This is a genomic window from Acinetobacter sp. Z1 (assembly GCF_024296945.1).
GTDB lineage: Bacteria > Pseudomonadota > Gammaproteobacteria > Pseudomonadales > Moraxellaceae > Acinetobacter > Acinetobacter beijerinckii.
This window is the reverse complement of the sequence record NZ_CP101115.1, coordinates 1,845,481-1,903,151: the sequence shown is the minus strand read 5'-3', so window position 1 is coordinate 1,903,151 and position 57,671 is coordinate 1,845,481. Positions and strand designations below refer to the sequence as shown.

At 37.5% G+C, this 57,671-nt stretch carries 54 protein-coding genes (2 of these 54 only partly in view); 43 read left to right on the top strand and 11 right to left on the bottom strand.

Annotated elements, in window-relative coordinates; genetic code table 11:
• The 11 genes from gspJ to NGC85_RS08825 form a co-directional block, all read left to right on the top strand.
• Positions 1 to 108, top strand: the final stretch of a protein-coding gene (gene gspJ, locus NGC85_RS08875; RefSeq protein WP_254730350.1) for a type II secretion system minor pseudopilin GspJ. It extends 522 nt beyond the left edge of the window; the window shows 108 of its 630 coding nt (coding positions 523-630); its start codon lies beyond the left edge, outside the window; its stop codon occupies positions 106 to 108.
• Positions 105 to 1,067, top strand: a complete 963-nt coding sequence (gene gspK / locus NGC85_RS08870) for a type II secretion system minor pseudopilin GspK (protein WP_254730348.1) — start codon at positions 105 to 107, stop codon at positions 1,065 to 1,067. The genes gspJ and gspK overlap by 4 nt, the downstream gene beginning before the upstream one ends.
• 104 nt (positions 1,068 to 1,171) lie before the next feature.
• Positions 1,172 to 1,768, top strand: coding sequence for a 6-carboxytetrahydropterin synthase (locus NGC85_RS08865; RefSeq protein WP_005053818.1), 597 nt, complete (start codon positions 1,172 to 1,174; stop codon positions 1,766 to 1,768).
• A gap of 42 nt (positions 1,769 to 1,810) precedes the next feature.
• Positions 1,811 to 2,524 (top strand): uracil-DNA glycosylase, encoded by a 714-nt coding sequence (ung, locus tag NGC85_RS08860; protein ID WP_254730346.1) that lies wholly within the window; start codon positions 1,811 to 1,813, stop codon positions 2,522 to 2,524.
• Complete coding sequence (locus NGC85_RS08855; protein WP_254805573.1) at positions 2,521 to 3,645, top strand: enoyl-CoA hydratase/isomerase family protein; 1,125 nt, start codon at positions 2,521 to 2,523, stop codon at positions 3,643 to 3,645. The genes ung and NGC85_RS08855 overlap by 4 nt, the downstream gene beginning before the upstream one ends.
• Positions 3,646 to 3,651: 6 nt before the next feature.
• A complete protein-coding gene (gene tadA, locus NGC85_RS08850) occupies positions 3,652 to 4,161 on the top strand; it encodes a tRNA adenosine(34) deaminase TadA (protein ID WP_254730344.1) in 510 nt (169 codons plus the stop codon).
• A gap of 66 nt (positions 4,162 to 4,227) precedes the next feature.
• Complete coding sequence (locus tag NGC85_RS08845; protein WP_254730342.1) at positions 4,228 to 4,668, top strand: SRPBCC family protein; 441 nt, start codon at positions 4,228 to 4,230, stop codon at positions 4,666 to 4,668.
• A gap of 9 nt (positions 4,669 to 4,677) precedes the next feature.
• A complete protein-coding gene (cmk, locus tag NGC85_RS08840) occupies positions 4,678 to 5,358 on the top strand; it encodes a (d)CMP kinase (RefSeq protein WP_254730339.1) in 681 nt (226 codons plus the stop codon).
• Positions 5,359 to 5,472: 114 nt separating this feature from the next.
• Positions 5,473 to 7,155, top strand: a complete 1,683-nt coding sequence (rpsA, locus tag NGC85_RS08835) for a 30S ribosomal protein S1 (protein WP_005053831.1) — start codon at positions 5,473 to 5,475, stop codon at positions 7,153 to 7,155.
• A 158-nt stretch (positions 7,156 to 7,313) separates the two neighbouring features.
• Complete coding sequence (locus tag NGC85_RS08830; protein ID WP_005058834.1) at positions 7,314 to 7,616, top strand: integration host factor subunit beta; 303 nt, start codon at positions 7,314 to 7,316, stop codon at positions 7,614 to 7,616.
• Positions 7,617 to 7,637: 21 nt separating this feature from the next.
• Positions 7,638 to 8,003 carry a lipopolysaccharide assembly protein LapA domain-containing protein gene (locus tag NGC85_RS08825; RefSeq protein WP_005053836.1) on the top strand — a complete coding sequence of 122 codons (366 nt, stop codon included), beginning with the start codon at positions 7,638 to 7,640 and terminating at the stop codon, positions 8,001 to 8,003.
• An 86-nt stretch (positions 8,004 to 8,089) separates the two neighbouring features.
• Here the strand turns inward: NGC85_RS08825 and NGC85_RS08820 are convergent, their stop codons facing one another.
• The gene (locus NGC85_RS08820; RefSeq protein ID WP_254730337.1) at positions 8,090 to 8,416 is read right to left on the bottom strand and encodes an AzlD domain-containing protein; all 327 of its coding nucleotides are present in this window, start codon (positions 8,414 to 8,416) and stop codon (positions 8,090 to 8,092) included.
• On the bottom strand, positions 8,413 to 9,069 hold the full coding sequence (locus NGC85_RS08815; protein ID WP_254730335.1) for an AzlC family ABC transporter permease: 657 nt from the start codon (positions 9,067 to 9,069) through the stop codon (positions 8,413 to 8,415). The genes NGC85_RS08820 and NGC85_RS08815 overlap by 4 nt, the downstream gene beginning before the upstream one ends.
• 89 nt (positions 9,070 to 9,158) lie before the next feature.
• On the opposite strand from NGC85_RS08815, the gene NGC85_RS08810 reads away from it, so the two are divergent.
• Both NGC85_RS08810 and pyrF read left to right on the top strand, forming a co-directional pair.
• A complete protein-coding gene (locus NGC85_RS08810) occupies positions 9,159 to 9,707 on the top strand; it encodes a helix-turn-helix domain-containing protein (RefSeq protein ID WP_254730333.1) in 549 nt (182 codons plus the stop codon).
• A gap of 110 nt (positions 9,708 to 9,817) precedes the next feature.
• Positions 9,818 to 10,498: an orotidine-5'-phosphate decarboxylase gene (gene pyrF / locus NGC85_RS08805; protein WP_254730330.1), complete on the top strand. Its 681-nt coding sequence runs from the start codon at positions 9,818 to 9,820 to the stop codon at positions 10,496 to 10,498.
• 16 nt (positions 10,499 to 10,514) lie between these two features.
• On the opposite strand, the gene NGC85_RS08800 is transcribed toward pyrF, so the two are convergent.
• Entirely contained in the window at positions 10,515 to 11,432 is a 918-nt protein-coding gene (locus tag NGC85_RS08800; RefSeq protein WP_254730327.1) for a lysine exporter LysO family protein, read from the bottom strand.
• A 47-nt stretch (positions 11,433 to 11,479) separates the two neighbouring features.
• Positions 11,480 to 12,994: an NAD(P)/FAD-dependent oxidoreductase gene (locus NGC85_RS08795; protein ID WP_254730324.1), complete on the bottom strand. Its 1,515-nt coding sequence runs from the start codon at positions 12,992 to 12,994 to the stop codon at positions 11,480 to 11,482.
• Positions 12,995 to 13,149: 155 nt separating this feature from the next.
• On the opposite strand from NGC85_RS08795, the gene NGC85_RS08790 reads away from it, so the two are divergent.
• The 4 genes from NGC85_RS08790 (at position 13,150) to NGC85_RS08775 (ending at position 18,671) form a co-directional block, all read left to right on the top strand.
• Entirely contained in the window at positions 13,150 to 14,169 is a 1,020-nt protein-coding gene (locus NGC85_RS08790) for an AraC family transcriptional regulator (protein ID WP_254730321.1), read from the top strand.
• Positions 14,170 to 14,287: 118 nt separating this feature from the next.
• A complete protein-coding gene (zapE, locus tag NGC85_RS08785; protein ID WP_005053854.1) occupies positions 14,288 to 15,433 on the top strand; it encodes a cell division protein ZapE in 1,146 nt (381 codons plus the stop codon).
• A gap of 283 nt (positions 15,434 to 15,716) precedes the next feature.
• Positions 15,717 to 17,879 carry a malate synthase G gene (locus tag NGC85_RS08780; RefSeq protein ID WP_254730318.1) on the top strand — a complete coding sequence of 721 codons (2,163 nt, stop codon included), beginning with the start codon at positions 15,717 to 15,719 and terminating at the stop codon, positions 17,877 to 17,879.
• 171 nt (positions 17,880 to 18,050) lie between these two features.
• Positions 18,051 to 18,671, top strand: coding sequence for a 2OG-Fe(II) oxygenase (locus tag NGC85_RS08775; protein ID WP_254730316.1), 621 nt, complete (start codon positions 18,051 to 18,053; stop codon positions 18,669 to 18,671).
• 92 nt (positions 18,672 to 18,763) lie between these two features.
• Here NGC85_RS08775 and glnG read toward each other — a convergent pair whose 3' ends face one another.
• Entirely contained in the window at positions 18,764 to 20,263 is a 1,500-nt protein-coding gene (gene glnG, locus NGC85_RS08770) for a nitrogen regulation protein NR(I) (RefSeq protein WP_254730313.1), read from the bottom strand.
• Positions 20,250 to 21,359, bottom strand: a complete 1,110-nt coding sequence (gene glnL, locus NGC85_RS08765; RefSeq protein WP_005058859.1) for a nitrogen regulation protein NR(II) — start codon at positions 21,357 to 21,359, stop codon at positions 20,250 to 20,252. Before glnL ends, glnG begins: the two co-directional genes overlap by 14 nt.
• 329 nt (positions 21,360 to 21,688) lie before the next feature.
• Between glnL and rimO the strand changes: the two genes are divergently transcribed.
• From rimO to lpxA, 12 genes are all read left to right on the top strand, one after another.
• Positions 21,689 to 23,032 carry a 30S ribosomal protein S12 methylthiotransferase RimO gene (rimO, locus tag NGC85_RS08760; protein ID WP_254730310.1) on the top strand — a complete coding sequence of 448 codons (1,344 nt, stop codon included), beginning with the start codon at positions 21,689 to 21,691 and terminating at the stop codon, positions 23,030 to 23,032.
• A gap of 51 nt (positions 23,033 to 23,083) precedes the next feature.
• The gene (gene pyrH / locus NGC85_RS08755) at positions 23,084 to 23,812 is read left to right on the top strand and encodes a UMP kinase (protein WP_005053870.1); all 729 of its coding nucleotides are present in this window, start codon (positions 23,084 to 23,086) and stop codon (positions 23,810 to 23,812) included.
• 76 nt (positions 23,813 to 23,888) lie between these two features.
• Positions 23,889 to 24,443, top strand: coding sequence for a ribosome recycling factor (gene frr / locus NGC85_RS08750; RefSeq protein ID WP_005053871.1), 555 nt, complete (start codon positions 23,889 to 23,891; stop codon positions 24,441 to 24,443).
• 7 nt (positions 24,444 to 24,450) lie between these two features.
• Positions 24,451 to 25,200 carry a polyprenyl diphosphate synthase gene (gene uppS, locus NGC85_RS08745; RefSeq protein ID WP_254730307.1) on the top strand — a complete coding sequence of 250 codons (750 nt, stop codon included), beginning with the start codon at positions 24,451 to 24,453 and terminating at the stop codon, positions 25,198 to 25,200.
• Positions 25,201 to 25,202: 2 nt separating this feature from the next.
• Positions 25,203 to 26,027: a phosphatidate cytidylyltransferase gene (locus NGC85_RS08740; protein WP_254730303.1), complete on the top strand. Its 825-nt coding sequence runs from the start codon at positions 25,203 to 25,205 to the stop codon at positions 26,025 to 26,027.
• Entirely contained in the window at positions 26,028 to 27,224 is a 1,197-nt protein-coding gene (gene ispC / locus NGC85_RS08735) for a 1-deoxy-D-xylulose-5-phosphate reductoisomerase (protein WP_254730300.1), read from the top strand.
• Positions 27,225 to 27,228: 4 nt separating this feature from the next.
• Entirely contained in the window at positions 27,229 to 28,584 is a 1,356-nt protein-coding gene (rseP, locus tag NGC85_RS08730) for an RIP metalloprotease RseP (RefSeq protein WP_254730297.1), read from the top strand.
• Positions 28,585 to 28,617: 33 nt separating this feature from the next.
• The gene (gene bamA, locus NGC85_RS08725) at positions 28,618 to 31,131 is read left to right on the top strand and encodes an outer membrane protein assembly factor BamA (RefSeq protein WP_254730294.1); all 2,514 of its coding nucleotides are present in this window, start codon (positions 28,618 to 28,620) and stop codon (positions 31,129 to 31,131) included.
• Between the two features lie 41 nt (positions 31,132 to 31,172).
• Positions 31,173 to 31,673, top strand: a complete 501-nt coding sequence (locus NGC85_RS08720; protein ID WP_005053887.1) for an OmpH family outer membrane protein — start codon at positions 31,173 to 31,175, stop codon at positions 31,671 to 31,673.
• A gap of 3 nt (positions 31,674 to 31,676) precedes the next feature.
• Entirely contained in the window at positions 31,677 to 32,747 is a 1,071-nt protein-coding gene (lpxD, locus tag NGC85_RS08715) for a UDP-3-O-(3-hydroxymyristoyl)glucosamine N-acyltransferase (protein ID WP_254730291.1), read from the top strand.
• A gap of 6 nt (positions 32,748 to 32,753) precedes the next feature.
• Entirely contained in the window at positions 32,754 to 33,239 is a 486-nt protein-coding gene (gene fabZ / locus NGC85_RS08710) for a 3-hydroxyacyl-ACP dehydratase FabZ (protein WP_005053892.1), read from the top strand.
• Complete coding sequence (gene lpxA, locus NGC85_RS08705; protein WP_005058879.1) at positions 33,236 to 34,024, top strand: acyl-ACP--UDP-N-acetylglucosamine O-acyltransferase; 789 nt, start codon at positions 33,236 to 33,238, stop codon at positions 34,022 to 34,024. Before fabZ ends, lpxA begins: the two co-directional genes overlap by 4 nt.
• A 44-nt stretch (positions 34,025 to 34,068) precedes the next feature.
• On the opposite strand, the gene NGC85_RS08700 is transcribed toward lpxA, so the two are convergent.
• Positions 34,069 to 35,001 (bottom strand): AraC family transcriptional regulator, encoded by a 933-nt coding sequence (locus NGC85_RS08700; RefSeq protein WP_254730288.1) that lies wholly within the window; start codon positions 34,999 to 35,001, stop codon positions 34,069 to 34,071.
• A 190-nt stretch (positions 35,002 to 35,191) separates the two neighbouring features.
• Between NGC85_RS08700 and NGC85_RS08695 the strand changes: the two genes are divergently transcribed.
• Both NGC85_RS08695 and gorA read left to right on the top strand, forming a co-directional pair.
• On the top strand, positions 35,192 to 36,424 hold the full coding sequence (locus NGC85_RS08695) for an alkane 1-monooxygenase (RefSeq protein ID WP_254730285.1): 1,233 nt from the start codon (positions 35,192 to 35,194) through the stop codon (positions 36,422 to 36,424).
• A gap of 177 nt (positions 36,425 to 36,601) precedes the next feature.
• Entirely contained in the window at positions 36,602 to 37,954 is a 1,353-nt protein-coding gene (gene gorA, locus NGC85_RS08690) for a glutathione-disulfide reductase (protein WP_254730283.1), read from the top strand.
• A gap of 86 nt (positions 37,955 to 38,040) precedes the next feature.
• Here the strand turns inward: gorA and NGC85_RS08685 are convergent, their stop codons facing one another.
• The 4 genes from NGC85_RS08685 to NGC85_RS08670 form a co-directional block, all read right to left on the bottom strand.
• A complete protein-coding gene (locus NGC85_RS08685) occupies positions 38,041 to 39,240 on the bottom strand; it encodes an acyl-CoA dehydrogenase family protein (RefSeq protein ID WP_254730280.1) in 1,200 nt (399 codons plus the stop codon).
• Positions 39,241 to 39,255: 15 nt separating this feature from the next.
• Complete coding sequence (locus NGC85_RS08680) at positions 39,256 to 40,542, bottom strand: acyl-CoA dehydrogenase family protein (RefSeq protein WP_254805572.1); 1,287 nt, start codon at positions 40,540 to 40,542, stop codon at positions 39,256 to 39,258.
• Between the two features lie 236 nt (positions 40,543 to 40,778).
• On the bottom strand, positions 40,779 to 42,152 hold the full coding sequence (locus tag NGC85_RS08675; RefSeq protein ID WP_254730277.1) for an AarF/ABC1/UbiB kinase family protein: 1,374 nt from the start codon (positions 42,150 to 42,152) through the stop codon (positions 40,779 to 40,781).
• Between the two features lie 194 nt (positions 42,153 to 42,346).
• Positions 42,347 to 42,652, bottom strand: a complete 306-nt coding sequence (locus NGC85_RS08670; RefSeq protein ID WP_005053907.1) for a hypothetical protein — start codon at positions 42,650 to 42,652, stop codon at positions 42,347 to 42,349.
• Positions 42,653 to 42,812: 160 nt separating this feature from the next.
• On the opposite strand from NGC85_RS08670, the gene ybaK reads away from it, so the two are divergent.
• The 12 genes from ybaK to cobU all read left to right on the top strand — a co-directional run.
• Positions 42,813 to 43,280 carry a Cys-tRNA(Pro) deacylase gene (gene ybaK, locus NGC85_RS08665; RefSeq protein WP_254730273.1) on the top strand — a complete coding sequence of 156 codons (468 nt, stop codon included), beginning with the start codon at positions 42,813 to 42,815 and terminating at the stop codon, positions 43,278 to 43,280.
• Between the two features lie 315 nt (positions 43,281 to 43,595).
• On the top strand, positions 43,596 to 45,380 hold the full coding sequence (locus NGC85_RS08660; protein ID WP_254730270.1) for an IucA/IucC family siderophore biosynthesis protein: 1,785 nt from the start codon (positions 43,596 to 43,598) through the stop codon (positions 45,378 to 45,380).
• Positions 45,373 to 46,854, top strand: a complete 1,482-nt coding sequence (gene acbB, locus NGC85_RS08655; protein ID WP_254730267.1) for an acinetoferrin biosynthesis monooxygenase AcbB — start codon at positions 45,373 to 45,375, stop codon at positions 46,852 to 46,854. Before NGC85_RS08660 ends, acbB begins: the two co-directional genes overlap by 8 nt.
• Positions 46,851 to 48,668, top strand: coding sequence for an acinetoferrin biosynthesis protein AcbC (gene acbC / locus NGC85_RS08650; RefSeq protein ID WP_254730264.1), 1,818 nt, complete (start codon positions 46,851 to 46,853; stop codon positions 48,666 to 48,668). Before acbB ends, acbC begins: the two co-directional genes overlap by 4 nt.
• 27 nt (positions 48,669 to 48,695) lie before the next feature.
• Positions 48,696 to 49,334, top strand: coding sequence for an acinetoferrin biosynthesis acetyltransferase AcbD (gene acbD, locus NGC85_RS08645; protein ID WP_254730261.1), 639 nt, complete (start codon positions 48,696 to 48,698; stop codon positions 49,332 to 49,334).
• Positions 49,331 to 49,702: a protein ActB gene (gene actB, locus NGC85_RS08640; protein WP_254730258.1), complete on the top strand. Its 372-nt coding sequence runs from the start codon at positions 49,331 to 49,333 to the stop codon at positions 49,700 to 49,702. The genes acbD and actB overlap by 4 nt, the downstream gene beginning before the upstream one ends.
• The gene (actC, locus tag NGC85_RS08635) at positions 49,699 to 50,934 is read left to right on the top strand and encodes a putative ferric acinetoferrin MFS transporter permease subunit ActC (RefSeq protein WP_254730255.1); all 1,236 of its coding nucleotides are present in this window, start codon (positions 49,699 to 49,701) and stop codon (positions 50,932 to 50,934) included. The genes actB and actC overlap by 4 nt, the downstream gene beginning before the upstream one ends.
• Positions 50,935 to 50,943: 9 nt before the next feature.
• The gene (locus NGC85_RS08630; protein WP_254730252.1) at positions 50,944 to 53,205 is read left to right on the top strand and encodes a TonB-dependent receptor; all 2,262 of its coding nucleotides are present in this window, start codon (positions 50,944 to 50,946) and stop codon (positions 53,203 to 53,205) included.
• 25 nt (positions 53,206 to 53,230) lie between these two features.
• The gene (locus NGC85_RS08625) at positions 53,231 to 54,490 is read left to right on the top strand and encodes an MFS transporter (protein ID WP_302885504.1); all 1,260 of its coding nucleotides are present in this window, start codon (positions 53,231 to 53,233) and stop codon (positions 54,488 to 54,490) included.
• A gap of 197 nt (positions 54,491 to 54,687) precedes the next feature.
• Positions 54,688 to 56,817 (top strand): bifunctional mannitol-1-phosphate dehydrogenase/phosphatase, encoded by a 2,130-nt coding sequence (gene mtlD, locus NGC85_RS08620; RefSeq protein ID WP_254730249.1) that lies wholly within the window; start codon positions 54,688 to 54,690, stop codon positions 56,815 to 56,817.
• A 75-nt stretch (positions 56,818 to 56,892) separates the two neighbouring features.
• Positions 56,893 to 57,516, top strand: a complete 624-nt coding sequence (locus NGC85_RS08615; RefSeq protein ID WP_254730246.1) for a 2'-5' RNA ligase family protein — start codon at positions 56,893 to 56,895, stop codon at positions 57,514 to 57,516.
• Position 57,517: 1 nt separating this feature from the next.
• Positions 57,518 to 57,671, top strand: partial view of a bifunctional adenosylcobinamide kinase/adenosylcobinamide-phosphate guanylyltransferase gene (gene cobU / locus NGC85_RS08610; RefSeq protein WP_254730243.1) — the 5' end (the start) only. It continues 365 nt past the right edge of the window; only the first 154 of its 519 coding nucleotides appear in the window; the start codon lies at positions 57,518 to 57,520; the stop codon falls past the right edge of the window.

The window sequence follows — 57,671 nt, the reverse complement described above, 5'->3', positions numbered from 1 at the left end:
TTACCTTTAGGTGTTAAAATTCAACTTACTGTTGCTGGTACAGATTATGAATGGATTTATAGCTTACTGAATTCAAATCAATTGCTAGATGGACAGGGTCAGTCATGAAAATAAAATCATCACAGGCTGGTGTTGCATTATTAACGATCTTGGTTATGGTTGCTTTAGCGACGATCTTGGCAGCAACCATTGCAAAGCGACAAACCAATACAGCTGAAAATACTGGTTATTTAATGCGCCAAAATCAATCTTTGCTTTATGCGAAAAGCGCAGAAGCATTTTTTTCTGAATTACTTAATCAAGACAGTGATAATGGTAATAGCGTAGATCATTTACAAGAAAACTGGGCAAAACCTATGCCTCCTTTCCCTGTTGAAGATGGTTCAGTCTCAGGACGATTAATAGATGAAAGTGGAAAATTTAATTTAAATAATCTGGTTAAAGTTGATGGTAATCAGGTTGATGACTCAGCACGACGTTGGTTTGAAAAACTATTGCAACGTATCGGTTTGCCTGCTGAGTTAAGCCAAGCTGTGATTGATTGGCAAGATTCAAATGATGAAACAATGGGCGCAATGGGTGCTGAAAGTAATTATTATCAAGGCTTAGATCCTGCTTATTTAACACCAAATACAAAGTTTCATAGTGTTGAGGAGTTAAAGTTGGTAAGGGGTTTTGAGGGTAAAAACTTTGATCTGATCAGACCTTATGTCACAGCATTACCTGAACAAACTAAAGTAAATATGAATACTGCTCCAGCATTATTGTTGGCCAGTATAGATCTTAAAGTTGATGTTAAGGCTGTAGAACAAGAGCTTAAGACTAAGCAAACAAATTTAACTTATTTTAATAATATCGATGATTTATGGAAATTAAATGCTTTTTCTGGCATCGAAGAACAGAGTAAAAACGATGCAGCAATGTTTTTAGACAGTAAATCCAATTTTTTTGTTGCACAAATTGAGGTTGTTTTAAGCGATCGAAAACGTCAGTTTACTAGCTTAATGATGAGAAAAGATAAACAAGTTACTGTTTATTCGAGAAGTCTTGCACCATTTAAAGAGTAGAGCATATTGGATTATTGAATTGTGATAAGGTTTAAAATCAATCCCAATGCTCGTTTTTTTGCTTTATAATAAAATTTGTTTACAGATAAAGATTCGCTTGGTGCATGTTAATTCGTAAATTATTTAAGTTTGAAAACGCTCATATTGTACGTAATTGTACATCGGATCGTTGTAAGCGTTCGATTCATGGGCATAGCTATAAAGTTGAATTATTATTAAAAGCGTCAAAGTTAGATCATGGACAAATGGTCTATGATTTTGGTCTTTTAAAAGGTGTAATCAAGGAATTATTCGATAGCTTTGATCATGCGATTTGCTTTTGGCAAAAAGACGATGCAGCTTACATAGATGCCTGTAAAACTTTTAGCGCACGTTGGATTTCTCTCCCTGTATCTCCTTCGGCAGAACAATTTTCTCGTATTTTTTTCTATTTAGCTCAACAAGTACTGAATTCGACCACCACTCAGAATGGTGAGGGTGATGTTGAAGTGTATTCTGTAATTGTTCATGAAACTGACACTGGCTACGCTCAGAGTTTTCAAGAAGATATTGTGAATGAGCAAATGGGATTGTTGACTCTAGATCAAATTGAATTTTCAGAACAAGTGCAACTTGAATGGAGTGACTCAAAAATGTATGAAAATCTGAAAAATGGTATCAAATTTCAAAACCCGAATGTAGAGCTTCAGGTAGATATTTAAGTAAAACTTAATTAGATCTACACAATAATGCAAGGAATGTTAATGCAATTTACTGAACAGCAGCAGGAAAAATTAAACAAAGTTCAGCTAGATGAGTCTTGGAAAATTTCATTATCAGACTTTTTGCTTAGTTCGAAAATGGATAATTTGCGAGAATTTTTACAGCAGGAAATTCTGGCTCAAAAAATAGTATATCCGCCAAGTAAGCAAATTTTCAATGCTTTAAATACAACACCATTGCAAAACGTAAAAGTTGTGATTTTAGGGCAAGATCCATACCATGGTCCGAATCAAGCAAATGGGTTAAGTTTTTCAGTTCAAAGAGGGGTTGCATTACCACCATCTTTGCGTAATATTTTTCATGAGCTACACAACGATTTAGCTGTACCCATCTCTCGGCATGGTGATTTGAGTAAATGGGCTGGGCAAGGTGTATTATTACTAAATAGTGTGTTGACTGTGGAAGCGGGTCAGCCAACTTCTCATCAAAAACAGGGGTGGGAAGAATTCACTGATACGGTTATTGATGTACTGAATGATCAACGAGAGCACATCGTATTTATTTTATGGGGTGCTTATGCGCAACGTAAAGGACAAAGAATTGACCGAAATAAACATCTTGTTTTGACTGCTGCTCATCCATCACCTTTAGCGGCAAACCGAGGTGGTTTTTTTGGCTGTAAAGTATTTTCTAAAACTAATCATTATTTGAAACAACATGGCATTGAGCCTATAGACTGGCAATTGGACGCATAATGACTTCTCCTGACTTAAATAGCTATCATCCAGATTTGATTGTTGAGCATGCAAAAAATGGTTGGCGTATTGTTCGCTTAAATCGACCAAAATCACTGCATGCACTTGATGAATCAATCGTTAGTGCATTATTGAAAGTATTTGAACATTTTCATGAAGATGATGCTGTTAAAGCGATTTGGTTTGACTCAACAACACCGAAAGCTTTTTGTGCGGGTGGAGATGTTCGTAAACTTCGTCAATTGGTTATTAATAATGAAGTTGAAACTGCAAATAAATTTTTTGAGCAAGAATATGCTCTAGATTTGTTACTTCATAATTATGCTAAACCGATTGTGGTTTGGGGTGAAGGCTATGTTATGGGCGGCGGGCTTGGGCTATTTATGGCTGCACCATTCCGTTTAGTAACACCATATTCTCGCTTGGCGATGCCTGAAATTAATATTGGTCTGTATCCTGATGTTGGTGGAAGTCGCTTCCTTGCAGATCGCGGGCAGATTGGTTTATTTACAGGTTTAACGGGTTCAATCATGACTGCAGCTGGTGCATTTAGTATCGGCTGGGCAACGCATATTTGTGAAGCACAAAGAGATAATGTTTTGCAAAAAGTACTAAGTGTTGACTGGAATCATTACCCAGCAGGTGCTTTCCGCGCAATTGATGACACATTAAATAGTTTGCATCGTCCTGTTGCATCTGGTCCACTGCAAAACTCAATCGATGTCATCCATAGTGTTTGTCGTGGTCAGAACTTTGAATATGATTATCAAGCGATTATTGGTTTGAGCGAAGCGAGTAGTGATTGGTTGCGTCAAGCCAGTGAGAACTTACAAAAAGGTTCGCCAAGTACTGCTGCAATTACATGGTTGCTATGGCAATGGGGTAAGCAAGGGCATGCTTGGGATGAGGTTTTTGCTTTAGAATCACAAATTTCTGACTGGAAGATTCGTCACCCTGACTTTGTTGAAGGCGTGCGCGCACGTTTAGTTGATAAAGATTTATCTCCAGAATGGAAAGCCGCTGAAAAAATTACATTAAAAGATATTTTGTCAGACTGCGCTCCAGTGACGACGATTGATAGTTGGAATGCGTTATTAAGACAGTACGGTGTTATCGTCTAATTAGCTATGAGTTTAACAAGCATAAATGATGAGCATTGGATGCAGCTTGCTTACGAGCAGGCTGCTATAGCTGCTTCCAAAGGCGAGATTCCAGTAGGTGCTGTAATTGTCAGTAATGGTGAGGTGATTGGAGTAGGATATAATGCTCCAATACAACTTTCTGATCCAACTGCACACGCAGAAATTCAAGCGTTGCGATCTGCCTGCCAGTCGTTAAATAACTACCGCCTGCCTGATGATGCAGTGCTTTATGTAACTTTAGAACCTTGTACAATGTGTGTGGGGGCGTTAATTCATGCACGTATACAAAAAGTGGTTTTTGCGACAACCGAACCCAAGGCTGGTTCACTTGTGAGTGCGCGTCAATTGCTAGAAAATGGTTATTACAATCATAAATTTCATTTTGAACAAGGCTGTATGCAGGAACAATGTTCCGCGCAATTAAGTGATTTTTTCAAAAAAAGAAGAAATGAAAAGAAGCAAATCCGTTCGTCAAAAACGTCCTTAAATGACTAAAAAGCTCGAAATAATTATGGCAAACTTGGCCTCCAATGATTTTGTGTCAAATAAAAAGGCAAAGTTATGCGTAATGCAATCACCGTAAAAAAAGAATTCCGCGCACCAGTCGCTGAGGTTTTTGAGTTGTTATCAAAACATGCAACTTATAATCAGGCATTTGCTCCTTTGCAAGTTGTACGTGTAAAGGATTCTGCTGACCCGCAGCGTCCTGATGGAATTGGTTCTGTGCGTCGTATGGGTTTTGGTCCAATCAAACCACTTCAAGAAGAAATCACATTTTTGGACCAAAACAAGCGTATTGAATATAAGCTAATTAATAATCCTTTAGTTAAACATCATTTGGGTCAGATTGATTTTAAAGAAATCACGCCTTTTATTACTCTTGTGACTTATAAGATTGAATTTACAGCAAAGGCGCCCTTTGTGAGTAAATTAGTTCTTGCACAACTCAAAGCAGCGATTACACTAGGTTTCTCAAAATTAGCAAAATCAGTTTCTTCATAAGAGATGGGAATGACAGTTCATATTATTACGATAGATGGTCCGAGCGGCTCTGGAAAAGGAACCTTGGCTGCAAAAATTGCAGCACATTATCATTTTAATTTATTAGACTCTGGGGCGTTATATCGTTTACTTGGACTGTCATTATTTCAGCAGGGCTTACTTGATCAAATTGATGCAAATTTAGATCAGTGTGTAGATTACGCGACCCATTTAGATATTGAATTTAAGACTTCTGAAAGTGCGACATTGATATTTCTTGAAGATGTAGATGTCACCAATACCATTCGAACAGAACAAGTGGGTGAATATGCGTCTAAAGTTGCAACTGTCCCTGAATTAAGAAAAGCATTGTTTGAGCGTCAGCGCGCATTTATTCAACCACCTGGATTGGTTGCAGATGGTCGTGACATGGCGACATCAATTTTTCCGGAAGCCCAAGCCAAAATTTATCTTACTGCTTCTGCTGAGTCTCGTGCTGAGCGTCGTGTAAAACAGTTGCAGGGTATGGGTCTTGATGCTAAAATAAGCGACATTTTATCTAACATAGAAGCTAGAGATAAGAGAGATATGGAGCGTAAAGTTGCTCCACTCAAGCCTGCTGAAGATGCATATATCATTGATAGTTCTACAATAGGCATCAATGAAGTGTTTCAGTTAATGGTTGACTATATCAATAGCCGTATAAAATAGATACACAATTTTTTATCAGTTGAAGCATTGCTTGATCAGATTTTTTGGACAATGTAACAACTTAACTAAACCGGCCTTGTCTGATCCAAGACCGCGGACTTTATCAGGTATATCATGACCGAATCTTTTGCAGCCCTCTTTGAAGAAAGTGAATTAAACCTCAACGTTGAAAAGGGTGCAGTCATCCAAGGTACTGTTGTTAGTATCGATTCTGACTGGGTTACTGTTGACACTGGCCTTAAATCTGAAGGCGTAGTTGACCGTGCTGAATTTTTAAATGAACAACGTGAACTTGAAGTTCAAGTTGGCGATACTGTTGACGTAGTTGTTGAAGCGCTTGACAACGGTATGGGTCAAACAGTTTTATCACGTGAAAAAGCGAAGCGTGCTGAAACTTGGACTAAACTTGAGAAAATCTTTGAAGACGGCGAAATCGTTACTGGTGTTATCTCTGGTAAGGTTAAAGGCGGTTTCACTGTAGACATCGGTCCTGTACGTGCATTCTTACCAGGTTCTTTAGTTGACACTCGTCCTATCCGTGATACAACTCACCTTGAAGGTAAAGAGTTAGAGTTCAAAGTAATCAAACTTGATGCTAAACGTAACAACGTTGTTGTATCTCGTCGTGCAGTTATGGAAGCTGAATCTTCAGCTGACCGTGAAGCGTTACTTGCTCAACTTGAAGAAGGTCAAACAGTTACAGGTACTATCAAAAACCTTACTGATTACGGCGCGTTCGTTGATCTTGGCGGTATTGATGGTCTTCTACATATCACAGATATGGCTTGGAAGCGTATCAAGCATCCTTCAGAAGTTGTTGAAGTTGGTCAAGAAGTTACAGTTAAAGTACTTAAGTTTGACCGCGAGCGTAACCGCGTATCTTTAGGTCTTAAGCAATTAGGCGAAGATCCATGGTTAGCGATCATGAACCGTTACCCTAAAGGTTCAATCGTTAAAGCACGTGTAACTAACTTAACTGATTACGGTTGCTTTGCTGAAATCGCTGAAGGCGTTGAAGGCTTAGTACACGTTTCAGAAATGGACCACACGAACAAAAACATCCACCCATCTAAAGTTGTACAGATTGGTGATGAAGTTGATGTTATGGTTCTTGAAGTTGATGAAGAACGTCGTCGTATTTCATTGGGTATCAAACAAACTCGTGCTAACCCATGGGAAGAGTTTGCTAAAGCAAATGAAAAAGGCGAAAAAGTTTCTGGTACGATCAAATCAATCACTGATTTCGGTATCTTCATCGGTTTGTCTGGTGGAATCGATGGTCTAGTACACTTGTCTGATATTTCTTGGAACGAACAAGGCGAAGAAGCTATTCGTCGTTACAAGAAAGGCGATACAGTTGAAGCAGTTATCTTATCTGTAGATGCTGAAGGTAACCGTATCAGCCTTGGTATCAAGCAATTAAACAGCGATCCATTCAATGACTTCTTGGCTGCGAATGAGCGTGGTGCTTTAGTTAAAGGTACTGTAACTGCTGTTGATGCTAAAGGTGCTACAGTTAAATTAGCTGATGACATCGAAGCTACTCTTAAAGCTTCTGAAATCAACCGTGATCGCGTTGAAGATGCAACTAAGTTCTTAGAAGTTGGTCAAGAAGTTGAAGCGAAGATCATCAATGTTGATCGTAAATCTCGCTCTATCAACTTGTCTATCAAAGCGAAAGACGAAGCTGAAGAGAAAGAAGCTGTGAACACTGTTCGTCAAGCTGCTGCAACTCAACCAGCAGACAGCAATGGTCCTAAGACTATTGGTGACTTAATTAAAGCTCAAATGAAGTAATTTGTTAAAAGGTACGTTTCTTGTAACAGATACGTGCTTTTTTATACAAAAATACTGTAAACGGTAGCGTAGTATTGATGTACTACGCTACCGTTTTGTATTTAAACAGGTTATTATTAAAAACATTGAAAAGTAGCAATAATTAAATGAGGTCATCAATGACTACTGAAGCACTTAATAAATCTGATTTAATTGAACGGATTGCACTTAAAAACCCACACTTAGCTGAGCCTTTAGTTGAGGATGCAGTTAAGATTATGATTGATCAAATGATCGAAGCACTTTCAAGTGGTGATCGTATTGAAATTCGTGGTTTTGGCAGTTTCGCTTTGCATCACCGTGAACCTCGTTTAGGTCGTAACCCTAAAACAGGAAAATCTGTTGATGTCGCAGCGAAAGCGGTACCACATTTTAAACCTGGTAAAGCACTTCGTGATGCGGTAAACGAAACTGCTCAGTAAATTGAAATAGTCGAGGTATTCATGCGTTATATACTAATTGCATTGCTCGTTGCCATTTTTGGTTATTCACTTGCTTTGGTTCTTCAAAATCCAACAGAACTTCCAGTAGATTTATTATTTACTCAAGTTCCTGCTATGCGTTTAGGTCTGTTGCTTTTATTGACCTTGGTTCTTGGTATTTTGGTAGGTTTGTTGCTTGGCGTACAAGTTTTCCGTGTTTTCCAAAATAGTTGGGAAATTAAACGACTTCGTAAAGATATTGATCACCTTCGAAAAGAGCAAATTCAACTTGCACAACAAGCTGCCGCAGAAGCTGCTGCCAGTGTAAGACACGAAAAAACAGTGTTGGATATTCAACCTGAGAGTCATACACGGACTCCACTGTAATCTATAATATTTGGAGTGTTATTGAGTTCTTTAAGATCAATAGCACGATAGAATAGTCCTTTTATTTAAAGGGCTATTTTTTTGTCTTAAGGAATGCCTAGGTATCGCAAGCTAGCAGTAATGAGCATCGCTACAAGAATAACGACGATAAGTGAGTATTTTTTCCAAGCAAAAATAATAGCAACTGAAACGCCGATAATTTTACTTATACCACTAAAATGAGTTTCAGAAAAAAGTGTGTTGAACATGGCTAATGTGAACAAAAGGACACAAGCAGAATCAGCCAGTAGTTGTTTGCGATGCTCTTTGAATGTCATACGATTGGCTAAATAGAACCCTGAATAACGAATTAGATAAGTGCCAAAAGCAAGTAAGACAATTCCAACAAAGATGTAACTCTCACTATATTTCATTTTGATTTACCTTTAAATAAGAGACCAAACATTGAAATAAGAACGGGTAAGCCTGTTGGTAATAATGGAATAGATGCTATAGATAGTGTCGTGCCGATAAATACACGTTTCCGTGTGGTTTTATTTTTAAGCATAGGCAATATCAAAGCGAAAAGAATAGCTGGAAAGGCTGCATCAATACCAAAAAAATGAATGTCTGGAATGTTTTTACTTAAAATGTAACCAGCCAACACACCGATAGGCCATAGAATGCAAATACCAAGTCCGCACATCCAATAAACAGATTTCTTTGCTTGATCATTTTGTTGGCTTAAACCGAACATGACGCTTTCATCATTCATAATGTGGTATGCGATAAATCGATAAGCATTTTTTTCGATAAAGCTAGCGACTGATAAACCAAATGGAAGATGGCGTAAGTTGATCAATATGCCTGTTAATGCTGCAAAAATAGGATTAGCACCTGTTGCTATCATGCCAATAAACGTAAATTCAGCGGCTCCAGCCAATACAGATAAAGAAAGCAGGATTGGAATCCACAATGGCATATCAACGCTTGCTGCAACTGAGCCCAGTGAAATTCCTACAATTCCAGTTGCTAAAGAGATGAGTACAATGGCTTTAATGAGATGATATTGCTCTTTATCTTGCATCTTTATTTTATATATCAAACGAACGTACGATATAATAGATTAAATTTATACTGTTCGTCAAAGCGAACGTTCGTTCTTTATGGTGTGATATGGCGTTACCAATAGAAATTGTTGCTAAGAGCTTACAAAGAGAGAGACAGAAAGCAGGGTTATCCTTGGCTGAAGTTGCACGCAGAGCAGGTATTGCGAAATCCACACTTTCACAATTAGAAGCGGGGCAAGGTAATCCGAGTCTTGAAACTTTATGGGCCTTATGCGTGGCTTTAGATATTCCTTTTGCGAAATTGATGGAATCAAATATTACGCAAACTCAAGTGATTCGTTTTGGTGAAGGGCCTTCGGTATCATCCGAGATAGCACATTATCAAGCGATTCTATTAGCGAATTGTCCAACAGGCGCTAGACGTGATGTATATATCTTGGTGACTCAACCTGGTGAGCCTCGTAATAGTCAACCGCATCCAATCGGCAGCCTTGAACATATTATTATTATGAAAGGCAAGGCAAAGGTAGGTTTGATTTTGGAACCAATTTTAATGAATGAGGGTGATTATATTTGTTATCCCGCCGATCAAGCACATATCTTTGAAGCTTTGGAATCAGATACGCGAGCGATTTTAATCTCAGAGCAAAGATAGGAGTGTTTTTCGACTGGAAAAGCTTTTTTTCAATATGATGTCTTTCTTACTTTGTTCATCTACTGAATCACTTTATAATTACTCGATTTTTATGTGATGGAACTAGATTCGTGAGTATTATTGTTGCCTTAGATGCAAAAAGCCAATATGACGCCCTAACAATTGTTGATCAACTAGATCCGTCACTTTGCCGTGTCAAGGTGGGTAAAGAGCTTTTTACTCATGAAGGTCCATCTATTGTTAAGAATTTACAAGATAAGGGTTTTGAAGTTTTCCTAGATTTAAAATTTCATGATATTCCCAATACGACTGCTCAAGCAGTGTGTGCAGCAGCGGATCTTGGTGTTTGGATGGTCAACGTTCATGCGTCAGGTGGTCGTAAAATGATGGAAACTTGTGTAGAGCGTCTTAAAGCTGGAAATTATCAAACTCAGTTGATTGCAGTAACCGTGCTGACTTCAATGGGGCGTGAAGACTTACGTGATCTTGGTTTAGATATTGAACCTGTTGAGCATGTAAAGCGTTTGGCAAAACTCACTCAAGAAAGTGGTTTGGATGGTGTGGTGTGTTCTGCACAAGAAGCGAAAATCTTACGTGATTTGTTAGGAAAAGATTTTGGATTGATCACCCCAGGTATTCGTCCAGAAGGTTCTAATGCGGATGACCAAAAACGTATTGTGACACCAAAACAAGCAATGCTTGATGGTTCTACTCATTTAGTGATTGGTCGTCCAATTACTAAGGCTGCAAATCCAACAGAAATGTTGAAATCGATTTTAGCTTCCATCTAATAAATTTTATATCAGTCTAAAATTTCATATTCAAAAACAAACTGATGAGTAATGGTGCAAGTAAAGACAATATTAATCCGCTCATCATGGCATGTGGCACATAATGTGTGCCACATGACTGTTTTACCATCGCCAGTGTAACATCCATTGAAGTTGCGCCCGCACTGGAAATAGCAGAACGCGGAAAGCGCCAACCAAGGCAATACATTAATAAAATTGCAAAAATTTCTCTAAATAAATCTGTTAGCAGTGCTATACCGCCAAGTTGAGCTGAATGTAATTCAGTGAATAAAATCCCTGACATTGAATACCATCCATATCCCTGAGCCAGTGCAAAAATTTCATTTAAATTATACTGATTCGACAAGATCAAATAGTTCAGGATTGATGCTAAACAAGACCCAACAAATGCAGCTACTGGCACCATCAAAACTTTCCAGCTTAACCAGCTACGATCAAATTGGGTAAAAGCCAATTCAACTCCAATTAAAAAGATAAAAAACAGTAACAAGTACCAGCTATTAAAGGTCATTTGAAGTTCTGAGGTATTAACAAGGATACCTAAAAAAATTCCGACCGCTAAAGCTAAAAATGCTTTGCCAATATTTTTTAACGCATTTAAAAAGAGATGCAAGGAAATTTTGCCCTGTACACTTTGACGATCAATCAGTTTATATGTAATTAAGCAGATAAAAAAAGAACCAATAGAGGTAGTAAAAGCAATTAATAATGCAGGGGGTAAAATTGCGATTGGATTTTTTATATGATTTAGAGCTTGAGTCAGTTCAAATGCCACACTCACTAATAAAATATATGAAAAAAAAGGTAAAATTTTAAATATAAATTGTTTGATGCCTTTTGATAGGTGTGGAGCTAAGAAGTAACCTAAACTAATAGCGATGAAAATTTGAAAAATAAGAATAAATGATTGCATAAAAAAAGCAGGTTACGAATAACCTGCTTATTATGAAGAATTATTGATTACGCTGCATTGTTTTTTGTATTTACTGTGGAACTCATAAAATTATAATCAGCAACATTTACTTTGCGTGTTTCTAACCAATATTTCCAAGTATAGGTAGGCCACAAAGAGAAGTTTTTACCATCGGCTGCTTGATACCAACTACTGCAACCACCGGCCTGCCACACTGTGCCTTTAAGTTTTTCCTGAACACGCTCATTGAACTGATCTTGAACCTCATGCTTGATTTCAACAGCTTGAGTACCAGTTTTATCCACGGTTTGAATCAATTGCAAAATATAATTCACTTGAGATTCAATCATAAAGATCACTGAGTTGTGACCTAAAATTGTATTTGGACCTAACAATTGGAATAAGTTAGGGAAATTTTTAGTGCTTACACCATAATAGCTTTCTGCACCATCTTTCCAAGCTTGTTTCAATTCAATCCCATTACGACCAACGCAATTGAAGTGTTTTAAATAGATGCGTGGATCAGTAATGAAGCCTGTACCGTAAATTAAACAGTCAATTTGACGTTCTTTACCATCTTTAGTAATGATGCCATTTTCTGTGATTTCTTGAACGCCATTGGTAATAAGTTCAACATTTTTACGATTGAAAGTTGGGAAGTACTTATTCGAAATCAAAATACGCTTACAGCCCATCACAAAATCAGGTGTAAGTTTTTTTGCAATTTCTTTATCTTTTACTTGGAAACGAATAAATGCTTCAGCAAGTTTTTGTCCATATTTCATAATCTGTGGTTGTACAATCGGTACAACGCGTGATTCATTCGTCCAGTACAAACGGGTACGATGAATTTGACGATAAATATTTGAAGACTTAAACAAAGACTTACTTAATTGAGAGTATTTGCGTTCGTCGCGTGGAATAACCCAAGCTGCTGTACGTTGGAATACATAGAGTTGTTTAACTTCAGGGGCAATTTCTGGAATATATTGAATTGCACTTCCGCCGGTACCGATAGAAGCAACTGATTTTCCATCTAAGCTGTAATTATGATCCCATTGCGAAGAATGGAAAACTTTACCTTTGAACTTTTCAATTCCTTTTAAATGCGGAATTTGCGGAACGTGTAGAGGGCCTGAAGCAAAGATAACAAATTGAGCCTCAAGTGTGGATTGGTCTTTGAAATCTAAAGTCCAAACATTACGATTTTCATCAAATTGAGCGTTTGTTACTTCGTGATTGAATTTACAATAATCTTTTAATTTATATTGTTCAGTAATATCTTGAATATAATCAAAGATTTCATCTGCTTCTGCATAACGCTTCGACCAATCTGTCTTAGGAGCGAATGACAATGAATACATATGTGATTGAACGTCGCAAGCAGCACCAGGATATTGGTTTTCACGCCAAGTTCCACCAACATCGTTGGTTTTTTCTAAAATTACAAAATCATTAATTTGACTTTGTAATAGGCGAATAGCCATTGCTAAACCACCAAAACCTGCACCAATAATTGCAACTTTTGTTGTTTGAATAGCATTTTTGCTTACTTCACGCATAGTCGACGTCCTACACATCTAAATTTTGTGCAAGTTTAACGGTTTTGTGAAGATTAAATATGATTGTATAGACGCAAAACTTGATCATTTCGGCAATTCAATTGCAGAGGCTTTTATAGTAAAACATTAAGGTTTTGAGAATTATAATTGGAATTATGAAGAGATCTATCCTCGGATTGATGTATTTGATTCAAGGCATGCGTCATGTCGGTATTGATGTGGACGAGCGTTTGATAAATATGGGAATTCATGCCGATGCTTTAGATCCAAGCTCAATCATTCCTGATCAAATAGAATGGGATATTCTTCAGCATATTAGTCAAGACATATCATCTGAACAAGGATTATTTATAGGACAACATTATGCTCTAGCAGGATATGGTCCTTTTTTAATGTTATTAGTTACCAGTAAAAATTTAAATACTGCTTTATTAAATGGAGTTCAATTTCAGAAGCTTACACATTTATTTGGATCATTAGAACTAAATGTTCAGCAAGATTTTATTCATTTATTATATCAACCAATTGATTTAGATACTCACGTAGGGCAGTTTCGAGCACAATGTGAAATATCGGGCACGTATAAATTTTTACAAGATATTTTTAAAATGATGGGTTTAGATATTCCCAGTATTCAAATTGAATTACCTTTTAAAAAACCCAAAGATTCAGAATTGCTTTTTGCCTACCAAGATTACTATGGGGTAGATGTAAAGTTTGGATGTCATCAAGCGGCATTTATTTTAGAAAACACTCAAATTCTTGATATGAAAATTCCATCCGCAGATGCATTGACCTATCGTATCTATGAAGAAAAATGCCTAGAGGATATCAAACGTTTTGAGAAGAGCGCTGATTTTAAATCTACCGTTGTTGAATATGTAGAAGATTATCTAGAAATGCAAAAAGGTGTCATTCCAACGATGTCTGAAACAGCATGTGCATTAAATATTCCTGAACGGACTTTAAGACATCAATTGCAGCAAATGCAGACCAGCTATAAAGAAATTCGTGAAAGATTGATCAAGCAAAAAGCAATAAAGTTTATTGAAAATAGTTCATATTCAATAGAGCAAGTTGCCGAAATGTTGGGCTATTCTGAACCTGCGGCATTTAATCATGCATTTAAACGGTGGTTTGGTCGTAGTCCAAGACAATATAATAGAAAAATGTAAATGCTTAAAAATGGTACATTATGATGTTTAAACTCTATGATAATTAAGCCTAAAATCTAATGTCTTTGAACTCAATGTTCGATATAATTTTCACCAATTAAAATTGTAATAACACCTTATGTCAAATACTAAGCCAGACTCTCATAGCACTTCGTATATTCCAACTTCACCTGCTGAGCGTTATGCACAAGCGATTGAGTCAGGACAATTCATGCCAGATGAGGCGCAAGCTCAGGCAGTGCAAGAGTTAGATCGAGTATGGAAAGAGTTACTTACTCGTTATAAAGCCTCTAAGAAAGCATTTAGACGTTTTCGTCGTCAAACCTATCCAAAAGGCGTATACATGTGGGGTGGTGTTGGGCGTGGTAAGACATGGCTCATGGATCAATTCTATGAATCAGTGCCATTTAGACGTAAAACTCGTATGCATTTTCATCATTTTATGCAACATGTGCATAAAGAATTAAATAAATTATCTGGGCAGCGTAATCCACTTGATTCTGTTGCAGATCAAATTTATAAAAATGCGGTAGTGATTTGCTTTGATGAATTTTTTGTATCGAATGTAACTGATGCAATGATTTTAAGTGATTTATTCCAAAAATTGTTTGAACGTGGTGTTACCTTGATTGCAACATCAAATATTGCGCCAGAAGGTTTATATAAGAATGGTATTCACCGTGATCGTTTTATGCCAACGATCCAACTCGTACAAAAAAATTGTACTGTTTTAAATGTGGATGCAGGTGTTGATTATCGTTTACGTGTATTGAAGCAAGCACAACTATTCAAGCATCCATTAACGAATGATGCGCAAGCATGGATGACTGAGCGCTTTCAAGCATTAACGCATACACAAGCTCTATCTAATACACCTATCATGATTAATAATCGTGTGGTTGAGACTTTAGGTCACACTGAGGATGTGTTGTGGTGTGAATTTTCAGAATTATGTTTTAAACCACGTAGCCCAGCCGATTTTATTGAGATTGCCAATATCTATAATACGGTTTTGGTAAGTAATGTTCCTCATTTAACAGACTTTTTATCTGAAGGAACTAGACGCTTTATTTATCTAGTCGATGAATTTTATGATCGTGGTGTAAAGTTGATTCTAACTTCTGAAGACTCAATTATTGATTTGTACAAAGGCGACAAACTGGCTTTTGAAATTGAACGAACACGTTCACGTTTGTTGGAAATGCAATCCGATGATTACTTGCATTCAGAGCATCGACAAATTCATGGTGCACAAACAACATAATTAAAAAAGGCATTCTTCGGAATGCCTTTTTTTATATTTTCGTATGAATAAGGCTTTATTCTTGATTGAATTTTGCTATAACTAAGTTGGTTTGAAAAAAGAAGTATATCGCATAACTAGAAAGTAAATGACTCATTGTTTGATTCTACAAATTAATGTGTTTGTCAATACGTCTTATTGGGAAAATGCTTACTATTTAGGAATGTGATATTACTATTCAGGCTAGTATAAATCAGTATACTAGGATTCTTGTTATAAAAAGTTAGCACCATCAGGAAAGACAATGACTGTACGTATTCAAAAAGGCAAGCTAGCGATTGCTAAAGAACTTTATGATTTCATCGAAAATGAAGCTTTACCAGGATCTGGTTTAGATAGTGAAACTTACTGGAAAAACTTCGAGCAAGTCGTTGTCGATCTAAGCCCAAAGAACAAAGCATTATTGGCTAAGCGTGATGATCTACAAGCAAAGATTGATGAATGGCATCGCAATAATAAGTTTGAATTAAATGCTTATAAAGCGTTCTTAACTGAAATTGGTTATTTAGTTCCAGAAGTTGCTGATTTCGACGTAACAACTGAAAACGTTGATGAAGAAATTGCTTTATTGGCAGGTCCACAATTGGTTGTACCTGTACGTAATGCGCGTTATTGCTTAAACGCTGCAAATGCGCGTTGGGGTTCATTATATGATGCACTCTATGGTACAGACGTAATCTCTGAAGAAAATGGTGCGGAAAAGGGTAAAGGTTATAACCCTGTTCGTGGCGATAAAGTGATTGCATTCGCTAAAGATTTCTTAAATCAAACTTTTCCATTAGCAAATGGTTCTCATGCTGATGCAACCAAATATGCTATTGTATCTAATGGATTGGTTGTAACGTTAAAAGATGGTTCTACAACATCTTTAGCGCATGAATCACAATTTGTTGGTTTCAATGGTGAGGCTGCAAATCCAACCGAAATCGTATTATTAAATAATGGCTTACACGTTATTATTGATATCGATGCCAATAGCCCAATCGGTAAGACTGATGCGGCTGGCGTTAAGGATTTAACACTTGAAGCTGCAATCACAACAATTCAGGATTTAGAAGATTCTGTAGCTGCTGTTGATGCAGAAGAAAAGGTTGAAGGATACCGTAACTGGTTAGGTTTAATGAAAGGTGACTTGCAAGAGTCTATCGAGAAGAATGGTAAAACCGTTACTCGTGCATTAAACAAAGACCGTACTGTTCAAAACTTGATTGGTGGCACTACAACTTTGCATGGCCGCTCACTTATGCTTCTTCGTAACGTAGGTCATTTGATGACAAATCCTGCGATCCTTGTTGAAGGTGAAGAAGTTTTTGAAGGTATTATGGATGCATTGGTAACTCCATTACTTTCTATTGCAGATATTCGTGGTGAAAATGAAAACCACAACTCTCGTAAAGGTTCAATGTATATCGTTAAACCGAAAATGCATGGCCCAGAAGAAGTTGCATTTGCTGTTGAGTTGTTTGAGCGTGCAGAACAAGCGATTGGCTTACCAGCTAAAACGCTTAAAATCGGTATTATGGATGAAGAGCGCCGTACTTCTGTGAATTTGAAGAACTGTATTGCTGCTGCAAAAGACCGTACTATCTTTATTAATACAGGCTTCATGGATCGTACTGGTGACGAGATCCATACCTCTATGGAAGCTGCGCCAGTTGTTCGTAAAGAAGCAGTTAAGACTCAGAAATGGATTGCTGCATACGAAAACCGTAACGTTGCAATTGGTTTGGCGTGTGGTTTACAAGGTAAAGCGCAAATTGGTAAGGGTATGTGGCCTAAGCCAGATAGCATGAAAGATATGTTGAGCACCAAAACAGCACATCCAAATGCGGGTGCATCTTGTGCATGGGTTCCTTCACCAACAGGTGCTGTTCTACATGCTTTGCATTATCATCAGATCAATGTTAAAGCACGTCAAGACGAGTTGGCTTCTGAAGATATGTTGACTTTAGATGACTTATTAACGCCTCCGTTTGCTCCAGAAACAAACTGGACTGCTGAAGAGTTAAACAACGAACTTGAAAATAACTGTCAAGGTATCTTGGGTTATGTTGTTCGTTGGGTTGATTTAGGTGTTGGTTGTTCTAAAGTTCCAGATATTAACAACGTTGGTTTAATGGAAGATCGTGCAACATTACGTATCTCTTCTCAACATGTAGCAAACTGGTTACGTCATGGTATTGTTACTAAAGACCAAGTTGAAGAAGTATTGAAGCGTATGGCTGTGATTGTTGATCAGCAAAACGCGAATGATCCACTTTATACACCAATGGCACCGAACTTTGATGGTATTGCTTTCCAAGCAGCTTCTGACTTGATCTTCAAAGGTGCTGAGCAACCATCTGGTTATACAGAGCCATTGTTACATGCTGCTCGTTTAAAATTAAAAGGTTACACAGGTGACTAAGCTCATCTAAATAGGAAAAGTCTCTTCGGAGGCTTTTTCTATTTTAATTCACTGATATTTGATAATTTAATAACCTTTGAGTTAAAAATCTGTATATAAACACTTAATGAACTAAAAATTAAATTTTTGCTATAATCCCACCTAATTTGATCATTTAGTCGAATCATAACGATGTCACATATTTTAAAATTAGATGCTTTGAAACAAGCACAAGTTTCTACTTCACCATATCCATATTTTGTTTTGGAAGATTCAATTGTTGATAGTGAAGTGAATGCTGTTATTCAGGATTTTCCAAAAATTGAACAGGGCGGAAGTTACAATATCGAAGATGTTGAGATTAAGCCTAATTTTGATCGTTTTCTAAAATCATTAGATACCAAGGAATTCCGTCAAATTTTGACTGATAAATTTGATGTGGATGTTATGGAACATCCCATGATGATCACTTTGCGTGGTTATTCGCGTCAAAAAGATGGTCGTATTCACTCAGACTCAAAAACTAAACTTCTTACAGTTCTAATCTATTTAAATGAATCTTGGGATGCTCCGACAGGTCGTCTGCGTATTTTAAATGATGAAAAGAACATGGAAGATTATGTTGAGGAAATCAATGCAGGTCCGGGTACATTAGTTGCTTTTAAAGTCACTGATAATGGTTGGCATGGTTATGTGCCGTATGAGGGGCAACGTCAATCGATTCAAATTAACTTCTTAACTAGTGATAAAGCCAACGCTAAACATCGTTTTGTACATGGTTTAAGTGCGAAGCTGAAAAAGTTGTTTGGTTAAAACTTATAAGTTTATTGAATTAAGAATTTGTATAATTAAATAGAAGATATAAAAAAGCGAGTAATCAATTACTCGCTTTTTTATTTAGCTAATTACTGAGCTGAACGAACCTCTTCTTCCTCGTCATCATCTGCTGAGTCCATACCAAGCTCTTTTAGTTTACGGGTTAAAGTATTTCGACCCCAGCCTAAAAGTTCTGCTGCATGACGTTTACGCCCACGTGTTTGTTGTAAGGCGGCAATAATGAGTGTGCGTTCAAACATTGGCGTGGCGATATCTAAGATTTTCATTTCACCATTTTTTAATTTTTGAACAGCCCATTGACCTAGCAACTCATCCCAATGATGGACTGCAACGCGTTCTACTAAAGCTGGGTTTGATGTAGCTTGAGTTGCTTGCTCATTGCTTGATTTATGAATTGAGACCTGTTTTAACTCGGCAGGAAGATCTTCTGGATAGACTTCACGTCCAGTGATCATCACGGTAAGCCATCTACATGTATTCTCTAGTTGGCGAACATTACCTGGCCAAGGAAGTTGTTGCATGTAGTCAGTCGTTTCTGTACGCAAAATTTTAGGACTAACACCTAACTCTTTACCTGCACGAGCTAAGAAGTGTTGCGCCAGCATCGGAATATCTTCACTACGATGTGCAAGTTTTGGAATATGAATACGAATGACATTTAAGCGATGATATAAGTCTTCGCGGAAACGTCCATCATTCACCAACTTTTCCAAATCTTGATGGGTAGCAGCAACAATACGTACATCAACCTTCACAGGCACATGTCCGCCAACACGATAAAATTCGCCATCTGCTAAGACGCGAAGTAAACGAGTTTGCGTTTCAAAAGGCATATCACCAATTTCATCTAGGAATAACGTACCGCCATTGGCTTGTTCAAAACGACCTTGATGTTGGGTGTTCGCACCCGTAAATGCTCCTTTTTCATGTCCAAACAACTCAGTTTCAATTAAGTCTTTTGGAATTGCTGCCATGTTTAATGCAATAAAAGGTTTGGCACGACGCGGTGAATGTTTGTGTAAAGCATGTGCAACCAGTTCTTTACCCGTTCCTGATTCACCATTAATCAGTACTGTAATGTGTGATTGGGATAATCGACCTATTGCACGGAATACTTCCTGCATAGCAGGTGATTCACCAATAATTTCAGTTGACTGTAGTGGGACTGCTGCTTTGGTAGCTTCTTGCTGTTGTAATTTATTAAGATGCAAAATGGCACGATTGACAAGTGCTAATGCTTCATCAATATCAAAAGGCTTTGGTAAATACTCAAATGCACCTGTTTGATAACTCGATACTGCGGATTCTAAGTCAGAGTGAGCAGTCATAATAATGACAGGAAGATCTGGATGAGTATTTTTTACTTTTGATAAAAAAGTTAAACCATCAATCCCTGGCATACGTATGTCAGTTAAAATAACGTCAGGAGCATCATCGTGTAAGCGTTCAAGGGCAGTTTGTGCCTCTTCAAAGTTGGTAACGTCAAAACCTTCTTCTTTAAAGGTTTTTTCGAGTACCCAACGCATGGCACGATCGTCATCTATTACCCAAATTTTATTTCGTGACATGGTTTAACTCCCAAGGTAGATATAAACTAAAAATGGTTTTTCCTGGAACGGATTGACACTCGATCATTCCGTTATGTTGATGCATTATGTTTTGTGCGATGCTTAATCCGAGGCCTGTTCCTTTCGCTCTGCCTGTAACCAAAGGATAGAATACTGACTCTAAGATGCTTTCTGGAACGCCCGGACCATTATCCTCAATATCAATTCGGACTGTTGAGCGATTGAGAACACCATTAATTGTGACTAAGCGTTGGATGCGTGTTCTTAAAACTAATTCTGGCTCGGAGTCTACAAAAAATTCTTTATTTTCAGTCATCGCTTGTACAGCGTTGACACTAATATTGAGCATCACTTGAATGAGTTGATCACGATCAGCCATCACGTCTGGTAGAGATAAATCATAATCACGTGTGATTTTAATTTTCTTTTTGGTTTGATTGACAATTAATGAGCGAACACGTTCAAGTGGCTCGTGCACGTTGACTAGTTCATAACTCGGTAGTTGTCTGGAACCCAACATCGTATCTGCTAAATTAGTTAAACGATCTACTTCACTAATAATAATGTCAGTAAATTCACTATAACTTTCGTCATTTAGGCTTCTCGCTAATAGTTGAGTAGCGCCACGAATTCCCGCTAATGGATTTTTAATTTCATGTGCAACGCCACGAACTAATTGACGTGCGACTTGATGTTGTTGAACTAAATTCTCTTCTTTAGAAATTTTCAACATTCGATCAATTGGATTGAGTTCTATCAAGAGTAATGGGTGATAGCTCTTTCCGGCATTCAGTTGTGAAACGGTATAATCAACATGAATAGGTTTAAAGTTGACGTTAATCACCGCTTCACGACGAGTGTAGTGCTGACCAGTCTCAAGAGTATTTTGTAATGCATCATAAGTATTAAATGAATCATCATGAGCATGTAGTAAGTTTATGACTGGCTGACCTGATGCGCGTAGTAAGCTAATATCAAATAAAGCTTCGCAAGCTGAATTTAAATAAAAAATATTAAGTTTACTATCGACCAATAAAATGGCAGTTGTCAGATTATCTACTAAAAGTCGATAGTCGATAGTGTGTTGTTGATCCATTTGTGAATCGTCCTGTTTTAAAATGGCGCAATAAAAATCAATTTAAATAAATAGCCATTAACTTCTAAGATTTTACTAAATGCAAAATATGAGCCAACTTTGTATTGGCTAAATTTCAACAACTTATAAAAGAAGTATTCTATTTATGCTGTATTTTTCACATAGATTGAGTGTTTTGAATATTTTATTATGTTCTAAAATAGTGCGTTGTTGGAATTTATTTAAATTTTTGGTTGTATTTTGGTGCATTACACAAAGAGATGTCATTGCAGCTATGCGGAAGCAAAGAAAAGTCATACAATACGCCGATTAAAGTGGAGCGCAGATTCATGAAGACCCCCAAAGTCGGTTTTGTATCTTTAGGTTGTCCTAAGGCATTGGTAGATTCTGAAAGAATTTTAACTCAGTTAAAGACTGAAGGTTATCAAGTTGCATCAGATTATGATGGTGCTGATCTGGTTGTTGTTAATACCTGTGGTTTTATTGAATCTGCGGTACAAGAGTCTTTAGATGCTATTGGCGAAGCCATGAGCGAAAATGGTCGAGTGATCGTCACTGGCTGTTTAGGTAAAGATGAAGATAAAATTCGTCAAATGCATCCTAATGTTCTAAAAGTAACAGGTGCGGCAGCGTATCAAGATGTAATGGAAGCAGTGCATGAATATGTACCAGCTCCGCCAAAGCATAACCCATTTATTGACTTAGTACCTGAGCAAGGTGTTCGTTTAACACCAAAGCATTACGCTTATTTAAAGATATCGGAAGGATGCAACCACCGTTGTACGTTCTGTATTATTCCTAGCATGCGTGGTGATCTTGTTTCTCGTCCTGTCGGAAAAGTCTTGGATGAAGCAGCAGCGTTAAAACGCGCTGGTGTAAAAGAAATTTTAGTGATTTCTCAAGATACTTCTGCTTATGGCGTGGATACGAAGTACAAGCTAGATTTTTGGAATGGTCAGCCTGTTAAAACAAAATTCTATGATATGTGTGAAGCTCTAGGGCAATTAGGTATTTGGGTGCGTTTGCATTATGTATACCCATATCCGCACGTTGATGCAGCAATTGATTTGATGGCTCAAGGTAAAATTCTACCGTATTTAGATATTCCTTTTCAGCACGCCAGTCCACGCATCTTAAAATTGATGAAACGACCAGCTCATAGTGAAAATACATTAGAACGCCTTAAATTATGGCGTGAAAAATGCCCTGATTTGGTGATTCGCTCAACATTCGTTGTTGGTTTTCCGGGTGAAACGGAAGAGGATTTCCAAATTTTATTAGATTGGCTCAAAGAAGCTCAGCTTGATCGCGTAGGTTGCTTTACTTATTCACCTGTTGAAGGTGCGACAGCAAATGATCTCCCTGATCATGTGCCAGAAGAAATTAAGCAAGATCGCTATGAGCGCTTTATGGAAGTGCAGCAAGCGATTTCAGCTGCAAAATTACAAAAGCGTATCGGTCAAACGATGACAGTATTGGTTGATAACTTGGAAGAAGAATTCCCAGTTGCTGTAGCACGTTCATATGCAGATGCACCAGAAATTGATGGTAACGTTTTCGTTGAAGATATTGATAAAAGTGTGATTAAAGCAGGTGATTTACTTGAAGTCGAAATTACTGATGCAGATGAATATGATTTGTTTGCAAAGTTAATTCAAATTAAATCTGCTTGATATTGTATGAAATATTAAAAAATTTTGAGATTGGTCGTTTTGGAGTAAAGCATGTCAGCTTCTAAGAATCCGCGTTATTCACGTATTTTGCTCAAGCTTTCTGGTGAAGCTTTAGCAGGCAATAAAGATATGGGTATTGATGCCCAAGTGTTAGATCAAATGTCGCTGTCAATTGCTCATTTGGTTGGTTTGGGCGTGCAAGTCGGAATTGTTGTTGGTGGTGGTAATTTATACCGTGGTAGCCAATTGCAAAAAGATGGTTTGGTTGGTCGAGTGACTGGCGATCAAATGGGAATGCTGGCAACAGTTATGAACGGTTTGGCTATGCGTGATGCTTTAGTTCGCCGTAATATTAAAACACGACTAATGTCTGCGCTTCAAATTGGAACAGTTGTAGAGTCTTATTCGAGTCGTGATGCAATTCGCCATCTAAGCCAAGGTGAAGTGTGTGTATTTGTCGCTGGAACGGGTAATCCTTTCTTTACAACAGATACAGCTGCTTGCTTACGTGGTATTGAGATTGAAGCAAACTTAATCTTAAAAGCAACGAAAGTAGATGGCGTATACAATAAAGATCCAAGTAAATATGACGATGCAGTTAAATACGATAATTTAACTTTCGATCAAGTATTGGATGAGAAACTTGGCGTTATGGATCTTACAGCAATTTGTTTATGCCGTGATCATAATGTGCCTTTACAAGTTTTTGATATGAACAAATCTGGTGCATTACTTTCTGTCGTAATGGGCGAAAAAGAGGGTACTCACGTTACGAATTAATGTACGTGAGCCTTAAAGCTCTTTATACTAATGTTTAATATTTTGTAATACCTAATGAATAAGTAAGGAAGATCATATGATTAACGATCTTAAAAAAGACGCAGAAGACCGTATGAACAAGTCACTTGACTCGTTAGAGAATGGTTTTGCCAAAGTTCGTACTGGACGTGCTCACCCATCAATTTTAAATGGCGTGATGGTTCCTTACTATGGTTCTGATGTTCCACTTAACCAAGTTGCTAACGTAGGTCTTGAAGATTCACGTACCTTGCTTGTGCAACCATTTGAGCGTTCAATGGTTTCTGCAATTGATAAAGCGATTCGTGAAGCTGGTTTAGGATTGAATCCGATTACGGCTGACGCAATTCGTGTACCAATGGCAGCATTGACAGAGGAAACTCGTCGCGATATGCAGAAAGTTGCACGTACTGAAGCAGAAAATGCAAAAGTAGCGATTCGGAACATTCGTCGTGATGTGTTGGGTGATATCAAATCACTGTTGAAAGAAAAAGAAATTTCTGAAGATGATGATCGTCGCGCTTCAGATGATATTCAAAAAATTACTGATAAATTCGTTGCTGAAGTAGAGAAGCGTCTTGCAGCAAAAGAAGCAGAATTGATGAAGGTCTGATTTAACTATGACCTTGCAAGAAGAATCACTTCTTCCTCAACATGTTGCCATCATCATGGATGGCAACAATCGTTTCGCTAAAAAAAAGCAAATGCAAAAAGGTGATGGGCATCGTGAAGGCAAAAATGTCTTGGATCCTATCGTTGAACATTGTAAAAAAGTAGGTGTGCGTGCACTCACTGTTTTTGCTTTTTCTAGCGAAAACTGGAATAGACCACAATATGAAGTAGATTTGTTAATGAAATTGTTGGAAGAAACAATTCATGAGCAATTGCCTCGTATGGAAAAGTTCAATATCGCTCTTCGTTTTATTGGCGATCGTTCTCGTTTATCTGATCCATTACGTGAGTTGATGAGTGATGCTGAGAAAAAAACAGCATCGTATGATTCAATGACATTAACAATTGCGATTAGTTATGGCGGAATGTGGGATATGGCTTATGCCGCTAAACGGATTGCAGAAGATGCGCTGTTGGGTAAGCTAAAAATAGATCAGATAAACGTTGATTTATTTGATAATTATGTCAGTCTGAGTGATTTACCCGCAGTCGATTTGTTGATTCGTACTGGCGGTGATTATCGTTTGTCAAATTTCTTATTATGGCAAGCGGCGTATGCTGAATTATATTTTACTGAAACTTTATGGCCTGAGTTTACTGTAGAAGAACTTGATCATGCATTTTGTGTTTTTTCGGGGCGTGAAAGGCGTTTTGGTAAAACGACTGAACAGATTCAACAAGCTAAAATAGAGAATTAATAATGTTAGAGCGGATTATTACCGCATTGGTGTTAGTTGCAGTTGTTTTAAGTTGCATGTTCGCAACGCAATCACATTATCCAATGTTTATACTGATGATTTTAGCTGCTGGGGTTGCTGGTTATGAGTGGTTTAAACTCATGCCACGAAATGAAACTGTTGTTTCTAAACCAAAAGCTTGGATTTATGGTGGTTGTGTAGCATTAGTATCGACACTGGCATTATTTTTCGATGATGTAGCATTATTGCTTTGGGCTGCATCAATACTAACTTGGTTAGGTAGTATTTATTGGGTTAAAAGCTTTCCTGAGTCAGATAATTGGTACAACGTATCTTTATACGCTATCGGATTTATTTTAATCTCGGCTGCTGTTACTGCAATTTATGCTGTATGGCATAGTTCACCTTGGTGGCTCATGTATTTGTTCCTTTTGGTTTGGGGAGCAGATAGTGGTGCTTACTTTGTGGGACGTAAGTTTGGCAATCGAAAACTTGCTCCAACTGTTAGCCCAAATAAATCTGTAGAAGGTTTATATGGAGGTATTGCGACAACAATAATTATTATGTTTGTTGTTCAATATTTCTATCTGAGTTTAACTGTTTTACAGCTTATTTTATTTCTAATACTTTCTTTAATAACAGTTTTTGCGTCAGTACTTGGTGATTTGTTTGAATCTATGATTAAACGCCGTGCAGGCATTAAAGATTCTGGTCGTGTTTTACCTGGTCATGGCGGTGTATTAGATCGTATTGATTCGTTACTCGCGGCTGCACCAATTTTTGCTGCAGGTATGTATATATTAAAACTTATTGGTGTAGATCTTTAAATGACCCAAGCTGTAAGTATATTAGGTGCTACTGGTTCAATTGGACAAAGTACTTTAAAAGTCTTGGAACAGCATCCTGATCAATATTCTGTGTTTGCTGTTTCTGCTTATAGTCGTTTAGACGAACTTTTGTTTATATGTAAAAAATTCCATCCTAAAATTGTTGTTGTACCAAAAGAAAAAGCTTCGGAACTTCATCAATTATTTAAAAATGAAAATTTAAATCAAATTGAAATTCTGACAGATGAATCTGGCCTCATTACAATAGCTGAGCATGCTGATGTCGATATCGTCATGGCGGCAATCGTCGGTGCGGCAGGTCTTTTGCCTACTTTAGCTGCTGTAAAAGCAGGTAAGCGTGTTTTGCTTGCCAATAAAGAATCACTGGTAATGTCTGGTGACATCATGATGCAAGCCGCACGTGATCATAAGGCGTTATTATTACCTGTTGATTCAGAACATAATGCAATTTTTCAGTCATTACCTCACAATTATTTAAGCGCTGAAAGAACTGGTCAGCCGCAATTAGGTGTTTCGCGGATATTACTGACAGCTTCAGGTGGGCCATTTCTTAATCATACATTAGAACAATTAAGTGAAGTGACACCACAGCAAGCATGTAAACATCCTAATTGGTCTATGGGGCAAAAAATTTCTGTCGATTCTGCGACTTTGATGAATAAAGGTCTTGAATTGATCGAAGCGTGTCATTTGTTTTCAATATCAGAACATTTTGTTACAGTTGTTGTTCATCCACAAAGTATTATTCATTCAATGGTGCAATATGTGGATGGATCAACTTTGGCGCAAATGGGTAACCCTGATATGTGTACGCCAATCGCACATGCTTTAGCATGGCCTGAACGATTGTCAACGCACGTTCCGGCCTTAAATTTATTTGAAACTGCTCAGCTGAATTTTCAGTCTCCAGATAATATTAAATTTCCTGCATTAAATTTGGCACGCCAAGCTATGCGTGTGGGTGGTTTAGCACCAACCATTTTAAATGCGGCAAATGAAATTGCGGTTGACGCTTTTCTGAAACAAAGAATCAAATTTACCCAGATTACTCAAGTTGTCGAGAACACTTTGCAGTTAATACAAAATGCAAAAGCAGAAAGCATAGACATCATTTTACATACTGATATGATCGCTAGAAGAGTTGCGGAAAAGTATATAGCGGATATTGGAGGCTAATCGTATGAATGCACTTTTTATGATTGCAGCAGCGATTTTGTTGCTAGGTCCACTAATCGCAATTCATGAGTTTGGTCACTATTGGGTTGCTCGTAAACTGGGTGTCAAAGTTTTAGTTTATTCCATTGGTTTTGGACCAACATTGTTGAAATGGCAATCTAAAAAATCTGGAATCCAATATCAGTTGTCAGCTCTTCCATTAGGCGGATACGTCAAAATGCTTGATGAGCGTGAGGGAAATGTATCTGAAGAAGATTTGCCTTATGCGTTCAATCGTCAATCACCTTGGAAGCGGATTGCGATTGTGGCTGCTGGACCATTAATTAATTTAATCTTTGCGGTATTTCTGTTTTGGATTTTATTTTTACCCGCTCAAGAGCAATTGAATACTCGTATTGGTAAAATTTTGCCAAATACAGCAGCGGCTCAAGTTGATTTAAAAGTTAATGACAAAATTTTAATGGTTGATGGGCAATCAACACCGACTTGGGAAAAATTGAATTACACACTTGTAAATCGTGTAGGTGAAACTGGTGTAGTTTCAATTGTTGTAGATCGCTCAGGCAGTGAAAAACAATTTAATTTACCTATTAAAGACTTCTTAAAAGATCAAAGTGAATCTCCACTCGACGCTTTAGGTTTTTTACCTTATAGACCTGTTATTCCAGCAATCATTAAAGAGTTAAGCGCAGATGGTGCTGCAATTCGCCAAGGAATGAAAGTCGGTGACCGAATTGTTGCAATCAATAATGTCCCAATGAAAGATTGGTTTGATGTGGTTGATGTTGTACAGAAATCACCTGAAAAACTCTTGAATATTGATGTTTTGCGTCAAGGTCAAGTTGTGCACCTGCAAGTTATGCCACAAGGTCAGCGTGATAATATGGGCAATACCACAGGTATGCTCGGTGTCAAAAGTGATGCAGGTAAAATTACGATTCCTGACGAATACAAACAAACAATTCAATATTCACCGATTGAAGCTTTAGGTGTGGCTTTAGATAAAACCACTCAATTATCAGGAATGATTTTTAATTCAATCATTAAGATGGTTCGTGGTTTAATTGGATTAGATAACTTATCTGGTCCAATAACGATTGCAAAAGTTGCTGGTCAGAGTGCTGAAATGGGGTGGCAGACTTTTATTTCATTTATGGCATTAATGAGTGTTAGCTTGGGAATATTAAATTTATTACCTATTCCGATGCTTGATGGTGGACATCTAGTTTATTACTTTATCGAAGCAATTCGTGGTAAACCTGTTTCTGAACAAATACAGATATTTGGTCTTAAAGTTGGTATGTTACTGCTCGGTAGCATGATGCTTTTAGCTTTATTTAACGACTTCATGCGTTTATAAAACGCGAATGGAATTTAACTTACTGGAAAATATATGGGCATGCGTCACACACATTTATTAATGCCTTTGGCACTGGTTAGTGCGATGGCAGTGGTACAACAAGCATACGCAGCAGATGAGTTTCTTGCACGAGATATACGAATTGATGGCCTTGTGCGTTTAACACCTGCAAGTATCTATTCGATGTTACCAATAAATAGTGGTGATCGTGTTAGTGATCCAATGATTGCAGAGGCAATACGTACATTGTATGCGTCTGGTTTATTTGACGATATCAAAGCTTTTAAAGAAAACGATATATTAGTTTTCAAAGTTATTGAACGTCCGATCATTTCCAAACTTGAATTCAAAGGGAATAAACTTATCCCTAAAGAAGCCTTAGAACAAGGCTTAAAAAAAATGGGTATTGCTGAAGGTGAAGTTTTCAAAAAGTCTGCATTGCAAATTATTGAAACTGAATTGGAACAACAATATACGCAACAAGGTCGTTATGATGCCGATGTGACAGTTGAAACTGTAGCTCGACCAAATAACCGCGTTGAATTAAAGTTAAACTTTAATGAAGGTACTGCCGCTAAAGTATTTGATATTAATATTATTGGTAATACAGTATTTAGTGATAGTGATATTAAGCAAGCATTTGCAGTAAAAGAGAGCGGTTGGGCATCAATAGTTACGCGTAATGACCGTTATGCGCGCGAAAAAATGGCTGCAAGCTTAGAGGCTTTACGTGCTTTATACCTAAATAAAGGTTATATCAATTTCAATATTATTAATTCACAGCTAAATATCAGTGAAGATAAAAAGAATATTTTCATCGAGGTTTCTGTTGATGAAGGTAGCCAATTTAAATTTGGTGATACAAAATTCCTTGGTGATGCACTTTATAAGCCTGAAGAATTACAAGCTTTAAAGTTATATAAAGATGGTGAAACGTATTCACAAGAAAAAGTAAATGCAGTCAAGCAATTGCTACTTCGTAAATATGGTAATGCGGGTTATTACTATGCAGAAGTGAATGTTGTACCTGAAATTAATAATCAAACAGGTATTGTTAACCTAAATTATTATATTAATCCTGGTCAACAAGTCACAGTTCGTCGTATTAACTTTACTGGTAATAGCAAGACTGCTGATGAAGTATTACGTCGTGAAATGCGTCAGATGGAAGGTGCTTTAGCGAGCAACGAAAAAATTGACCTTTCAAAAGTACGTTTAGAACGCACAGGTTTCTTTAAAACGGTCGATGTAAAACCAGTTCGTGTACCAAACTCACCTGACCAAGTTGATTTAAATGTAAATGTTGAAGAACAACATTCAGGTACAACAACACTTGCTGTGGGTTATTCTCAAAATGGTGGTATTACCTTCCAAGCTGGTTTGAGTCAAACCAACTTTATGGGAACAGGTAATCGAGTTTCAGTGGATTTATCGCGTTCGGAAACTCAAGATTATTATAATCTTAGTGTGACCGACCCATATTTCACGATTGATGGTGTGAGCCGTGGCTATAATGTTTATTACCGTAAAACTAAATTAAATGAAGATTACAACGTCAATAACTATGTCACAGACAGCGTCGGTGGTAGTTTAAGTTTTGGTTATCCAATTGATGAAAATCAAAGTTTAAGCGCTTCATTGGGTGTAGATCAAACTAAAGTAAGAACTGGACCAAGTGTTTCGACTTATATTCGCGATTATTTGTTAGCAAATGGCGGTAAAGCAACAGGTTCTAGTACTTATTGTCCACCTGAAAATTGGGATAAAGATGATGATAATAATTATACAGGAAAGTGTAAGCCTGGTGGGGAAAGGGTTTACGATAGTGCTTTTGAAGGTACATTCCTTACATATAATTTAAATCTTGGTTGGTCGTATAACACATTAAATAGGCCTATTTTTCCAACATCTGGTATGTCACATCGCGTTGGTCTAGAGATTGGTTTACCTGGTAGTGATGTTGATTATCAAAAAATGACTTATGATGCTCAAGCATTTAAATCATTACCTATGGGTTTTGTACTTAGAGGCTATGGTAAGTTAGGTTATGGTAATGATCTACCTTTCTATAAAAATTTCTATGCGGGCGGCTATGGTTCAGTTCGTGGTTACGATAACAGTTCTTTAGGTCCAAAATATCCAAGTGTGATTTTCCAAAAAACAGATCAAAATGATCCAGACCCTGAAGAGGTTGGTGGAAATGCTTTAGTGCAGTTTGGAACAGAGTTAGCGTTACCGTTACCGTTTAAAGGTGATTGGACACGCCAAGTTCGTCCGGTATTATTTGCTGAAGGTGCACAAGTCTTTGATACTCAGTGTGATGTGCCTAATGGAAATGTAATGATCAATGGTAGCAATATTGATATGAAACAATATTGCAAAGACAACAATAAGTTTGATTTTGGTAATATGCGTTATAGCGTAGGTGTTGGTTTCACTTGGATCACTATGATCGGTCCACTTTCACTGAGCTATGCTTACCCGTTAAATGATAAACCGGGCGATGATACTAAATCGATCCAATTTGAAATCGGTCGTACTTTCTAAGTACGGCTTTTCCAAATATTCAATATATAAAGGATGAAATAATGAAAACGCTGACATTTTTGATGCTAAGTTTAGGTTTAACGGTAACTTCTCTTGCAAATGCTGCTGGCATGGCAGTTGTAGACTTAGCAAAAGTTGTTGAAAGTAGCACTTATCTAAAACAACAAAATGCAAGTTTAGGTCAATCTGTGAAACCTACCTCTACGCGATTAGAGCAATTAGGTAAAGAGCTAGAGACTCTGCAACAAAGAGCCCAGACTGAAGGGCCGAAAATGAATCAGGCTGATATTCAAAAAATGACAGCGCAATACCAAGCCAAGTTAAATGAATTTAATTCTACTCAGCAAGGTTTACAAACTAAGGTTCAATCTAGCTTACAAGCTATGAACACAACTTTTGAAAATCGTGTGAAGCAAGCTGCTGAACAATTACGTAAAGAAAACAATCTTGATTTTATTTTAAATAAAAATTCTACCATTGCATCTGACGCTCAGTATGATTTAACTGATAAAATGATTCAAAAGGTTAATGCAATGAAATAATCAATGAATAGACGTAGTTATCGTTTAGAAGAAATTGCTCACCTTGTAAAAGGTGAGCTTTTTGGTGAAAAAGCACTTCAGGTTTGTAATTTAGCAAGTCTAGAGAATGCTCAGCATGATCACATCTGTTTTGTGAATAGTGACAAATATTTAACACAAGCAGAATTAAGTCACGCTGGGGCTTATATTGTAACTTCGGCTCTAAAACAACAACTTTCTACAAAGCAAAATTTTATTGTTGTTGATAATCCTTATTTGGCATTTGCTACTTTAACGCATCTATTCGAAAAAAAGATTTCTCAGCGAGGAATTGAAAGTACTGCCCAAATACATCCTTCTGCAATTATCGCTGACGATGCTTATATCGGTCATTATGTTGTAATTGGTGAGAATTGTGTCATCGGTAATAATACAATTATTCAGCCTCATGCATTTATAGATGATGATGTGGAAGTAGGTAAAGATTGTTTTATTGATGCGCATGTGACCATTACCGGCGCTGCTAAACTAAAAGATCGGGTTCGTATCCACGCTAATACCGTGATTGGGACCGAGGGTTTTGGTTTTGCACCTTACCAAAGCAAGTGGCATCGTATTGCTCAATTGGGGTCAGTTCGTATTGGAAATGATGTTCGTATCGGTTCAAATTGTAGTATTGATCGCGGTGCATTAGATGATACGATTTTGGCAGATGGCGTCATTATTGATAACCTTGTGCAAATTGCTCACAATGTTCAAATTGGAGAGAACACCGCAATTGCCGCAAATTGCGGAATTGCAGGAAGTGCAAAAATTGGCAAAAACTGTATCATGGGCGGTGCGTCAGGGGTGGTTGGACACCTTGAAATTACTGATAACGTGACACTTACAGCAATGTCAATGGTCACAAAAAATATTTCTGAGTCTGGAACGTATTCTTCTGGCATGGGGTTGTTTGAAAATAGTCATTGGAAAAAGACAATTGTTCGCCTAAGACAATTAGCAGATGTGCCATTGACCCAAATTAGTAAAAGGCTTGATCATATGCAAGCTCAATTAGAGTCCCTTGAATCAACCTTGAAGTTACGTAAATAATTTATTATGACTGAGTCTACCTTACCAGCATTTACAATGCCTGAATTACCAATGGATATTCAAACTATTCGTGAATATTTACCTCATCGCTATCCTTTTTTATTGGTAGATCGTGTTACAGAGGTAACGGAAAATAGTATCGTTGGCTATAAAAACGTATCAATCAATGAAGAGTTTTTACAAGGGCATTTTCCAACTTATCCAATTATGCCTGGCGTACTCATTATTGAAGCCTTAGCACAAGTTTCTGGTATTTTAGGATTTGTTCTAACAAATCAAAAGCCTAAAGCTGGTTCATTGTTCTTATTTGCAGGTGCGGAAAAAATTAGATTTAAGAAACAGGTTGTTGCAGGTGACCAGCTTATCTTAAAATCTGAACTTGTTATGCAAAAACGCGGCATTTACAAGTACAATTGTACTGCCAGTGTTGACGGTAAAATTGCAGCAACGGCTGAGATTATTATTTCCCACCAAAAAATTGAGCAGACATGAGTAGCCAAAATCTAATACATTCCACAGCAATTATTGACCCATCTGCAGAAATTGCATCTGACGTTCAAATTGGACCTTATTGTATTATTGGGCCAAATGTCAGTATAGAATCTGGGACAAAATTACGCTCGCATGTAGTGATTGGTGGCTTTACAAAAATTGGTAAAAATAATGATATTTTCCAGTTCTCAAGTATTGGAGAAATCTGTCAGGATTTAAAATATCAAGGCGAAGAAACATGGTTAGAAATAGGGGATAACAACTCTATTCGCGAGCATTGTACTTTACATAGAGGTACTGTTCAGGATCATGCATTAACAAAAATTGGTAGCCATAACTTATTCATGGTGAATACGCATATTGCACATGATTGTGATATTGGAAATCATAATATTTTTGCGAATAATGTCGGTGTTGCTGGGCACGTGCGTGTAGGTGATCATGTCATTGTAGGTGGAAATGCCGGTATTCATCAATTTTGTAGAATTGATTCTTACAGTATGATTGGTGGAGCATCTTTAATTCTTAAAGATGTACCAGCTTACATCATGGCATCAGGCAACCCAGCACATGCTTATGGTATGAATATTGAAGGCATGCGTCGTAAAGGATGGTCTCGAGATACTATCCAAGGTTTAAGAGAAGCTTATAAACTAATTTATAAAGCAGGCCTTACGTCTGAGCAGGCTATTGAACAAATCCAAAATGAAATTTTAGTCAAAACGCCTGAAGCACAATTATTTATTGATTCGTTAGAACAATCAACTCGTGGAATTGTGCGTTAATTCATTCGTGAATAAAAAAAGACACTCAGGTGTCTTTTTTATTTTTAGTTTTCTACTTGGATATAATTTTGGCGATATTGTTTAGGTGAGAATTCAAAGGTTCTTTTAAATGCTTGGCTAAAAGCAGTTTCTGATGAATATCCAACTTTATTGGCGACTTGCTGTACTGAATAATTACTTTTACGTAGATATTGGCTTGCTAGACGCATACGATGTTGTTGTAGGTAGGCTAAAGGCGATTCACCAATCACTTCATGAAATAGGCTTGCAAACTTAGAACGGGACATACAACATTGTTCAGCTAAAGATTCAACTGTCCAAGCTTCATCAGGGTGATTGTGAATTGCTGCTAGGCTATTGCTAAGTTCAGGATGATTGAGAGCACTGAGCCAGCCATGTTGGGTAGAGATTTGTTGAATATGATCACGTATACATTTAATCAATAAGATATTCACTAGATGATCAATAATGATATCTCGTCCTGCTTGAATATTTTGCGTTTCTAAAGCAAGAAAATGTAAGCCGATCTGTAACCACTCTGGTGCATTGGTATCGCCATGTTGAAGGTGAATGAGCGGTGGTAAAGCTTGAATAAACGGCTTTGCCATAATGGTATCAATCTGACAACGAACAGTCAGAATCAGGTTTTTCTCGGATGAGTTTGTACCAAACTCTATAGCATCTTCTTTATGCCCATCGAATAATTTTGATATATCAACTGCATCTACAAGTTTAGTGATCGTATTATCCGCACCTGTATGCGCTTTTCCAGAAGGAATAACGACGATTTCACCAGCATGTGCTGTTAAACTATTTTGTGCGTCAAGTTCAATAAAAACAGAACCAACAAGAATGATATGGACGATGAGTGCTGATTGATCTTGGCAAAAAAAACTCCATTCTCCCTGAGTTTTCAAATAGATATATTCACTACGATTTAAATGTATATCTGCAAATATTTTACTTAGAGCATCCATATGATTTTAAAACTACATAATTATTTTAAATTATAGAGAGCTATCACAATAACTCAATATGTGTTTATAGGACAAAAACATGCGTGAATATGCCAAAGACTCTAACATAGGTTTTTTGGACGCTTGCAACTGTCATAGAAATCATAATAACTCAAAATAAGCATATATATACAAAGACATGGATTAGATGATGAATGCGCCAGTAAATGTTGAGCACGAACTTACGCCAGTAAGCATTTCAAAATCAAAAACTGAGTTGGATCGTAAGCGCTATCTATGGGCGATTAGCCCAGCTTTACCTGCAATTGGAATTGGAATTTTGGCAGGTTATCAATTTGCACCACGTCCGTTGAAAAAATTATTCGCTTTAGGTGGACCAATTGTACTTCATATTGTCATTCCTACAATTGATACGATTATTGGTAAGGATGCAAACAATCCAACAGATGAAGATATTAAACTACTTGAAAAAGACCCTTATTACTCTAAGTTAGTCAAAAGTTTTATTCCAATACAATATGCTGCAAATGTGTATGCATGTTATTTAACAAGTCGTAAAGAAACATCTTTCATTGATAAAATTTTGTTAGGTATTTCGATGGGTGCGATTAATGGTATCGCTATCAATACTGCTCATGAGTTAAGTCACAAACATGATCGTATTGATCATATATTATCGCATTTAGCCTTAGTACCAACGGGTTACAACCATTTCCGTGTAGAGCACCCTTATGGTCATCATAAGCGTGCAGCAACACCTGAAGATCCAGCATCTTCACAAATGGGTGAAACTTTTTATGAGTTTTGGCCACGTACCGTGATTGGTTCTTTTAAATCAGCAATAGAGATTGAAACCAATCGTTTAAAACGTAAAGGTAAAGAGTTTTGGTCAACTGAGAATGAGCTTCTACAAGGTTGGGGCATGAGTGCAGCTTTTCATGGTTCAATGGTTGGCATATTTGGTAAAGGTGTGATTCCATATTTAGCGACACAAGCATTTTATGGCATTAGTTTATTTGAAGTGATTAACTATATTGAGCACTATGGTTTAAAACGTCAAAAAGACAAAAATGGTAAATATGAGCGTACAATGCCAGAGCATAGCTGGAACAATAATAATATTGTGACTAACTTATTCTTGTATCAATTACAACGTCATTCTGACCATCATGCTTATCCAACGCGCCCATTCCAAGCTTTACGTCACTTTGATGAAGCACCTGAATTACCTAGTGGTTATGCAAGTATGTTACTTCCTGCATTAATTCCACCATTATGGTCAAAGATGATGGATAAGCGCGTATTTGATCATTACAAAGGTGATTTAAATAAAGCGAATATTTATCCAAAACGTCGTGCCAAAATCTTTAAAAAGTTTGGTGTAGTTGATAAATCTTTACAACAAGATGCTGTTGAATCTTAATGAACTAAGTTTTCCAAATTGCTCCCAAAAGCATAAGCACTGATGAGTTATCATCGGTGCTTTTTTATTTTCTTGTATTAAATAATTAAAAAAACAGAGTTTTGACATTTGCTTGCTGTATATCTATTTATTATCTAGAACCAAAAATAGTCTTCTAACTGATATGCCGAGACAAGTATGACAAAACATTATGACTATATTGCGATTGGCGGTGGTAGTGGCGGAATTGCATCAGTAAATCGTGCAGCAATGTACGGTATGAAATGTGCTTTGATTGAAAAGGGTGAAATTGGTGGAACTTGCGTTAATGTGGGTTGTGTACCAAAAAAAGTGATGTGGTATGCCGCACATATAGCTGAATCAATTCAAAAGTACGGTCCTGACTATGGTTTTAATAGCAAACTTGAATCTTTTGATTGGCAGATATTGATAAAAAATAGACAAGCTTATATTGAACGGATTCATCAATCCTATCAAAATAGCCTAAGCAATAATAAAGTCGATCTTATTCTTGGAGCAGCTAGTTTTATAGATCAGAATACTATTGAGGTAAATGGAGAAATAATCTCAGCAGATCATATATTGATAGCAACTGGGACACAGCCCTCATTACCTGATGTTGAAGGGGTAGAACATGGCATTGATTCGAATGGTTTTTTTGAATTAGAAGCTTTACCGAAAAGAACAGCAGTTATTGGTTCTGGCTATATTGCGGTTGAACTGGCAGGTGTATTGAATGCTTTAGGTTCACAAGTAGGATTATTTATTCGTAAGAATTTACCTGTACGTCGTTTTGATTCTTTTTTGAGTGAAACTTTGGTAGAGGTGATGCGAACAGATGGTATTGAAATACATACGCAAGCTGTGCCGAAGAAAGTCACAAAAAATGAAGATGGTACTATTGAACTGTATTTAGAGAATGGTGAAAAGCATACAGTAGATTGTCTAATTTGGGCGACAGGTCGAGAGCCGAATACTGCTCATTTAAATTTAGATAAAGCCAATGTTCAGTTGGATGAACGAGGTTATATCCAAGTGGATAAGTTTCAGAATACATCACAGACAGGAATTTATGCAGTAGGTGACATTACTGGAAAAATGGAGCTTACGCCTGTCGCTGTAGCAGCAGGACGCAGATTATCTGAAAGATTATTTAATAATAAACCGAATGAGTATTTGGATTACGAAAATATCCCAACAGTTGTATTTAGCCATCCGCCAATTGGAACAGTAGGCATCACAGAAAAAGAAGCGGTTGAAGAATATGGTCAGGAAGCTGTGAAAGTTTATAATTCATCTTTTACTGCTATGTATAGTGCGATTACTCAACATCGTCAACCGACTAAAATGAAGCTGGTTTGTGTCGGTAAAGATGAAAAGATTGTAGGTATTCATGGGATTGGATTTGGGATGGATGAAATTTTACAAGGTTTTGCTGTTGCTTTAAAAATGGGTGCAACTAAGAAAGACTTTGATAATACTGTTGCGATTCATCCAACTTCTGCTGAAGAGTTTGTGACGATGAGATAGGGTTTGCTTTATCCGAAGTTGATTTTGAGTAAAGGACGTTATTGCAACGTCCTTTAGGATTTATTTTGGCCTTTAGAGTAACAGAATTATTTCAATTCACTCGAAGATTTACCTAATTCACGACGCGCAATGATCAATTGCTGAATCTGTTGTGTACCTTCAAAAATATCAAGAATTTTTGAATCACGAGCCCATTTTTCTAGTAACTCATCCTCTCCATAGCCAACACTTGCAGCAAGTTCCACACATTTAAGTGTGATTTCATTACCGACACGTCCAGCTTTAGCTTTCGCAATCGAAGCTTCCTTAGAGTTTGGCTTTTTATTATCAGCCATCCATGTTGCTTTAATCATAAGTAGACGGGCAGCTTCCCATTCGGCTTCCATACGATAGATTTGGGCAGCTAAATTCGATGTTTGCAAATATGGGGTTTTGTAGTCTGGATCAAGTTGATCTTTGAATATTTCTTTAATGCGTTCTAATGATGCTTTAGCACATCCGACAGCCATTGCAGCAACAAGAGGACGTGTATTATCAAAAGTTTCCATTACACCAGCAAAACCTTTAGCTACATCAATTTCAGGATTACCTAATAAATTAGCTGCTGGTACACGACAGTCAATAAAACTAATGACTGCTGTATCAGATGCTTTGATCCCAAGTTTATGTTCAAGGCGTTCTACTTTCATTCCTGGTGTACCTTTAGGCACAACGAAGGATTTAATAGCAGCACGGCCAAGCTTTTTGTCCAAAGTTGCCCAAACTACAACTGAATCAGCACGCTCACCAGAGGTTACGAATATTTTTTCGCCATTAAGGATATAATCATCGCCATCTTTAGTTGCAGTTGTTCTTATTGACGCAGAGTCTGAACCGCAACCTGGCTCAGTTATTGCCATCGCAGCCCAAGTTCCTTTAAATCGTTCAAGTTGCTCATCATTTGCAACAGCCGCGATTGCAGAGTTGCCTAAACCTTGACGTGGCATACTCAATAATAAACCCGTATCGCCATAGCACATTTCGATAATACCTAATGCAGCAGACATGTTGCCACCATTCACAACAGCATCAGGATTAGCAGTTCCGCGCTTACTCGCATTGGCAGCACCAACACCTTCACCACTTTCATTCATACCATCAAGCAAAGCAGCAAGCATATCGAGTTCTTTAGGGTATGCGTGCTCAGCTTTATCATATTTGCGAGATATTGGACGTAATACATTCAAGGCTGTCTCATGTGCTTGATCAATCAGCATTTGAAATTTTTTAGGATTTTGTAAGTTCATTATTATGCTCCAAATTTACGCATGTAGACCAGAATGTAAAATTGCTGTTGCACGTAGATCACGATACCAACGCTCTACAGGATGCTCTTTGGTAAAACCATGACCACCTAATATTTGCACGCCATCCGTACCAATTTTCATTGATTTTTCAGCACAAAGCAGACGTGCGAGATAAGCTTCTCGATGGAAAGGTTTACCTGCTTCAGCCAAACTTGCCGCATTCAATACAAGCATGCGCATTGCATCAATTTCAATCGCCATATCAGCAATCATGAATGCAACACTTTGACGATGAGAAATCGGTTCACCAAAAGCTGTGCGTTCATTGGCGTATTTAATACAGTAAGCTTTAATTGCTTCACATGTACCTACTGCCATGGCACACCACATCAAATTACCCAAATCAACGAATGCACTATAATTAAAATCAGCATCACCTAAACGTAATGCAGGCGTTTGATTAAACTGAAGAGTTGCTGTTTCAGCTGCTTTTAAACCCATTGCAGGATTATTTTTAATTGAAATACTTTCGTTTGATTGCACAACAAAAATATCAGGCTGACCATTAAATTCAGCGCTTACAAGGAATACATCTGCTGTATCTCCTAAAATAACCAAGGTCTTTTCGCCTGTAATTTGGAATTGACCATTATTTTCTGTTGCTTTAGTTTTTAACTGAAATGGATTAAATGCTGGGGTTGCCTCTTGGAAGGCAAAGCTTGCAGTCACATCTGTATCTTCGGCAAAGCAAGGTAAATACATCGATTGAACTTGCGTTGAGCCCCAACGAGTAATGGCATTGATGACGCTGAAGGTACTCAGTAATCCAGCTGTTAGGCTGAAATCACCTTTAGCTAAGCTTTCAGCAATTAAGATATTACTCACAATATTTTGCTCAGCCGCAACACCACCAAGTGCTTCTGGAAGGGCATAATAATTTAAGCCCAAGTCAACTAGGTGCTGCCATAATTCTTCTGGGAATTGTGCATTGTGATCTGCATCATGTGCTAAAGCATATAAGACCTCTTGAGCAAATTGAGACATTGCATCAGCAGTCATTTGCTGTTCTTCAGTCAAACTTAGATCAAATAAGTTTTTATTGGTTTGATTCGGAAGACGTTGTTTATCAATAGGTTGTGGTTTGAAAGCTTTTTGAGTAGTTGTCAGTACTTTAAAACCCGTTTTTGAACCTTGATACAGTGATTTTTCAACAAATTTTCTTAATTTAAGTTGGTCAAGCACTTCGCTTCCTGCAATTTTTGTGATCAAAGATAGCCCGAAACCTTGAGCCTTATTCATCATATTCGACATGACTTTATCCTAGAGGATGGTTGTAAATTTATGCTGACATGCTCTAGATAAAAAAACTATGTCTTCTTTGACATGCTGATTTGAGAAAGATAAAGGGTAAATAATGTATATAATTTAATGTATATTTATGATTTATATGGTTTTAAAAAAATGAAAATAAAATCTAAATAAAAAAAATTGACCAAAATGACAATTCAAATTGGTCAAAATGACTTTGCCTATATTGTTTAGGCAAACTGACGAATCATTTTACGTACATTTGTCTTTGCTTCAATGACAGTCATAAAGGTATAAGCACCTATAAATTTGCGGCTAATAAACATAAATTCTTTAGGTGGAACAGAGAAGTAGCGAGAAGCCATAGATTGAGCAGCTTGTTGCATTACACGACTATGCAGTTGGCTTTTTTTCCAATCATAGCGATCTTGTTCATCCATAACACCACTGGGAATATCTGGATTATTACTTGGGCAGCTAAATGCTTCTGTTGCAATAAGAAATACATCTGCCATACCAGGTTTAATACTTTCTGGCATACCATCAAAAAACTCATACCCAGTCATGGCTTTGACCATTGCATTTTTATCATGATCATAACCCGCATGAATCAAATTACGAGCAACTGTGAGCAAATTATTATCAAACTGGCGAATTGCACCAAAGTCTAAGAGTACAATTTTATCTTTTAAATCTTCACCATTACCCAAACGCACAAGATAATTACCAAAGTTCGGATCAGTTTGCATCTCACCCCATTCGAATAATTCACGAACAGCGATTTCTAAAGAAGCTTCGCCCAATTGATTTCTTCGTTCTTGAGGAAGTGAGAGCATAACAGGACTATTGATCGGAACACCACGTTCAAAGGTCATGCAAAGTACTTTATCAGCGCAAAACTCTTCAACTATTTCAGGTACAACATAGCGAGGATCATCTTTTAATCGTTCGGCAAAACGACGTGTGGTTGCAGCTTCAATTCCATAGTCAACTTCACGATGCATCATTTCACGGACTTCATCAAACCATTGATCAAATTCACGAGTTTGCGGCACCATACGGGTGAGTTTTAACATGTTCTTAAATAGATTCATGTCTGAATCAATAGCTTCGGCAACACCTGGGTACTGAATTTTTAGTACCAGCTCTAAACCATCTGACTTACGTGTTGCACGATGAACTTGAGCAAGCGAAGCTGTACCAATCGGCTCATGATCAATTGTAAGTTCATCAAGTTTTGCACCTAATTGTTCTTGTAGATGTGTTTTGATGCCTGGCCAAGCTAAGGCTACGGTCTGGTTATTCAGTGTATTTAAAGCTTGTGTTATTTCTTCAGGTAAGAAATGTTCGCCGTATAAAGCCATCATTTGACCAATCTTCACAATTGAGCCTTTTAGTTTCCCAATTTCAGAAACTAAATAATGCGCTTGTTCAGCCATAACTTTTTTACGTTTTTTCTCTTTTTCAGCTTCACTAGAAAAAATTGAAGTGGCGCTTGCAGTAGCCCAACGTGTTCCAGCGAGTAAAGATGCTTTTGCAATAGATAAGCGACGATCCACAGAGGAGGTTTTGAGATTCTTAAGCTTATCGTTCTGATCTGACATGAAAGAAAAATCCTATGCTGAAACCGGAGAGTAGAAAGCCGAGACTTAAATTGTAGCGAATATTACAGCTTTTGAACGTATTAAAATAGTTCAATCGCTTGAATTATCTGTCTAAATTTGTGCAATGGGGCGGTTGTGTGAAAATAGCCTAAGTAAATATTTCCTAATTAGTTGATATTTACAATACATTTGTCCTAAATTTTAAATTGGATCTTCAATGCAGATTTTCTCATTAACGCAGCTCTGTTGCTATGAATAAATTTCACTAACATTTGTTTGACCTGATTGTGATGAAAACCGACGGCATAAGCTTTGACAACAATAATACTGGGGAGTGTAAAGAAAAAATACTTGGTGTCTTCTAAAGTCGCATCCTTAAAAATACCTTCAGCAACCAATATTTCTCTCAAAAACTGCTTTTCAGCTTGTATGGTACTTGATGCTTCATCATCCCAATAATTTTGGCGCATCGCCATTAAATTATTATGCTTATAACTCATATAGGAATTTAGCCTTTAACTTTCACCTTTAGTCTTTATATAAGGCTTTAAGGATAATTATCAAGAATACAATTCAAAATAGCCTAAGCAAATTGAAAATATTTTTTTTAAAATGGTACACTTATCTCACTTAAAAACATCTATTGAAATAAGTTATAACATGACACCAGCTTGTAAATTATTGGAAAAAAATAAAATAGCATTCTCAATTCATGAATATGAACATGATGCTAACGCAAAAAGTTTTGGGTTAGAAGCGGCTGAAAAACTAAATCTGCGAGTAGAAGAAGTTTTCAAAACGTTGATGGTCGTAGATGATAAAAATTATTTTATTGCGATTTTACCTGTAAACCACCAACTCAATTTAAAGAAGGTTGCAGCAGCGGTAGGATGTAAGAAATTACAAATGGCAAATCCTAAAGATGCTGAACGTTTGACTGGTTATTTAGTTGGTGGAATTAGTCCATTAGGTCAGAAGAAACGGCTTAAAACCGTTATTGATTCGACTGCGCAAACATTTAATAAAATATATGTCAGTGGTGGGAAAAGAGGGCTAGATATTGGTTTAGATCCAAATGATCTAGCAAAGTTATTAAATGCAACTTTTGCTGATTTATTAGATGGTTAAGTGATATCTCTAGGGTCAAGAGAGTATGGATTAATCTTTTAATCTACTAAAACAATAAAATTAAACAATATAATTAGAATATATAATAATGAGAATTATTATCTTTTGTATCTATAGTTATCTATTTTTTATCTTAAACGTTAAAAATCAATATTTTAATTAATTTTGCACGCCGCAAATTTGTAATTGCTATTATAAATGATAATTATTATCATTCATTTATTCTTGTGTACAGCCGTTGCTGTATTTGAGAAGTGTTTAGAGCTTAAACATTCGAAAAAAAATTAACTCTCTCTATATAGAGGATACCGACAGATGCAATCACTTGCCAATCGGTTGGCGATACAACATTTCGTCAACGCATATACGCAAGAAACTGGCAAAGGTCACTTGCTTAATAAAACACAGCAAACTCCGCAACAAAAAGCGTTTAGCCAAGGTTTGACGCTATTATCTATTCCGATTAATTCTATTCATGCTCAATGTGATATCCCATTATCTTATGTCAGTCGAGTTGGACGACATCGTGTAGCCAATCTCCCTCAAATTACAATCGCAGGTCAACCAAAATCATTCAGCCCAGTTGCAGTCGTTGGGCTATTACTTGAAGAACTGGTTTCTGAATCACCTTTATCTTTAGATGCGGCATCTTTGGTAGAGAAGTGGATTCAAAGCCGTGAAGCACTGAAACAGTTTTTAATACAACGTGAAGCTGATTTTGATGATTTGGTTAAAGCTGGTCAAAGCTTTATTGAAACTGAACAGGCATTGATTTTGGGGCATAGCATGCACCCAGCGCCGAAAAGTAGAACAGGTTTTGTGCATGAGGATTGGCTAAAGTTTTCACCTGAACACAAAGGTAAGACACAACTTCATTATTGGCTAGTGCACCAAGATTATATTGCAGAAGGTAGTGCGACTGATGAACCTATTTCAGCGCAATTAAAAACGGCATTACAGTGGTATTTATCTGAAAATGATCTCAATCTAGTTAAAACCTATAGCGAATATAAATTACTCCCATTACATCCTTGGCAAGCTCGCTATTTACAGAGTAAATCTTGGTTTGAACGATTGAAGCAAACAGGGCAATTGATTGATTTAGGTTTACGTGGCTGGCAATTCTCTCCAACAACATCCATTCGTACATTGGCAAGCTTCAACGCACCGTGGATGGTCAAACCATCTCTTTCTGTGATGATTACCAATTCTATTCGAGTGAATTTAGCCAAAGAATGTCATCGTGGTGAATTAACACATCGTCTTTGGCACAGTGAGTTTGGGCAAAATATTCTTAAACAGTGTCCAAGTCTAAAGGCAGTCAATGACCCCGCCTGGATCGCCTTAAAAATTGATGATGAAATGATTAATGAAAGTATCTGCATTTTTAGAGATCAGCCTTTCCATCCTCAACAGCAAGTCACTTGTATTGCATCCTTGTGTCAGGATCATCCAAGCAAATCTTTAAATCGTTTTAACGCATTATTTGCCAAAATTTCAAAAGCTCATCCTGAGATGGATTTTTCAGAGATTGCTTTAGATTGGTTTAATCGTTTCCTCGAAGTCAGTTTGCAGCCTTTGATGTATTTATACCATCATTTCGGTATGGCATTTGAGTCACATCAACAAAATGTATTATTGGAACTCGAAAATCATTTTCCTAAAACTTTATGGCTACGTGATAACCAAGGTTTTTATTATATTGAAGAGTTTGCGACTGAAATTCTGCAAGCGCTACCTGAACTGAAAGAAAAAGCCTTTGCGGTGGGTCCGAAAGATTTTGTGGATGAACGTTTTAGTTATTATTTCTTCGGCAATACTTTGTTTGGGATTATTAATGCCATCGGTGCAACAGGCTATATCACTGAAGATGAATTGTTAGCGCGTTTAACTGAATTTTTAGAAGAACAATTACAACAATATCCTGATAGCACCTTATTGCAAGGATTACTGTTCAATTCAACTCTGCCTTATAAGGGTAACTTGCTGACACGTTTGCATGAGTTAGACGAATTGATCGCGCCTGTAGAAAATCAGTCTGTTTACGTGCAACTGCCAAATCCGCTGCGTATTTCACAGAAGGATGTCAGTTATGCTTGATTTTATTGGAGTTGGTTTAGGGCCTTTTAATTTAAGTCTTGCTAGTTTGCTACAAAACAAAAGCTCACTCAATTACGTGTTTTTTGAGCAAAAGGCGCAATTTGATTGGCATGCAGGTATGCAACTACCTAATACGGTATTACAAGTGCCATTCATGGCAGATTTGGTCTCGATGGTTGATCCAACCAGTCCATTTAGTTTTTTGAATTATCTGCGTCATCAGCAACGTTTGTATAAGTTTTACTTTTTAGAGCAGCCACATATTCCACGTTGTGAATACAACCACTATTGCCAATGGGTTGCAGAACAACTTGATTGTATCGAATACCAGTCGCAGGTTCTAAAGATTGAACCTCAAACGATAGGTTTTAAAGTAGTCGTTGAATCAAACGGTGTTCAGCAAAGTTATTTATGCCGTCATTTGGTGGTTGGAAGCGGCAATGTGCCTTATTTGCCTGAATGTTTGGCAAAAATTCAGAAAATCCATCCACAACAATGTCTGCATTCAGCACAGTATATGACGCATGCCGATACAGATTTACATGGCGATGTGGTCGTACTTGGTTCTGGACAATCTGCAGCTGAAGTATTTATCGACTTATTTGATGAACAGCAAGATACTTTCAATCATCAGTTTGATTTGCATTGGTTTACGCGCTCTCAGGGTTTCTTCCCGATGGAGTATGCGCCATTAGGTTTGGAACATTTTAGTCCAGATTATGCTCAGCATTTTTATGATTTGACTGTGCAGCAAAAGGAACAGCAGTTAAAGCAACAAGCCTTGTTATACAAGGGAATTAGCGCAAAAACCATTCGTGAGATTTATCAGAAACTTTATCATCGCAGTATTGCAGGTCAAAGCTTACAGACACATTTACATAGTCAATGTGATTTGAAAGATGCAGAAGCATTGGATACACAAAAAATCCGACTGCATTTCCAGCATCGTGCTACAGCTCAGTCTTTTCATCTCGACTGTGATTTTCTTGTAGCCGCAACGGGTTATTTCACACCTGATTTTGGTTTTATGCAGTTGCTCAAGCCATACATCGAGTTTGATCATAAACAGCGTTGGCAGATTACAGACGACTATCGTGTTGTACATCGGCTGAATGGTCATATCTTTGTTCAAAATCAAGAAATGCATAGTCATGGTGTCGGCACGCCTGATTTAGGTCTTGGTGCTTATCGTGCAGCAACGATCATTAATCAACTGCTTGCTGAGCCTCTTTATGAATTAGGCAATCAAGCGCAGACATTCCAACACTTTAATCTCTCTCAAAATCCAAAAATTTGTATGGCAGACGACAAAGCACAATCAAAAGAGTGCGTTTGTGAAAATTCTGCCAATAAAAACCATTCAATTTTCAAGAAAACAGAACAGAACGTGATGACAACGCACCCTAATCGTCGTGGTGCTAATACACGGACACAAACTGCTTCTGTACATTCAACTTATGAGAAACTGATATGAACTTTGCAACTTTAAAAATTAATCAGCAGCAATGGCGTGCCGCAGGGCAACGTCTTATTGAAATGGCGATTGCAGAGTTTCTATATGAAGAAATTATTGAAGTTAAAGCATTGTCAGCAGGGCATTATCGCTTAGATTTAGGCAAACGTCAGTATGAGTTTCAAGGACATCAATATCTACTCGGACACTGGAATATTCAGGAAGCTTCAGTACGTGATGTGACTCATAGTCAGGAAAATGATCAACCTGCTTGGAACTTACATGAGTTCATTGTCGCAATGTCTGACAGTTCTAATGTTAAGCCATTTACCAAAGCGTATTTGATCAAAGAAATGAACAATACTTGGCTGGCAGAAGCACATTTGTTCAATGAAACACGTTTGCCAAGCACAGCGGTTTTGACTGAGCCTCATTACAAAGTTGAAGGCATGCTACGAGGTCATCCTTGGCTCATCATGAGTAAGGGGCGTATGGGTTTTGGTTATGATGATTATCTTAGCTCAGCGCCAGAACTTTCTCCTGAAGTTAAAGTGTTGTGGTTAGCCGTACATCGTGATTTAGCAGAGTATCGAAGTACTGAAGATTGGAGTGCATGTGGTTTATATCAACATGAATTTGATGCCAATGAACTACAGCAGTTCATGAATATTCTCCAAGAAAAAAATCTAGACCCACAAAATTATTTTTTGATTCCTGTACATGCGTGGCAATGGCACCAATGGCTCGTGCCAACTTATGCCAATGAAATTGTTGATCAGAAAATCATTGAGCTGAATATCAGCCAAGATAGTTATGTACCAATGCAATCCATTCGTACATTATGCAATACATCAAATCTACAACGTCATTACATTAAGCTGCCAGTCAGTATTTTTAATACTGCTGTTTATCGTGGATTACCCTCAAAACGTAATCTTGCTGCTCCAGCAGTGACCGCATGGTTAAAACAGATTCATCAACAAGATCAAGACTTACAAAATACAGGTGTGATTTTCTTGGGTGAGGTTGCAACTTTAACCATTCACCAGCCATGTTTTGACCGCATTGACGGCGCACCATATCAATTTAAAGAGCTGTTCGGTTGTTTGTGGCGTGAAAGTGTTGATCGCTATGTTGATTCATCACAACAAGTTCTCTCGCAAGCAGCTTTATTACATCGTGATATTTCTGGTCAATCTATCCTGAGTGTGCTGATCAAAGCATCAGGATTGAGTCCTTTAGCTTGGTTAACTCAATTTGCTCAAGTGTGCATGAGTCCATTGTTACTTTGCTTGTATCGCTATGGTTTGGCATTTTCACCACACGGTGAGAACACAATGTTGGTACATGAAAATGGTGTGCCGAAAGCCATCGTATTAAAAGACTTCATTGATGACATCAATTTAGTGGATGAGGATTTTCCTGAGTTAGCTCAGTTACCATCTGAAGCAGATTTATTACTCCGTCACGAAGCGATAGATTTAAGTCATTTCATTTTCACAGGTCTGTTTATGGTGCATTACCGTTATATCTGTAATGTGTTCTTGCAAGACTATCCTGAATATTCAGAGCTTGATTTCTGGCAGACCATTTCCAACACGATTGTTGAATTTAACCACAAACATCCAGAACTGGCTGAACGTGCTGATAAATTCGCCATGCTGCGTCCAAGTTACACCAAAATTTGTCTAAACCGTGTACGTCTATTTACCACAAGTTATAACGATGAAGCAGAGCGTCCTGTGCCTGTCTTTCTTGATCCCATTGCAAATCCAGTTAGCCCAGAAACATTGAAAACGTGGGCACAGCAACTTCGCCAAGCGAAAGTGGGCTAATTTTATTCGTCATTTTATAGGTTCGATATGAAAACAATCTCTCAGCAATTACCCGATTATTATGAATACTTTGAGGATGGAACTCAGTACTACTTACGCCAAGTGCAATATCCGCAGGATATTCCTTTATTACACAAATGGATGCATGAACCACATGTGATTCCACAGTGGCAGTTAAATAAATCGGAACTGGAGTTACAAGTTTACTTCGACAAAATGCTTGCAGACGACCATCACCGTTTATTGATCGTTGGAATTGATGGCAAAGATGTGGGCTATACCGAGATCTATGAAGGTAAGCGTGATCGTTTAGGTCGTTATTACGAAGGTGATGACAATGATTTGGGATGGCATTTACTGTTTGGTGATAAATCCGTTTTCGGTAAAGGTTTTTTACGCCCAACCATTCGTTTACTCAGCTTCTATATTTTTGAACATTCTAAAGCCAAAAAAATCGTAGGTGAACCAGACCATACCGTTAAACCTTATGCGGCAGTCGTGGCAGAGCTTTGCTATGAAACACAACGTTTAATACCGATGCCTGAAAAAACTGCAATGTTGTATTACTGCTTCAGAGAAACTTTCTATAACAAGTTTGGGGAATATTACCAAACATCACAACAACAGCTAGCAGAAAAGCCAGCCAAACTTCTGAGTGTTACATGAGCTTATATATCAATGAAATGCATATCTTGGACATGCGCTTTGCAGCGCAAGTCTCGGTGGCAGAATTTGAACAATGGTTGATACGGATTCAGCATTATTTTGAACATCAGCGAAATTTCGTGTTAATCATGCAAACCGATGTAAATACTGAATTTCCTGAAGAATATAGGGCGATCCAAGGCAAGTGGTATAAGCAATATAAACAAGATTTTTACCAATATTGCTTAGGTTTTGCTCGTATTGCTCAGGATGACGAAGATCGTATTCGATTGGATACACCAGCTCTGCACAAAGCTTGGCATGTTCCATATTTTGTGAGTGTGGATAAAACTGAAGCCATGCAATGGGCGATGCAGAGGTATCTATGAATCAAAATTCATTAAATATTCAGAAAGTCTCAGCCTTGAGCCTGACTGTCGTGGTGGTTTTATACCTCGCGCATGCCTTACCACTGTATTTTTATAACGTCGCATTACCTGCGATTCTGCGCCATCAAGGTGTAGATTTACGTTGGATTGGCATGTTGTCGCTGCTTTATATTCCTTGGGCATTCAAGTTCTTTTGGGCACCGCTTATCGACCGTTTTTATTTCAGAAAACTCGGTAAACGTAAAACTTGGCTTTTGTTTACGCAAATAGCTTTGGTGTTGGGGGTCGTTGCTTTGGCACTTACCCAATTCGATTACGGTCTTGGTGTATTTGTTATTGTCGGTTTATGGATTTCAACTTTCGCTGCAACGCAAGATATTGCCATTGATGGCTATACGGTCGAAACCTTTTCAGAATCTGAGTATCGACTAGGCAGTATGGCGCAAAGTATAGGCGTTGCGCTTGGCAGTATGGTGGGTGGAGCAGCAACTTTATGGCTGTATCAGCTTTATGGTTGGCAAACTGCACTGATTTCCTTAGCCGCAATGACAGCATTGACGATGTTGGCTATTTCCCAAATTAAAGAAAAATCAAATGTAGAGAAAATCTCAAAACAGCCGCCAAGTCTGATCCGTGCATTTAAACGTCCAGAAATGTTATGGGCATTAGCTTTGATCGTGTGTTATCGCTTCGTTGAAGCACCTGCAATGGCAATGCTGAATCCGATGCTGATTGATCAAAAGTGGTCTTTGGCTGAGATTGGTGTGCTGATGTCTGTGATTGGCGCGGGTATTGGATTACTAGCAGCTGTTTCTGCTGCATTTTTATTAAAAAAAATAGCTGCAACACAATTGCTGATCTGGGCTGGTTGGGCACGGACTTTGATTTATGCCTTGTTGGGCACTGCTGTTTTGCTCAGTTGGTTTGACCAGTGGCATAGATTACTTGGCGTATTTGTAGTGGTTATTCTTGCCATTCGTTATATCGCGATGACAGCGTTATATGCACATTTCATGCAGACCAGTTCTAAAGATCAAGCTGGTACTGATTTTACGATTTTAGTTTGCTTCGAACTATTGGTTTATTTCATTGGCGGTGCAGTCTCAGGTTTCTTAGCCAAAGCATTTGGTTATGGAAACTTCTATCTCATTCTCGCTGCTGCATCCATTTTAAGCGTTTTACTCAGTCAAGTTTTGATTTCTAAAGCAAAACAATCGAAACAACTTATCTAGGGGCTACTTATGAAAGTTCATACACTTTCGACAACATTAACACTTCTAAGCTTGGCAGTAAGTGCCCAGCTTTATGCTCAAACAACTGAGATCGATACCACGATTCAAAATAATGTCGCGGCAGAAGTTCAAAAACCAACACAACTTGCGCCAATTGTTGTGACAGCAACTCGTTCAGCACAAAGTATCGCTGAGATAGCAGGTACTGTTCAATCAATTGAACAGAAACAGATTGAACAGCAAGCAGCTGCTGGACGAAAAGTTGCAGATATTTTAGCTCAATTAGTTCCATCACTTAGCCCAAGTAGTGGAACAACCACTAATTACGGTCAAACGATGCGTGGTCGTCAGGTGCTTGTACTTATTGATGGAGTTGCACAAACAGGTTCACGTGATGCGGCTCGCCAACTAAATAGTATTAGCCCTGATTCAATTGAAAAAATTGAGGTGGTTTCAGGTGCAAGTAGTATTTACGGTTCCGGTTCAACAGGCGGTATTATTAATATCATCACAAAGAAAGGGACTGGTGATGGTGTAAATTTTGAATCAAAACTTGGCGTGACTTCTGGGGATAATTTTAAAAATGATGCACTAGCTTATGAAGCTTATCAATCAGTTGGGTTTAATCAAGGTGATTGGAGTGGTTTCTTAGGGGCAGGCTATACCAAACGTGGTGAAATCCAAGACAGCCATGGTAATCGCATTGGACCAGAGATTGCACAAACGGATCGCCAAGATACAGAAACGGTTGATGTAAATGGTCGTTTAAGCTGGAAATTTGCTGATACCCAAAAAATAAGTTTAGGGGCGCAGTATTACGATGACAAACAAGATTCAGAGTATGGGCCTGATTATGGTCCTGATTATGCTGTGTTTGAGAAACGTAACAAACCAAGTTTAAATGCATTAAAAGGCTTTGAAATAGATGATCAACCGTTTACCAAACGTTATGCAGTCAATGCACAATACCAAAATACGGATTTATTAGGTCAAGAACTTAATGTTGAAGCGTATTATCGCAATGAAAAAGCAAGATTTTATCCAACTGTTTTAAGTAACTTTATGCCATTTGGTTATTATCTAGCCTATCAATCGGAATCTGATATTGACGTTACTGGTGTTCGTGCTGCGATGACATCAAAACTAAATCTTGCCGATCGTGATTTAAAACTGACTTATGGTATTGATTATGACCATGAGAAAGATAAGCAAGTTGCTGATTTATATAGCATGACTGATAATGGTTTGAAATATAATAATACAGGGCGGAGTTATGACTTTGGCCCAGATGCAACCATTAAAAACTTAGGTGCATTTGTTCAAGGGAATTATGATTTAACAGATGCATTCAATATGCAGGCAGGCATTCGATATCAACGTATTGAAAGTGATACCACAGCATTCAAACCAACTGTTGCAGCTATCCAAGGAGATATCACAGGTCAACCTGTAGGTATAGTCGCAGCAGGTTCAGTTAAACATGATAAAACTTTATTTAATTTAGGTGCAGTTTATAAGTTAAATGATCAGCAACAAGTATTTGCGAATTTCTCCCAAGGGTTTAGTTTGCCTGATATTCAACGTGTACTACGTGATGTTTCAGCAGGTTATGTTGTTCGTTCAGGCAATGTTGATCCAATTACTGTGAATAATTATGAACTCGGTTGGAGATTGCAAAACGATTTAGGTGCAAATTTAGGTTTAACAACTTTCTATAATACATCGGATAAGGTTATTCAATTTAAAGCAGACCGTTCAGTTACAGTCGCAGATACAGATCAACGGATTTACGGCGTTGAAGCAAATGCAAGTATGCCTATTTTAGATCAATTCAGTGTGGGTGGAACACTTGCCTATACTAGAGGTCAATTTAAAGATGCTGCGGGATCATGGCGAGAACTTAATGCCTTACAAGTTTCTCCAGTTAAAGGTACATTGTTTGGTGAGTGGAATGATGATAAAGGGAATGGTTTAAGAGTCCAGATGCTAGCCGTAAAAGGTACTAATAAAGCATATGAAGATTCTTTAGTTGCGAAATATGATACCAATGTTAGTCCAAATGCTGCAACGAAAATCAAGGGCTATGCAGTTATGGATGTGATTGCCAATACAAAAGCAGGTCCAGGTACTGTGGGTTTTGGTGTCTATAATGTTTGGAATACAGAATATAAAACTGTATTTAGCCAAGCAGCAGAAGTAGTTTATGGTGCTATATCTAGCTTACCTGCTCAAGGTCGTACCTATGGTTTGAGCTACACTCTCAAATACTAATCTTATCCAAAAGGCATCTTTTCAGATGCCTTTTCTTTTGATGAAGTCCATGATGAACAATCATTTAAAATTTTTAGCTTTGGCTGCTTTAATTAATGGAACTTGTTTTTCCATGATTCTTCCTTTACTGGCACCTTTGACTCGACAGCTACATTTATCCGAATTCCAAGGTGGAGTCATCGTTTCAGCAGGAGCGATCTGTATGGCTATCGCTTCAATATGGATTGCAAAGAACAAAAGTAATCAATCTCCACAAAATTTAGTGAATTATGGTTTTATGGGAATGACCATCACATGGGCACTTTTTACTTTCATACTGGCTTTGGGCTTAGATGCAATTTTGCCTTCAGTATTGATTTTCATTTTGTTGGTTTTAAGTCGTGCTTCGACTGGCATTTTTATGGCAATGCCACAAATCGGTCTGCAAAGTTATGTCATGACTGAATCAACTGAAACAACTACTCGTAGTAAGAATATGGCATTTTTTGGTGCGATGAACAGTTTTGGCATGATTGTCGGACCTTTGGCGACTTCGTTATTATTGTATGGTGGACTATTATTTCCAATGTGGTTCTCGGTCGTTTTACTGGCTTTAGTCAGTTTGGCACTCTTCATTTTTTTTAAGAAAACGGCTGATATAAGATCCGATGCAAATAAGGTATTAGAACAAAATTCAAATACAGTTTTGAATCAGCAAAATATTATCAAGCAGAGTTTAATTTGGTTGGCTTTAGGCTTTTCTACTTATGTTGCAATTGTGACATTAAACATGACTGCTGGATTTTACATCCAAGATAAATTCTTTCTGAGTAGTCAGCAAAGCGCAGTGTATTTTGCTCAATGTATGGTTATTGTTGGTATCTGTCTGGTGGTGACACAGCTGCTGATCGTAAAAGTGATTAAGCTGCAACTACATAGTCTTGTATTAATTGGCATTTTGACTATGTGCTTTGGGTTGTTACTATCACTATATGCGCAAAACATTGTGGTTTTTCAAGCCAGTTATATTTTCTATGGTGTTTCAGTGGCATGCTTATTACCAGCATTTACAACAGGCGCAGCACAAGCAGTTACGAAAGATTCACAAGTTAAAATGGCAGGATATTGCACTGCAACTCAAGCTTTTGGTTTGATTTTTGGTCCTCTAGTTAGCACTTATTTATATCAATTTGATCAAAATCTACCTTTCTATTTTTTATTCGCTTTAATGATATTGGTCGGGATATGTATAGGGTGGGTTTTAGTCAGAAAGGAAGAAGAAATGAGTTCTTTTGTCGAAGATTAAACGCTTAATATGATCAAGAATAACCCATATATTCTTTTAAAAAGCAAGAAAACTTACATAACTACATCTTAGGACGTAAATATAGATGGCTGTTTGATCATTTATTAATCAAATTTATTTCATTTATTTAACGGTCGAAATTTAAGCTCATTTCTGGGTTAGCCTATTAAAACTAAAACAAAACAAGAGGAGTAAAGATGTTGATTTTTCATGATTTTCCTGTTCAAGGGGCACTTTTTGATATGGATGGAACAATGTTTGATACAGAGCGATTACGCTTTGAAACATTGAAACAAGCATCAGAGGAGCTTATTGGACAGGAATTTTCAGATGAATATTTAATGCAGTGCTTAGGTCTGAGCGCAAAAACTGCAGAACAACTTGCAAAGAAATTTTATGGGGAAGATGTTCCATATCAAGCGATTAGAAAACGTGCTGATGAGCTTGAGTTGGAATCTGTGCGTCACAATGGTGTTCCAATCAAAAAAGGATTAATTCAAGTTTTAGAGCGCTTACGCAAATCAGGTTTAAGAATGGCAGTTGCGACATCAAGTCGTCGTGCAATTGCAGAAGAATACTTAATTAATGCCAACGTTTATAAATTTTTTGATTTGTTAGTGTGTGGGGATGAAGTTGAAAAGGGAAAACCTCATCCAGAAATCTTTATTACCGCTGCGCAAAAACTAAATTTACAACCAAGTCAGTGTTTGATGTTTGAAGATTCAGAAAATGGAATTTGTTCAGCTCATGATGCGGGTGGCATTACGATTTTATTTAAAGATATTAAAGAACCTAATGATCGCATGTTAGCGAAAGCAAATTTTTATTATCAGGATATGTACGAGTATTTAAATGCTTTAGATCAGTACATCCCTGAAATGGATATGCCTCAGCTACAAGAACCATTTCCGCAAAGTCTGAATCAATTAACCGTAGGGATTCATGGTTTTGGCGCAATTGGTGGTGGGTATATTGCTCAAATTGTTTCACATTGGGATGGATATACACGTCCAAAACGTATTTTGGCTTCCACGCGAAATAAATTGTATTTGGAATCGGTGAATAGTTTTGGCAGCTATAGTATTCGATATGGTCAATCGTCTTTTGACGAACGAATTGATAACTTGACTGTTATTGATGCTGATAATGATAAACAGATGCGTGAAATGTACATGCAATCGAGCCTTATTGCATTGTGTTTGCCTGAACATGCGATAGCATCTGAATCAAAAATGATTGCCAAAGGTTTATTGGCGCGTTTCATGTCACAAGATTTAGACAACCTTGAACCAATCACTTTTCTGATTATTTTGAATAAGGTTTGCGCGAAATATTTAGTGCTCAAACATATTCGTGAAGCTTTGCTTGAGATCACGGATGAAGATATTGCTGAGCATATTTTAAGTGAGCATTATTTCTGTGATACAGTGGTCAATCGCATGGTCTCAAAATTGAGTGATCAAGCTTTGTATCGTCAACTCAATATTAAGCATCGTTTATTTAAACAGTATCAAGCTGATTTGAATGAAGAAACGATTGAGTTATCAGATGAAACAGCATTAACTGAAAAACAGGAACGTCAGCTCAGTCAATCATTAGAGGAAATGCGCGATCAGTTTCAAGCAGGTCAGTTTTTACAAAATATGGATTTAATTTTATTCCATAGCGAAACGGATATGCCGATCTATGTTGAAAATCGTAGCCCGCTGTTAAATAAAATGCGCCAAATGATCTTGGTTGATCAAATCTCAGATATTCAAATCATTAAAAATCGTCTATGGAATGGCTGTCATGCCATGATCGCTTGGCAGGCGAGTCTTATTGATCATGAAATGATTGGAATTGCTTTAGCAGATCAGAAGATCAAGAAATTTGCTGAGCAATTGGTGATTGAAGTGAAATCAGGATTGGTAAATATCGTTCCGAATCAAGCCAAACAACTTGATCGCATGGCTGAAAGTTTTATGAGCTCATGTCGTTCTGCCTACAAAGATCCATGTGAACGTGTGGCTCGTGATCCATTGAGAAAACTGGGTTACAACGAACGCGTACTCGGCAGTATTGAAAATCATATCGTGCAACAACTGCGATATAAGTACCTATTACAAGGTGCTGTTTCGGGTTATGTGTATGCAGTTAAGCTTTTAGAAATTCCTATTGATAAAGTGATGACGCATTTACAAAACGCTATCGAGCAAATGGACATTATTGAGCATGAAAAGAACGATTTGTTTAAATTGATTTTTACAGCAGTCTCAGCTGAATTAAATATCTCAGATGGAGAGCAATCTTTTCGCATTAAAAAAGCCGAGCTTGAAACAGCCTAAATGACTTTTAAAATCATTTAATCTTGCAAGAAAATTATGTTTGAATAACACAACTGTCAGATTGTTATTGTCGTTGTGTTATTACAAACATCTACTCAACTCGTTAAAACTGAAATTCGAGACTATCCGGAATGGCATCATGGTCGGACAAATTATGCTTTGTGGTATATCGAAATTGATCAACCAGAATTAGTTGAATATTTAGATGCGATCAAAACACATTTCTCAGATTTCCTACTTACGTCGAATCAACGTCAGTATCACATTACGTTATTCGTATGCGGTTTTCCAAATACCCATCTTTCTCCATATAATGATGATTTTTCAGCTGAACAATTGTCACTACATCTAAAATCTATCAATCAATTACAACTCGAACCCTTTGAACTAGAACTCACAGCGATCGATAGTTTTAGCAGTGCTTTATTTATTCAAATCATCGATCAAGAAAAAAATTTAGAAAAAATCCGTTCTCAGCTTTCACTTGTCTCGAAGGAAATAGCGGCATTACAATATTGTCCTCATATTACGATTGGACTTTATAACGATGCATGGAGTAGTGATCTTGTTTTGGAGCGAATAAAAAGCTTTGAAGCCAAAAGAATTAAAATTCAAGTGAGTCAATTGACTTTCGGTTATTATAAGGCTCAGATTTTACAAGGATTACTGTATCCTTATCATCAAATGGTATTAGCTTAATATGTTGCAATTAATTTTGGGTGGTGCACGTTCGGGTAAGAGCCGATTGGCTGAAAATATAGCTCTGCAGCGTGGACTCCCTGTGATTTATGTCGCCACGGCGCAAGCTTTAGATGATGAAATGCAGCAAAGAATTCAACATCATCAGCAGCAAA

What these genes read in the sequence shown, in the direction of transcription:
- lpxD (WP_254730291.1), top strand. Translation starts at nt 31,677, where the DNA reads ATGAATAGACGTAGTTATCGTTTAGAAGAAATTGCTCACCTTGTAAAA.
- NGC85_RS08845 (WP_254730342.1), top strand. Translation starts at nt 4,228, where the DNA reads ATGCGTAATGCAATCACCGTAAAAAAAGAATTCCGCGCACCAGTCGCT.
- actC (WP_254730255.1), top strand. Translation starts at nt 49,699, where the DNA reads ATGAATCAAAATTCATTAAATATTCAGAAAGTCTCAGCCTTGAGCCTG.
- acbC (WP_254730264.1), top strand. Translation starts at nt 46,851, where the DNA reads ATGAACTTTGCAACTTTAAAAATTAATCAGCAGCAATGGCGTGCCGCA.
- NGC85_RS08720 (WP_005053887.1), top strand. Translation starts at nt 31,173, where the DNA reads ATGAAAACGCTGACATTTTTGATGCTAAGTTTAGGTTTAACGGTAACT.
- uppS (WP_254730307.1), top strand. Translation starts at nt 24,451, where the DNA reads ATGACCTTGCAAGAAGAATCACTTCTTCCTCAACATGTTGCCATCATC.
- gorA (WP_254730283.1), top strand. Translation starts at nt 36,602, where the DNA reads ATGACAAAACATTATGACTATATTGCGATTGGCGGTGGTAGTGGCGGA.
- glnG (WP_254730313.1), bottom strand. Translation starts at nt 20,263, where the DNA reads ATGTCACGAAATAAAATTTGGGTAATAGATGACGATCGTGCCATGCGT.
- tadA (WP_254730344.1), top strand. Translation starts at nt 3,652, where the DNA reads ATGAGTTTAACAAGCATAAATGATGAGCATTGGATGCAGCTTGCTTAC.
- bamA (WP_254730294.1), top strand. Translation starts at nt 28,618, where the DNA reads ATGGGCATGCGTCACACACATTTATTAATGCCTTTGGCACTGGTTAGT.
- NGC85_RS08700 (WP_254730288.1), bottom strand. Translation starts at nt 35,001, where the DNA reads ATGGATGCTCTAAGTAAAATATTTGCAGATATACATTTAAATCGTAGT.
- rpsA (WP_005053831.1), top strand. Translation starts at nt 5,473, where the DNA reads ATGACCGAATCTTTTGCAGCCCTCTTTGAAGAAAGTGAATTAAACCTC.
- frr (WP_005053871.1), top strand. Translation starts at nt 23,889, where the DNA reads ATGATTAACGATCTTAAAAAAGACGCAGAAGACCGTATGAACAAGTCA.
- NGC85_RS08630 (WP_254730252.1), top strand. Translation starts at nt 50,944, where the DNA reads ATGAAAGTTCATACACTTTCGACAACATTAACACTTCTAAGCTTGGCA.
- NGC85_RS08675 (WP_254730277.1), bottom strand. Translation starts at nt 42,152, where the DNA reads ATGTCAGATCAGAACGATAAGCTTAAGAATCTCAAAACCTCCTCTGTG.
- NGC85_RS08810 (WP_254730333.1), top strand. Translation starts at nt 9,159, where the DNA reads ATGGCGTTACCAATAGAAATTGTTGCTAAGAGCTTACAAAGAGAGAGA.
- lpxA (WP_005058879.1), top strand. Translation starts at nt 33,236, where the DNA reads ATGAGTAGCCAAAATCTAATACATTCCACAGCAATTATTGACCCATCT.
- NGC85_RS08680 (WP_254805572.1), bottom strand. Translation starts at nt 40,542, where the DNA reads ATGATGAATAAGGCTCAAGGTTTCGGGCTATCTTTGATCACAAAAATT.
- NGC85_RS08795 (WP_254730324.1), bottom strand. Translation starts at nt 12,994, where the DNA reads ATGCGTGAAGTAAGCAAAAATGCTATTCAAACAACAAAAGTTGCAATT.
- NGC85_RS08820 (WP_254730337.1), bottom strand. Translation starts at nt 8,416, where the DNA reads ATGAAATATAGTGAGAGTTACATCTTTGTTGGAATTGTCTTACTTGCT.
- NGC85_RS08660 (WP_254730270.1), top strand. Translation starts at nt 43,596, where the DNA reads ATGCAATCACTTGCCAATCGGTTGGCGATACAACATTTCGTCAACGCA.
- cmk (WP_254730339.1), top strand. Translation starts at nt 4,678, where the DNA reads ATGACAGTTCATATTATTACGATAGATGGTCCGAGCGGCTCTGGAAAA.
- zapE (WP_005053854.1), top strand. Translation starts at nt 14,288, where the DNA reads ATGTCAAATACTAAGCCAGACTCTCATAGCACTTCGTATATTCCAACT.
- rseP (WP_254730297.1), top strand. Translation starts at nt 27,229, where the DNA reads ATGAATGCACTTTTTATGATTGCAGCAGCGATTTTGTTGCTAGGTCCA.
- NGC85_RS08865 (WP_005053818.1), top strand. Translation starts at nt 1,172, where the DNA reads ATGTTAATTCGTAAATTATTTAAGTTTGAAAACGCTCATATTGTACGT.
- ung (WP_254730346.1), top strand. Translation starts at nt 1,811, where the DNA reads ATGCAATTTACTGAACAGCAGCAGGAAAAATTAAACAAAGTTCAGCTA.
- pyrH (WP_005053870.1), top strand. Translation starts at nt 23,084, where the DNA reads ATGTCAGCTTCTAAGAATCCGCGTTATTCACGTATTTTGCTCAAGCTT.
- fabZ (WP_005053892.1), top strand. Translation starts at nt 32,754, where the DNA reads ATGACTGAGTCTACCTTACCAGCATTTACAATGCCTGAATTACCAATG.
- NGC85_RS08780 (WP_254730318.1), top strand. Translation starts at nt 15,717, where the DNA reads ATGACTGTACGTATTCAAAAAGGCAAGCTAGCGATTGCTAAAGAACTT.
- NGC85_RS08815 (WP_254730335.1), bottom strand. Translation starts at nt 9,069, where the DNA reads ATGCAAGATAAAGAGCAATATCATCTCATTAAAGCCATTGTACTCATC.
- glnL (WP_005058859.1), bottom strand. Translation starts at nt 21,359, where the DNA reads ATGGATCAACAACACACTATCGACTATCGACTTTTAGTAGATAATCTG.
- gspK (WP_254730348.1), top strand. Translation starts at nt 105, where the DNA reads ATGAAAATAAAATCATCACAGGCTGGTGTTGCATTATTAACGATCTTG.
- NGC85_RS08670 (WP_005053907.1), bottom strand. Translation starts at nt 42,652, where the DNA reads ATGAGTTATAAGCATAATAATTTAATGGCGATGCGCCAAAATTATTGG.
- NGC85_RS08790 (WP_254730321.1), top strand. Translation starts at nt 13,150, where the DNA reads ATGAAGAGATCTATCCTCGGATTGATGTATTTGATTCAAGGCATGCGT.
- NGC85_RS08695 (WP_254730285.1), top strand. Translation starts at nt 35,192, where the DNA reads ATGAATGCGCCAGTAAATGTTGAGCACGAACTTACGCCAGTAAGCATT.
- actB (WP_254730258.1), top strand. Translation starts at nt 49,331, where the DNA reads ATGAGCTTATATATCAATGAAATGCATATCTTGGACATGCGCTTTGCA.
- NGC85_RS08685 (WP_254730280.1), bottom strand. Translation starts at nt 39,240, where the DNA reads ATGAACTTACAAAATCCTAAAAAATTTCAAATGCTGATTGATCAAGCA.
- NGC85_RS08825 (WP_005053836.1), top strand. Translation starts at nt 7,638, where the DNA reads ATGCGTTATATACTAATTGCATTGCTCGTTGCCATTTTTGGTTATTCA.
- NGC85_RS08830 (WP_005058834.1), top strand. Translation starts at nt 7,314, where the DNA reads ATGACTACTGAAGCACTTAATAAATCTGATTTAATTGAACGGATTGCA.
- NGC85_RS08800 (WP_254730327.1), bottom strand. Translation starts at nt 11,432, where the DNA reads ATGCAATCATTTATTCTTATTTTTCAAATTTTCATCGCTATTAGTTTA.
- mtlD (WP_254730249.1), top strand. Translation starts at nt 54,688, where the DNA reads ATGTTGATTTTTCATGATTTTCCTGTTCAAGGGGCACTTTTTGATATG.
- ybaK (WP_254730273.1), top strand. Translation starts at nt 42,813, where the DNA reads ATGACACCAGCTTGTAAATTATTGGAAAAAAATAAAATAGCATTCTCA.
- acbD (WP_254730261.1), top strand. Translation starts at nt 48,696, where the DNA reads ATGAAAACAATCTCTCAGCAATTACCCGATTATTATGAATACTTTGAG.
- NGC85_RS08775 (WP_254730316.1), top strand. Translation starts at nt 18,051, where the DNA reads ATGTCACATATTTTAAAATTAGATGCTTTGAAACAAGCACAAGTTTCT.
- rimO (WP_254730310.1), top strand. Translation starts at nt 21,689, where the DNA reads ATGAAGACCCCCAAAGTCGGTTTTGTATCTTTAGGTTGTCCTAAGGCA.
- NGC85_RS08625 (WP_302885504.1), top strand. Translation starts at nt 53,231, where the DNA reads ATGCCTTTTCTTTTGATGAAGTCCATGATGAACAATCATTTAAAATTT.
- ispC (WP_254730300.1), top strand. Translation starts at nt 26,028, where the DNA reads ATGACCCAAGCTGTAAGTATATTAGGTGCTACTGGTTCAATTGGACAA.
- NGC85_RS08740 (WP_254730303.1), top strand. Translation starts at nt 25,203, where the DNA reads ATGTTAGAGCGGATTATTACCGCATTGGTGTTAGTTGCAGTTGTTTTA.
- acbB (WP_254730267.1), top strand. Translation starts at nt 45,373, where the DNA reads ATGCTTGATTTTATTGGAGTTGGTTTAGGGCCTTTTAATTTAAGTCTT.